This window comes from Shewanella sp. CAL98-MNA-CIBAN-0140 (assembly GCF_040309905.1).
In the GTDB taxonomy this organism is placed as follows: domain Bacteria; phylum Pseudomonadota; class Gammaproteobacteria; order Enterobacterales; family Shewanellaceae; genus Shewanella; species Shewanella psychromarinicola.
On the sequence record NZ_JBEOPI010000009.1, the window covers coordinates 57,672 to 115,342 of the forward strand.

42 protein-coding genes, 1 pseudogene and 1 riboswitch (1 of these 44 only partly in view) are annotated in these 57,671 nt (G+C 42.3%); of the genes and pseudogenes, 22 read left to right on the plus strand and 21 right to left on the minus strand.

All coding sequences use genetic code 11. The annotated features are described in order from the left end of the window. Positions 1 to 2, minus strand: a 2-nt sliver of a protein-coding gene (locus tag AAEY93_RS06630; protein ID WP_164839409.1) for a hypothetical protein. It extends 136 nt beyond the left edge of the window; a 2-nt sliver of its 138-nt coding sequence is all that appears in the window; the start codon is cut by the window's left edge — 2 of its three bases fall inside, at positions 1 to 2; its stop codon lies beyond the left edge, outside the window. Between the two features lie 106 nt (positions 3 to 108). On the opposite strand from AAEY93_RS06630, the pseudogene AAEY93_RS06635 reads away from it, so the two are divergent. After that, a pseudogene (locus AAEY93_RS06635) lies at positions 109 to 288 on the plus strand (helix-turn-helix domain-containing protein); the annotation flags it as partial. Positions 289 to 405: 117 nt separating this feature from the next. Here AAEY93_RS06635 and AAEY93_RS06640 read toward each other — a convergent pair. Then, the gene (locus tag AAEY93_RS06640; RefSeq protein WP_351075574.1) at positions 406 to 543 is read right to left on the minus strand and encodes a hypothetical protein; all 138 of its coding nucleotides are present in this window, start codon (positions 541 to 543) and stop codon (positions 406 to 408) included. Between the two features lie 92 nt (positions 544 to 635). On the opposite strand from AAEY93_RS06640, the gene AAEY93_RS06645 reads away from it, so the two are divergent. Beyond that, a complete protein-coding gene (locus tag AAEY93_RS06645) occupies positions 636 to 1,520 on the plus strand; it encodes a LysR family transcriptional regulator (protein WP_351075577.1) in 885 nt (294 codons plus the stop codon). A 108-nt stretch (positions 1,521 to 1,628) separates the two neighbouring features. Here AAEY93_RS06645 and fusA read toward each other — a convergent pair whose 3' ends face one another. From fusA to AAEY93_RS06660, 3 genes are all read right to left on the minus strand, one after another. Continuing rightward, positions 1,629 to 3,722 (minus strand): elongation factor G, encoded by a 2,094-nt coding sequence (fusA, locus tag AAEY93_RS06650; RefSeq protein WP_101032891.1) that lies wholly within the window; start codon positions 3,720 to 3,722, stop codon positions 1,629 to 1,631. A gap of 392 nt (positions 3,723 to 4,114) precedes the next feature. After that, positions 4,115 to 5,584 (minus strand): diguanylate cyclase, encoded by a 1,470-nt coding sequence (locus AAEY93_RS06655; RefSeq protein WP_124014219.1) that lies wholly within the window; start codon positions 5,582 to 5,584, stop codon positions 4,115 to 4,117. A 143-nt stretch (positions 5,585 to 5,727) separates the two neighbouring features. Then, entirely contained in the window at positions 5,728 to 10,281 is a 4,554-nt protein-coding gene (locus AAEY93_RS06660) for an ATP-binding protein (RefSeq protein ID WP_124014218.1), read from the minus strand. Between the two features lie 129 nt (positions 10,282 to 10,410). Between AAEY93_RS06660 and AAEY93_RS06665 the strand changes: the two genes are divergently transcribed. Beyond that, on the plus strand, positions 10,411 to 11,322 hold the full coding sequence (locus AAEY93_RS06665; protein WP_351075582.1) for a LysR family transcriptional regulator: 912 nt from the start codon (positions 10,411 to 10,413) through the stop codon (positions 11,320 to 11,322). Positions 11,323 to 11,731: 409 nt separating this feature from the next. On the opposite strand, the gene AAEY93_RS06670 is transcribed toward AAEY93_RS06665, so the two are convergent. Beyond that, the gene (locus AAEY93_RS06670) at positions 11,732 to 12,052 is read right to left on the minus strand and encodes a hypothetical protein (RefSeq protein WP_351075585.1); all 321 of its coding nucleotides are present in this window, start codon (positions 12,050 to 12,052) and stop codon (positions 11,732 to 11,734) included. 173 nt (positions 12,053 to 12,225) lie between these two features. Between AAEY93_RS06670 and AAEY93_RS06675 the strand changes: the two genes are divergently transcribed. The 10 genes from AAEY93_RS06675 (at position 12,226) to AAEY93_RS06720 (ending at position 22,844) form a co-directional block, all read left to right on the plus strand. Further along, positions 12,226 to 13,410: a PA0049 C-terminal domain-containing protein gene (locus tag AAEY93_RS06675; protein ID WP_351075588.1), complete on the plus strand. Its 1,185-nt coding sequence runs from the start codon at positions 12,226 to 12,228 to the stop codon at positions 13,408 to 13,410. An 86-nt stretch (positions 13,411 to 13,496) separates the two neighbouring features. Then, the gene (locus AAEY93_RS06680; RefSeq protein WP_101032899.1) at positions 13,497 to 14,105 is read left to right on the plus strand and encodes a SprT family zinc-dependent metalloprotease; all 609 of its coding nucleotides are present in this window, start codon (positions 13,497 to 13,499) and stop codon (positions 14,103 to 14,105) included. A 137-nt stretch (positions 14,106 to 14,242) separates the two neighbouring features. Beyond that, complete coding sequence (locus AAEY93_RS06685; protein WP_232772211.1) at positions 14,243 to 14,944, plus strand: endonuclease; 702 nt, start codon at positions 14,243 to 14,245, stop codon at positions 14,942 to 14,944. Positions 14,945 to 14,994: 50 nt separating this feature from the next. Then, a complete protein-coding gene (gene rsmE / locus AAEY93_RS06690; RefSeq protein ID WP_101032900.1) occupies positions 14,995 to 15,735 on the plus strand; it encodes a 16S rRNA (uracil(1498)-N(3))-methyltransferase in 741 nt (246 codons plus the stop codon). A gap of 41 nt (positions 15,736 to 15,776) precedes the next feature. Then, positions 15,777 to 16,730, plus strand: coding sequence for a glutathione synthase (gshB, locus tag AAEY93_RS06695; RefSeq protein WP_124014148.1), 954 nt, complete (start codon positions 15,777 to 15,779; stop codon positions 16,728 to 16,730). An 83-nt stretch (positions 16,731 to 16,813) separates the two neighbouring features. Continuing rightward, the gene (locus AAEY93_RS06700) at positions 16,814 to 18,106 is read left to right on the plus strand and encodes an alkaline phosphatase (RefSeq protein ID WP_372491495.1); all 1,293 of its coding nucleotides are present in this window, start codon (positions 16,814 to 16,816) and stop codon (positions 18,104 to 18,106) included. An 87-nt stretch (positions 18,107 to 18,193) separates the two neighbouring features. Beyond that, positions 18,194 to 19,231, plus strand: a complete 1,038-nt coding sequence (locus AAEY93_RS06705) for a methyltransferase (RefSeq protein WP_124014146.1) — start codon at positions 18,194 to 18,196, stop codon at positions 19,229 to 19,231. Between the two features lie 185 nt (positions 19,232 to 19,416). Then, positions 19,417 to 21,084 (plus strand): flagellar assembly protein A, encoded by a 1,668-nt coding sequence (locus AAEY93_RS06710; protein WP_124014145.1) that lies wholly within the window; start codon positions 19,417 to 19,419, stop codon positions 21,082 to 21,084. A gap of 36 nt (positions 21,085 to 21,120) precedes the next feature. Beyond that, a complete protein-coding gene (locus tag AAEY93_RS06715) occupies positions 21,121 to 21,492 on the plus strand; it encodes a DUF4144 family protein (RefSeq protein WP_124014144.1) in 372 nt (123 codons plus the stop codon). 215 nt (positions 21,493 to 21,707) lie between these two features. Then, a complete protein-coding gene (locus tag AAEY93_RS06720) occupies positions 21,708 to 22,844 on the plus strand; it encodes a site-2 protease family protein (protein WP_101032906.1) in 1,137 nt (378 codons plus the stop codon). 159 nt (positions 22,845 to 23,003) lie between these two features. Here AAEY93_RS06720 and AAEY93_RS06725 read toward each other — a convergent pair whose 3' ends face one another. The 3 genes from AAEY93_RS06725 to AAEY93_RS06735 all read right to left on the minus strand — a co-directional run bounded on the left by AAEY93_RS06725 (position 23,004) and on the right by AAEY93_RS06735 (position 26,869). Then, complete coding sequence (locus AAEY93_RS06725; protein WP_124014143.1) at positions 23,004 to 24,119, minus strand: succinylglutamate desuccinylase/aspartoacylase family protein; 1,116 nt, start codon at positions 24,117 to 24,119, stop codon at positions 23,004 to 23,006. Between the two features lie 319 nt (positions 24,120 to 24,438). Beyond that, the gene (gene lysC / locus AAEY93_RS06730) at positions 24,439 to 25,845 is read right to left on the minus strand and encodes a lysine-sensitive aspartokinase 3 (protein WP_267898630.1); all 1,407 of its coding nucleotides are present in this window, start codon (positions 25,843 to 25,845) and stop codon (positions 24,439 to 24,441) included. A gap of 134 nt (positions 25,846 to 25,979) precedes the next feature. Then, positions 25,980 to 26,152: riboswitch (Lysine riboswitch) on the minus strand. A 273-nt stretch (positions 26,153 to 26,425) separates the two neighbouring features. Further along, positions 26,426 to 26,869: a DUF3293 domain-containing protein gene (locus tag AAEY93_RS06735; RefSeq protein WP_351075598.1), complete on the minus strand. Its 444-nt coding sequence runs from the start codon at positions 26,867 to 26,869 to the stop codon at positions 26,426 to 26,428. A gap of 675 nt (positions 26,870 to 27,544) precedes the next feature. On the opposite strand from AAEY93_RS06735, the gene arcA reads away from it, so the two are divergent. Next, on the plus strand, positions 27,545 to 28,261 hold the full coding sequence (gene arcA, locus AAEY93_RS06740; protein WP_101032909.1) for a two-component system response regulator ArcA: 717 nt from the start codon (positions 27,545 to 27,547) through the stop codon (positions 28,259 to 28,261). Between the two features lie 104 nt (positions 28,262 to 28,365). Here arcA and AAEY93_RS06745 read toward each other — a convergent pair whose 3' ends face one another. Then, the gene (locus tag AAEY93_RS06745; protein WP_351075602.1) at positions 28,366 to 30,669 is read right to left on the minus strand and encodes a S9 family peptidase; all 2,304 of its coding nucleotides are present in this window, start codon (positions 30,667 to 30,669) and stop codon (positions 28,366 to 28,368) included. 168 nt (positions 30,670 to 30,837) lie between these two features. On the opposite strand from AAEY93_RS06745, the gene AAEY93_RS06750 reads away from it, so the two are divergent. Together AAEY93_RS06750 and AAEY93_RS06755 are read left to right on the plus strand one after the other, a co-directional pair. After that, positions 30,838 to 31,830, plus strand: coding sequence for a class 1 fructose-bisphosphatase (locus AAEY93_RS06750; RefSeq protein WP_351075605.1), 993 nt, complete (start codon positions 30,838 to 30,840; stop codon positions 31,828 to 31,830). 206 nt (positions 31,831 to 32,036) lie between these two features. After that, a complete protein-coding gene (locus AAEY93_RS06755) occupies positions 32,037 to 33,236 on the plus strand; it encodes a tetratricopeptide repeat protein (RefSeq protein ID WP_351075608.1) in 1,200 nt (399 codons plus the stop codon). Positions 33,237 to 33,363: 127 nt separating this feature from the next. Here the strand turns inward: AAEY93_RS06755 and AAEY93_RS06760 are convergent, their stop codons facing one another. From AAEY93_RS06760 to AAEY93_RS06795, 8 genes are all read right to left on the minus strand, one after another. Continuing rightward, positions 33,364 to 34,623, minus strand: coding sequence for a dicarboxylate/amino acid:cation symporter (locus AAEY93_RS06760; RefSeq protein WP_124014140.1), 1,260 nt, complete (start codon positions 34,621 to 34,623; stop codon positions 33,364 to 33,366). Between the two features lie 317 nt (positions 34,624 to 34,940). Then, a complete protein-coding gene (locus AAEY93_RS06765) occupies positions 34,941 to 35,927 on the minus strand; it encodes a DUF7281 domain-containing protein (protein ID WP_351075612.1) in 987 nt (328 codons plus the stop codon). A 20-nt stretch (positions 35,928 to 35,947) separates the two neighbouring features. Further along, positions 35,948 to 37,168, minus strand: a complete 1,221-nt coding sequence (locus AAEY93_RS06770) for a phosphoenolpyruvate carboxylase (protein ID WP_351075615.1) — start codon at positions 37,166 to 37,168, stop codon at positions 35,948 to 35,950. Beyond that, positions 37,165 to 37,818 (minus strand): condensin complex protein MksE, encoded by a 654-nt coding sequence (locus AAEY93_RS06775; protein ID WP_351075618.1) that lies wholly within the window; start codon positions 37,816 to 37,818, stop codon positions 37,165 to 37,167. The genes AAEY93_RS06770 and AAEY93_RS06775 overlap by 4 nt, the downstream gene beginning before the upstream one ends. Beyond that, the gene (locus AAEY93_RS06780; RefSeq protein ID WP_351075621.1) at positions 37,818 to 41,552 is read right to left on the minus strand and encodes an ATP-binding protein; all 3,735 of its coding nucleotides are present in this window, start codon (positions 41,550 to 41,552) and stop codon (positions 37,818 to 37,820) included. The genes AAEY93_RS06775 and AAEY93_RS06780 overlap by 1 nt, the downstream gene beginning before the upstream one ends. Positions 41,553 to 42,495: 943 nt before the next feature. Further along, a complete protein-coding gene (gene ahpF / locus AAEY93_RS06785; RefSeq protein ID WP_124014135.1) occupies positions 42,496 to 44,061 on the minus strand; it encodes an alkyl hydroperoxide reductase subunit F in 1,566 nt (521 codons plus the stop codon). Positions 44,062 to 44,172: 111 nt separating this feature from the next. Beyond that, on the minus strand, positions 44,173 to 44,742 hold the full coding sequence (gene ahpC, locus AAEY93_RS06790; RefSeq protein WP_101032920.1) for an alkyl hydroperoxide reductase subunit C: 570 nt from the start codon (positions 44,740 to 44,742) through the stop codon (positions 44,173 to 44,175). A 285-nt stretch (positions 44,743 to 45,027) separates the two neighbouring features. Further along, a complete protein-coding gene (locus AAEY93_RS06795; protein WP_124014134.1) occupies positions 45,028 to 45,771 on the minus strand; it encodes a spermidine synthase in 744 nt (247 codons plus the stop codon). A gap of 415 nt (positions 45,772 to 46,186) precedes the next feature. On the opposite strand from AAEY93_RS06795, the gene AAEY93_RS06800 reads away from it, so the two are divergent. Continuing rightward, entirely contained in the window at positions 46,187 to 46,759 is a 573-nt protein-coding gene (locus tag AAEY93_RS06800; RefSeq protein ID WP_351075625.1) for a mechanosensitive ion channel domain-containing protein, read from the plus strand. A gap of 453 nt (positions 46,760 to 47,212) precedes the next feature. Here AAEY93_RS06800 and AAEY93_RS06805 read toward each other — a convergent pair whose 3' ends face one another. Both AAEY93_RS06805 and AAEY93_RS06810 read right to left on the minus strand, forming a co-directional pair. After that, the gene (locus AAEY93_RS06805) at positions 47,213 to 47,950 is read right to left on the minus strand and encodes a dienelactone hydrolase family protein (protein ID WP_101032923.1); all 738 of its coding nucleotides are present in this window, start codon (positions 47,948 to 47,950) and stop codon (positions 47,213 to 47,215) included. 99 nt (positions 47,951 to 48,049) lie between these two features. Then, a complete protein-coding gene (locus tag AAEY93_RS06810; RefSeq protein ID WP_101032924.1) occupies positions 48,050 to 49,039 on the minus strand; it encodes a 2-hydroxyacid dehydrogenase in 990 nt (329 codons plus the stop codon). 756 nt (positions 49,040 to 49,795) lie between these two features. Here AAEY93_RS06810 and AAEY93_RS06815 point away from each other — a divergent pair. From AAEY93_RS06815 to AAEY93_RS06835, 5 genes are all read left to right on the plus strand, one after another. Then, on the plus strand, positions 49,796 to 50,215 hold the full coding sequence (locus AAEY93_RS06815) for a hypothetical protein (protein WP_101032925.1): 420 nt from the start codon (positions 49,796 to 49,798) through the stop codon (positions 50,213 to 50,215). Positions 50,216 to 50,247: 32 nt separating this feature from the next. Then, positions 50,248 to 50,538, plus strand: coding sequence for a hypothetical protein (locus tag AAEY93_RS06820; protein ID WP_124014268.1), 291 nt, complete (start codon positions 50,248 to 50,250; stop codon positions 50,536 to 50,538). 97 nt (positions 50,539 to 50,635) lie between these two features. After that, entirely contained in the window at positions 50,636 to 51,313 is a 678-nt protein-coding gene (rluA, locus tag AAEY93_RS06825; RefSeq protein ID WP_101032927.1) for a bifunctional tRNA pseudouridine(32) synthase/23S rRNA pseudouridine(746) synthase RluA, read from the plus strand. Between the two features lie 100 nt (positions 51,314 to 51,413). Further along, positions 51,414 to 51,875, plus strand: a complete 462-nt coding sequence (gene asnC, locus AAEY93_RS06830; RefSeq protein ID WP_101032928.1) for a transcriptional regulator AsnC — start codon at positions 51,414 to 51,416, stop codon at positions 51,873 to 51,875. A gap of 295 nt (positions 51,876 to 52,170) precedes the next feature. Next, on the plus strand, positions 52,171 to 56,034 hold the full coding sequence (locus AAEY93_RS06835; RefSeq protein WP_351075632.1) for a S8 family serine peptidase: 3,864 nt from the start codon (positions 52,171 to 52,173) through the stop codon (positions 56,032 to 56,034). 103 nt (positions 56,035 to 56,137) lie between these two features. On the opposite strand, the gene AAEY93_RS06840 is transcribed toward AAEY93_RS06835, so the two are convergent. After that, positions 56,138 to 56,836, minus strand: coding sequence for a hypothetical protein (locus AAEY93_RS06840; RefSeq protein ID WP_101032930.1), 699 nt, complete (start codon positions 56,834 to 56,836; stop codon positions 56,138 to 56,140). Between the last annotated feature and the right edge of the window lie 835 nt (positions 56,837 to 57,671).

Consider the following 57,671-nt stretch of genomic DNA (forward strand, 5'->3'; position numbering starts at 1 on the left):
ATTGGTTGTTCTCCGTGTCAGTTAACGAGTTCAAAGTAATCTTTTATGCTTCATCCGTAAAATGAATTAATACTATAATATGGATTCCATTTCAGCATGAACTTTTAAATCAGTAGCTTACAGAACTTTATGACGCTAGTTAAAACTGAAAACTTTACCCAGGCGGCAGAAAAAGGCTTTATGACTCACCCGACACTCACAAAACTTATCCAGCGTTTAGAAAACAATTTGGGTGAGAAATTGCTGATTAGGAACAATCAAAAGGTTGAGCTAACTCAGACAGGGCGATGACTTGAGCAATGCCACTTCTGTTGAAGTGGCATGGTTAACCGATCCAGCATTGGCCGCTAACATGGTTAACTAACATCACAAAAAAGCTAAAAAAACCAGCCTAGGCTGGTTTTTTTATTTTGATGTTTTGTGAAATGGCGTTTCTGGCACAGTTCGAGCTATCTGCGTAACCGGTAATGCTTGCGCTTCATTTTCAAGCGGCATGGCGGCTTGCCACAACGCACCGACCCATAAATTAGAAATTGATTTCATTGGTATTCCCCGTTTTGTTAACTAGTTCAAAGTAATCGTTTATGCTTTATCCGTAAAATGAATTAATAACATAATATGGATTCCATTTAAGCATGAACATTTCAATCAAGAACTTGCAGAGTTTTCTGACCTTAGTTGAAACTGAAAACTTTACCCGGGCGGCAGAAAAATGTTTTATGACTCAACCGACACTCACAAAAATCATCCAGCGTTTAGAAGACAATATGGGTGAGAAATTGCTGATTAGGAACAATCAAAAGGTTGAGCTAACTCAAGCAGGGCAATTGTTCGAAAAAAGTGCTAAGGAAATTTTGGGTCATTGGCATCGACTTCAAGAAGATATTAACAACCTCAATGGCTTAAAAACAGGACTATTACGGCTTGGCGTCTGCCCTATGATGAGCAGTTTAATTACCAGCTTGTTGACCAATTATCGGCAGCAATATCCGGGGATTGAAATACAGATGTACGAGTATGGCGGCTTTGGTTGCGAACAAGCACTATTGAACAACAGTCTAGATATTGCGTTTACCGCACTGCCGACAACCCATAAAACAGAGTTATCGAATCAACCACTGACTAAATATCCCTTACTTGCATGCTTACCCGAAGGACATCCACTCACAGATAAAGCGGAGATACGCTGGCAAGACTTTGAATCTTATCCATTCATTCTTTATAACGAAGATTTTTCATTAGCAAAGTTAATTAACCGTTTAAGCCGTGAAGCTGGGGTGCAACTCAATATAGCCTTTAGAACGGGTCAATGGGATTTTTTAGCCGCGATGGTTGAAGCAAACTTGGGCGTCGCGATTTTACCCGAACCCATTTGCCAACGATTAAGTAATAGCAGACTGGTATTTAAACCGATGCATCCCGCAATGACTTGGGATCTCGCATTAATATGGCGAGAAAACTTACCCTTAACCCCGCCAGCAAAAGCGCTATTAGCGCTCAGCAGAAACAGTTATGAATAACATCTACTCTTATATCATAACTGTTTTTATATCGTAGCAAGGGCATAAAAAAAACATAAAAAAACCGCTGCCTAGGCAACGGTTTTTTTTAGTCAATTGAAACGAGAATTACTTCTTAGTTTCAGCAGCCTTACGCTCTTTAACTTGAGCAACAACTTTCTCAGAAACGCTGTTTGGACATGGTGCGTAATGAGCAAATTCCATAGAGAATTGACCACGACCAGAAGTCATTGTCCGTAATGAACCAATATAACCGAACATTTCTGATAACGGTACGTCAGCTTTAATACGAACACCTGTAACACCAGCATTTTGATCTTTGATCATACCGCGACGACGGTTAAGGTCACCAATAACGTCACCAACGTTGTCCTCTGGGCTGAATACGTCAACATTCATGATAGGCTCAAGAAGTTGTGCACCCGCTTTAGGCATAGATTGACGGAATGCGCCTTTAGCGGCGATTTCAAACGCGATAGCTGACGAGTCAACTGCGTGGAAAGCACCATCTTGAAGTTCAAGTTCAACGTCTAACACAGGGAAACCAGCGATAGTACCTGTATTCATCATGCTTTTGAAACCTTTCTCAACAGCAGGCCAGAATTCTTTAGGTACGTTACCACCAACAACTTTAGAGGTGAACGTGAAGCCAGTGTTTTGCTCGCCAGGGCGAATAACGTAATCAATTTTACCAAACTGACCAGAACCACCAGACTGTTTCTTGTGCGTGTAGCTATCTTCGATTTCACGAGTAATAGTTTCACGGTAAGCAACTTGAGGCTCGCCTACAATTAGGTCTACACCGTAAGTACGTCTAAGAATATCAACCTTAATGTCTAAGTGAAGTTCACCCATACCTTTAAGGATAGTTTCACCAGAATCAATGTCAGTTTCAACACGGAAAGATGGATCTTCTGCAATCATTTTACCAATAGCGATACCCATTTTCTCAGAACCGCCTTTATCTTTTGGCGTTACAGAGATAGAAATAACAGGCTCAGGGAATACCATGGCTTCAAGCGTACAAGGGTGCTTAGGATCACATAACGTGTGACCCGTTTGTACGTTCTTCATACCAACAATAGCGATAATGTCACCCGCTTGAGCTGAATCTAATTCGTTACGCTCATCGGCTTGCATCTCAACCATACGGCCAACACGTTCTGTTTTACCAGTAAACGAGTTAAGGATGTTGTCACCCTTCTTGATTCGGCCAGAGTAGATACGTACGAAGGTTAATGCACCAAAACGGTCATCCATAATCTTGAACGCTAATGCTTTAAATGGCGCATCAACATCAACAATGGCGAACTCACCATTTTCGTTACCGTCTTCGTCAGTTAGAGGCTGTGGATCAACTTCAACTGGATCAGGAAGATAATCAATAACTGCATCTAATAATAACTGCATACCTTTGTTTTTGAATGCGCTACCACAGTATGTTGGGAACACAGACATTGTACGAGTACCCGCACGGATACAGCGCTTAACGTCTTCAATAGATGGTTGAACACCATCCATGTAAGCTTCTAATAGAGCATCATCCTGCTCAAGAGCTGTTTCGATTAACATTTCACGGTATTCTTCAACTAGGTCAACCATATCAGCTGGAACAGGTTGAATTTCGTAGTTTTCTGGTAAACCAGATTCATCCCAAACGTGAGCTTCACGAGTCAGTAGGTCAACAACACCAATGAATTCGTCTTCAATACCGATTGGTAAAACCATAACCAATGGGTTAGCCGCTAATACGTCTTTAGTTTGCTTAACAACACGTAAGAAGTCAGCACCCATACGGTCTAACTTGTTTACGAAGATGATACGCGCAACTTCAGAATCGTTAGCATAACGCCAGTTTGTTTCTGACTGAGGCTCAACACCGCCTGAACCACAGAATACACCGATACCGCCGTCAAGCACTTTTAGCGAACGATAAACTTCAACAGTGAAGTCAACGTGGCCTGGAGTGTCGATAACATTAAAACGGTGGTCTTTCCAGAAACAGCTTACTGCTGCTGACTGAATGGTGATACCGCGCTCAGCTTCCTGTTCCATGAAGTCTGTGGTTGATTCACCATCATGTACTTCACCGATCTTATGGATCTTACCGGTTAGCTTAAGGATACGCTCGGTGGTCGTGGTTTTACCCGCGTCAACGTGAGCGAAGATACCAATGTTTCTGTATTTGGATAATTCGGTCATGATTCAACTTTAATGATTAGTTTAAGAAGTAGACGGAGCATGCGAAAAAGGACCTACACACCGCACATCAGGTTATTAAGGCGCATATTGTAAATTGGAACCTTGCTGGGCGCAAATAGCTGGTGCAATATTTATTTGTTTTTAGCAAAAAAAAACTCAATAAATGCCAGTAATAAGATATAAAACAAACGATTAAAAAATAATAGTTTATTTTTTAATCGCCTCAGTAATTTCAACTAAAAATGTAAAATTGTAGCCTAAATGGGTAAATCGACATTTTTAGGCCAATATTATGCTGACAATGAACATACCACGACAACAAATAAGTATTTATTAACCCATAAAATGAGTTTCGCTAAGGCCACAAACATCAATCAATAGGGTATTTTTATCTAGGCACTACAATATTGATTACGTCCAGACTGCTTCGCTTTGAATAACGCCGCATCGGCTCGTTCAAAGCAAGCTTGGATCGGTTCATTATCACCCAGCAAGGCAATCCCGAAACTGCAGGTCACGTTAATATTGTTATAAAAATGAAAATAAGTAAGCTCATCGGTAATTCGTTGGCAAAGCTCTGCGGCATCGTGCAACTGTACATGCTGACAAACGACCACAAACTCTTCACCGCCCCACCTTGCCACAACATCAAGTTCTCTTACTGAAGCTTGTAGCACTTGTGCTACTTGAACCAAAATTTTGTCGCCGATAGCATGTCCATGCATGTCATTTATCGCTTTAAAAAAATCGATATCCATGATGATCAAACTGATATTGTTGTTCTGAGGTGTTTTTTCCTGAGGTTGCCTCGCATCCTCTAAAAAAGTTTGGTTAAAATATTGACGATTATACAATTTTGTCAGTGGATCATGTTGAGCCAAAAAATCGAGATCACTATTTTTTTCCTCAAGTTCTAATTGTAATTTTTGTAATTGCTTGTTGTTTACTTCTAAATGAACATTGTACTTGCTGACACACATGGTTCGGTAAAGTAGAAATAAAATAAACATCCCCAGAGCAGTCACCACTTGGATCACTAGGCTGTAATCAATGTCTTCAATAACAGTAATATTATGCCATTTCTTATAAATTGAAATATGCTCAGCTTGGGAAATTTTTGCCAGTCCAGCGTTAATTCGTGGCAGCAAATCTTGCTTTGCATGAGTAACGCCAATGCGTAACTCATCTTCAGGACCACCCCAGCCCGCTATTTTTAGCGAGGTTAACTCGTGTTGTTGAATATAGGCGTTAACAGAAAACATCGATCCTACAAAAACATCCGCCTCACCGTTAGCAACTCTCTCCAATCCTTGTCGCTCATTATCAGTCAATATGGTGTTGATAGTGGGGTAAAATCGTTGGATATATTCCACTAGACGATAATCTTTGGGTATAGCCAATAAGCGATCACCAATATTTTCAAATCCTTGTAAAAAAGGTTGGGATTTTAATGACACCAAGACATTTGGCGATTTAAAAAAAATATCGCTAAAAGAGAGATATGCGTCGCGTTTGGGTGTTTGATTTAAAATGGGGGTTAACTCGCATGCACCTTTTTTAAGTAATTCTAAACTCTGTCGCCAAGACGAGGTAGGCACTAACACAAAAGTGAAATCGGTATAATCTGTTAATAATGCTAAATAATCAGATGAAATACCAGTATGACGGCCATCGATAATGGCTTCATAAGGTAACCAATCTGGATCAACACAATAGCGGATGATATTACGGTTTTTTGAGTTGGTAAAAGACTGGCTCTCGGGCACCGAAGCACTGGCATGCTTAGTGTTAATCAAATTAATGAATATCAACAGCGTTACCAATAATACGCTAGAGAACTCAAGCCAGCTCAATCTTCTCAATAGTATGATCCAACAATTATGGCTCAACAATATAGTTGAACAGGAAAGTGAATATGCTATTTAGTGTAATACAACATACAAAAGTATGACAAAAAAATACCCGCTAAATAGCGGGTATTTTACTCAACAATCAATCGTACGTATTACGCTTCGATAGGCGATATCACAAACAGGAGATCACCTTGTGAAACTTGCTGGCCATTGCTATTCAGAATACGTTCAATGCGATACTTTTGATCTTCAGGATATAACACACCCGTTTGACGATTAAAGCCCGCTAGGGTCAATTGAGAGAACATTTTCATTGCTTCCATCAATGCCAATGTTTGCTCAACCGTGACAATGTCACCTTCTTTAACAAAGTCTGCTTCACCAGGTGCTGGGGAGGTATAGAAAATTCCCGCACCTTGTGCCAATACTTTCAATTCGTTGCTTTCGCCAACACGTAATGATTCAGAATCAACCTTAATCGCTTCTGCAGCCGCTTCCATTTCAGCAATCAGTGCTGGAATGTCCAACTCTGCCATTAAACGTGGCAAGTAGTTAGTGTCATACACCCCTTCATTGAAGGTGGGATCTTTAAGGATAAGCTTCAGCAATGGAATGTTAGTCGCAATCCCTTTAATCACTACGCTATCAAGATACGCATACATCTTAGCCACCACATCAGCACGGTCAGTACCTCGGATAATGATCTGTGCGATTAAGCTATCATAGTATGGCGATACTTCTTTGCCAGCTGCTGCAATCGAAATAATTTCAACATCATCACGCTCAGGCAATACACATTCAGTGATGTTACCTGGATTAGGAATAAGCTGAAGAATACCATGGCTATCGAGTGCCGCTTTTTCCGCCGTCACACGCACTTCCATAGCGTAACCTTGGTCAACTGGCTGTAGTTTTTCAATTGAACGACCCGCAGCAATATCAAACTGCGCGCTAACAATATCAATACCCGATGTCGCTTCCGTCACCGGATGCTCAACTTGAAGACGAGTATTCATCTCCATAAAGTACACTTCGTTTGCATCTAAGTTATAGATAAACTCAACAGTACCAGCGCCCATGTAATCGGTAGCATCACCTAACGCACGAGTGTATTCCATCACGCGTTGTTTCAGCTCCTCAGGCAACATGGTTGATCCTGATTCTTCAATCACTTTTTGGTTGTTACGTTGTACTGAACAGTCACGAATACCTAATACTTTGCTATTACCAAACTGATCACGCAGTAGCTGGACTTCAATGTGGCGCAATGAGGTAACATATTTTTCTAAATACAAGTCACCATTACCAAACGCAGCAGCGGCTTCCGTCGCGGTTTTCTGGAAGAAACCAATCATGTCCTCAGGACGTTTAACGACCTGAATACCTTTACCGCCTCCACCTTGGACCGCTTTTAACAGCACTGGATAACCAATTTCAGACGCTACGTTGACCGCTTGTTCTGCGTTACTCAAAATACCATGACTACCTGGCACAACGGGGACATTTTGCGCTTGCGAAGTATGAATAGCGTTAGACTTGTTACCCATAGTGGTCATTGAATGCACGCTAGGACCGACAAAGTTAACCCCATTGTTGACACATAACGCCGCAAACTGTGGACTTTCTGATAAGAAGCCAATACCTGGGTGCAACGCGTCAACATTTTCATACTCAGCAACTTTTAATACTGAGTAAGCATTTAAGTAACTTTCATCTGAGGTATTACCGCCAATACATACAAGCTTATCAGTGTCTTTAAGCATATCTGCTGGAACAGATGTCATGTCCGGATCTGAGGCCACCAACACCACATTAATGTTGTTGTCGTGTGCTTTACGGATTAATTTAACGGCCGTACAACCACGCGCATGCACCAGCACTTTATTAATAGGCTTCATCAATGCACGAGGATCGTCTTGTTCAATGACTTTTTCTAACTCAATCACTTCAGGCACTAAGGTAGACAATGCTTTGCTGATCACTTCGTCTATTTTCATCGTCGGTAATGGCATGAGTGGATCAATACCATACAACTGAGTGTCTAAGGTATCACTAAATGGATTATGGACTAACCCCGTCATTGCACCTGGCACTTTAGATAAATAGTTCGACAATGTTGCCGTTGATGGTAAGTACGCAGGTACCACCATTTGACCAGCAAACGGCATATTGGTACCAGATAAATAGTACGTCTGCACTAAAGGATGGGTGACAAAACTGGCTTGAGCACCACCTGTACAATCACCAAAACCAAACATCAATACCGGTAATTCGTTATCACGAATAAAGCGCGTAATACGGTCATTCACTACCGCCATAGAGAACAATGCCGCAGCACCTTCTTTCGTTTGCATGCCACCAGAGCTGATAAAACAAATGACCGGTAATTTACGTTTCGCACATTCAATTAATAGTGAACTGAATTTTTCAGCACTGGCCATATCAAATGCACCCGCTTGGAATGCCGTATTTGAAACCGCAACACCTACACGTAACTTACTGCCGTTATTTTTAAAATCAGCCAGACCGGTAATTAAACCACAAGGGCGGATCTTTCTATCAATAGCATCTTCAATCGATAACCGGAAACCGGGGAAATTAAGCAAGTTAGCTGACATTTTATCGGCATCAATTTCATCAAACTGAGTAAAGAACTGTTTGATAATATTTTCCCAGCCCATCTTGCCTTGCTTTTTCTCTTCACGAAGTACTTTTTGGATAAGTAAGTCTTGGTAACCCATGGTTAAACGGTTCCAAAAATCCTTACGACGACCAATACGTACAGGGTTAATCGTCCCCGTGTATTTATCGTGCTCGTCTTCACTATCAAAGTACTCTGGTAATAAGCGCTCGAAGAAATAAGTTAAGATAACGAAAAGCGAATCGTTTAGTTGTGGGAAACCGACACTCTTCCATTGCTCTACACGCGTTAACAATTCAGCACGATTCGATTGATCCATAAAGTATTTTAACCACTTATAGAACTTGCTCTTGTCGTTAGCGTTATCACTATTAGATAATGCATTATCAATCGATTTGTGGAGTAACTTGTCCACTGATTCACGAGACAAACTTTTTGACATCATGGCTTCTTTGGAAATTGACGCCAAACTGCCGACCACATTGTCATAAAGTGCATTGAAGATAAGCACGTTATGACACTGCCAAATAAAGTCTTCACGTAATTCGTCATTAACGACAATGTCCAGCACAGTAAGCTGACTAAGTTCAGGCCATGGAGCTTGTGTTGTAGACTTAGGCAATGACTCTAAATGCTTAATTAAACCGTTGAAATTGTTAGCAGCGTTACTTTTCCAACGATGGTATAACGACCAACCAATATTAAATAACAGTGCTTTACGTGCTTTTTTGTAGTTCTCTTTTGGTTCACCCAAAATAAAACGTGTAATCACGTTACGTTCGGCAGAAATATCTTTACGTTTAGCGCTAAACGTACCCCATAGTTTATTCAGTTCTTCATCGTAAACTAACTTGTCAGGGTTGGTTAACCACGCTTGGAACACGCGTTCCTGTTCTTGCTTAATACGCGCTAACAAATCACCTTCTGGCACGCTCACTTTTGACAAGCGACCATACTGTTCTTGTGAGATTGAATGAATACGGCTACGTAACGTCAAATAACGCAGATATCGATATGCACTACCAAAAATATTGTGGTACATAGTCGGGTTATTGGCGACAGACAAGCGGGTATTATTTTCAAGCGTAAGTAAATTAGCCGACGGTGCTAAGAAACGCTGTAAACTGCGACCATAATGTTCTTTTAAATCAGCAGACTCGCGTACAAAATCCATCGCAGCACGTTCAACGGCTTCAATAGCACTGATAATCGCGCGACGGAAATTATGCTGACGCTCATCTTTATCTGATGGCGTAAAATCGATAATACCGTCAATACAGCCCGCGGTATAAAGCTCTTCTGGCGATACCCCGACAGACTTAGCACATTCTTGCCATGACAAGTTGTACTTACGCGCAATGCTTTGTAAGCCTTGCGGCTGGATAGTATTAAAAATACCGTCGCGTACAGATAATAAAATATTGGCTGCAGCTAATGGAATCGCACCACCTGAATAGCCCGCTCCAATCACAATACCGACTGTCGGTACACCAACGTTAGCACTTTCAGCGATGGCTTTCGAAATGGTATGAGCTTGATTTTGGCTGTTAGCAACTTCACCAGCATCGGCACCAGGAGTATCAATTAAATATACTATTGGCATCGACAATTCTGCAAAATGACGGATCGCCTTACATGCTGCAAGATGATGTTCTGGCATCCACGCACCGTTTGCGGTCGTGCGCTCTTGGGCAATAAAACCGATACGACGAGTACGAGTGCCAAAGTTTAATTCCACTTCAGCACGATAAAACGGTCCAATATGACTTTCAGCAATAATCTTGCCTTTTAAGTCCGCGATCATACGCTTCGCGCCAGGGCGGTTTTTATCCAAAGTGGGTTGAATAACTTTATTGACATAACCATCAACATCTAAAGATGCCAAACTTTTTAAGTTTGATTGAATTGCATCTTCAGTTAATAATCCTTTTACTTCTTGAGATACACTCTGCTTGTTATGAGCAGGAAATAATGAAAAATCTTTAGCCAAGTGTTCTGCTTGTAAGAAAAGTGGGTCAGCCGATAGTGCTTGAGTCTTGTTAGCGGGCTGCTTTTTGCTGGTCATCCTTAGATCCTCTGCTTATATAGCCTCTGAAAATTTTTTTTAGCTCGTAAATATAACTTTGTTAATGGGTAAATTACCATATAAACTAGCTTGGACGCTTTGTTCCATAATTGAGACAGTGAGGTTTGAATGCCCGATTTGAACGGTATGATGCTGTTTGCAGCCGTTGTTAGAGCAAAAGGATTCTCTCAAGCAGCCCGAGAGATCGGACAACCTAAATCAACCATTAGTCGAAAAGTTGCTCAATTAGAAGAACAACTCGGAGTGCGACTACTCCAAAGAGACACCCGAAATTTAAGTCTGACCCAAGTTGGCGCGTTATTTTTTCAACACTGTGATTCCATTAGCAATGAAATTGAAGCCGCCAAAGCCACTATTGAAAACACCCATAATGATATTTCTGGATCGTTACGGATAGCAATTCCGGTGTCATTTTCACAAGATGTCATTGGCCATTTATGCTCAAGTTTTATGCGTCTTTACCCCAATATAGAACTGGATATTCAATTTACTGACAGTGATGTCGGTCTTGTGGGTGAAGGTTACGATATTGCCATTAAATATGGTCCATTACAGTCGTCAGATCTTGTTGCTCGATTGTTATTTGAACGCCAACCTATTCTGGTCGCTAGCCCTGGTTATATAAAAGAATTCAGTAGCCCTGCTACACCGCAAGAGTTAACCCAGCACAACGGTATTTTACTTGGCACCACCTTATCGGCCCCCATTTGGCCATTAGGAAAAGGCAATCGTAAAATAATGGCGACCTTTAAACGAAAAGTACGAGTCAACAGCGCCAGTATGGTAAAACGCTTAGCGTTGGATAATTATGGCATTGCCATGCTATCTAACACGAGCTGCAAGCAAGAACTCGCAACGGGGAGCTTAGTGCCTATTTTACAAGAATGGCCAATGGAAACCTTTAAAGTTTATGGGGTTTATTCAAGTCGGCGCCAATTAGCCAGCAACATTAGTGCTTTTTTAGACTTTTTCACCAAACGTTATACCAGCCAAGAATCATTGCATTCAATGATGAGTTAAGGGTATACACTAAGCCATTTCAGCATACTCGTTTCAGCGCTCCCGTAGGATAACTGAACCAGGCCGTGATATAAGATAATGGTGACACCTTACCGAGAACGTCGCTTCGCGACTTATAGGTTCTAGGAACTCGCAAGCTCGCCAGAGGGCGGTGCTTCGCTCCTTCTAGGTGCTAGGTTTTAGGTCCTAGGATCTAGCAGCAGGCCCCCTATTGTTAGAGCCTAGCAGACCTAAGGTCGCTCTAGCAGCCGTAGGAGCCCTATTCCTAGCACCTTGAACGCTGCCACTTCTGGACATGCTCAATCCTGCATTTCGAAATCGTTTGGGTATATCACCTCAAACGGCTTAAAATAGGCCGCTTGAGGTGATACCGATTGACTGATAAAGAATGCCAATTCCTTTTACTAAATTAAAAACGATAAGGCAATCGCACGCTAATTTGATAATCTGGGGAGTCTTCAGTTAACCCGGAGCCTATTGAGGTCACCATGGATAAATTAGGTGACAAGGCTAAGGTAGCGCCAATACCCAAATTCGCGGTATTGGTGTCAGTTCGAGGAATTTCCCGCCACTCTCCACCTTCTGGTCTTTGTTTAGCTTTACTGTAAAACCGTTGATTAAAGCTCATACTCAAACTCATTCGCTCGGAAACAGCACAAGCTAATCCCACGCTGTAATCAAGATAATTAACCTCACGGTAAAGTTTAACGGCCAAACAAATTATCAACATAAATCCACCACTCAAAAATGAACTACACGTGTACAAGTATTCAAAGTGCTATTAAATAGCCGAAACAACTGTGTTATAACTGTCACTTAGAATAACCGTTACCTAGCCTAGCGGGCAGTAACATCGTTAAACATAACCCCAATATGGATATCTAGGGCCCTAAAGGAACCATCATGATTAAACACAGCGCTTTTATAATGTTAAGTTCATTGGTATTAGCCACGCTATCGAATGCAGTTAATGCAGGACAACTCAAAAAAAACATTGAAGAGATGCGTGTATCAAAGGCTGGGCAAACAATGCCGCAGGTGGTTAATCGTTATCAAGCTATCAGTGATACTTTAGAGGTCAAGTTAGCCCAATCCAATGATGAGTTAGCCGTTACCGAAATGGCGGCGCATCAAGGACACAGGTTATGGCAGCAAGCCGTACGCGATGTACAATCGGGGCACAGTGACGATCGCTCGTTGTACTGGAGCCGTCTAAGTATGCGTAACGTTCTAAAGCAAGAAAGAGTCGGATTTAATGTTGCCGACTGGCAACGTGATATTTTGGTCAAAGCGGTTGAGAAATCGTCTCGCGGTTTTAGCGATATTGAATTTTTACCCGATACCCAAATTAATATTTTAGTGACCGGTTTCGATCCCTTTTTTCTTGATAGAAATATTGGCCAAAGTAATCCATCAGGCTTAGCGGCTTTAGCATTTGATGGCTATCGTTTTGAGATTAATGGTAAAAAAGCACAGATAGAAACCGTGATGATCCCTGTGAGATTTAGCGATTTCGACAATGGTATTATCGAATCGTTACTCACGCCCTTTTATCGTGAAAACAGTGTCGACATGGTCTTTACCATTAGCATGGGCCGGGAAAATTTCGATATCGAACGTTTTCCTGGACGTAACCGCAGTGCAGAGGCACCAGACAATTTAAATGTATTAACCGGCGCCAGTCACAGCAATCCTAAAGCGCCGTTATTTAACGGTGGCACTTCTTCCGATGGAAAATTAAATGGCCCTGAGTTTGTGCAATTTTCTCTGCCCGTTGAAGCAATGGCAGCGGTTAAAGGTCATTGGAGCGTCAATGACAATCATCAAATTAACACCTTATCTAGGGGGCAATTTAAGGCATCATCACTGGCTGAATTACAAAATGAAATTTCAGTTGAAGGTTCTGGTGGGGGCTATTTATCTAATGAAATTTCCTATCGCAGTATTTTACTTCGAGACCAATTTAACTTGAACTTACCCGTAGGACACATTCATACTCCACGTATTAAAGGCTACGACTCACAAGTAGAGTCAGACATCGTCGAGCAAATTCGTGCCATGATAGCCGCAGCGGCGAGCACTCTGTAATGTCAAAAGACTAATATAAAATGTCTATGCTTTGCTTGCTTGAGTCTCTCATTGAATATTCGTGTAGGTAAGTGAAGCATTTCATCATGTTTAAAAATATCTTCAATCTCACCCAGCGCGCGCACCAAGCGCTAACGCAAGACATCCATACAAAGGGGTCTTCGTTATCAGTAGGGCCTCGAACCCACCAATCGCCAAACACTGCCGTTAGCGATCCGTTACAACAGCAGATATTGGCCAAAGTCGAAGCAGACTACCAATTAGCAGAGCAATATTTCAAACGTCAATTTCCTCGTCCGAGCGTACATTTTAGCTTACGCGGAAAAAGCGCGGGGACGGCGCATTTACAAACCAATAAACTGCGCTTCAATCCTGTTTTACTAACTGAAAATCCAAATATTTTTATTAACGAAGTGGTACCACATGAAATTAGCCATTTGGTGTGTTTCCATCTATTTGGTAAAGTAAAACCTCACGGTAAAGAATGGCAAAGCGTCATGATGACAACATTTAGTATTACGCCAAAGACCACTCACCAACTCAATATCCAGTCCGTCAGTGGTCAACAATTTGAATATTTTTGCGGTTGTGGCAGTGTGCAATTAACCATAAGACGTCACAACAGAATTGTGCGAGGCCAGACTCAATATCGCTGTCGCCGTTGCCAACAAACATTAACCCCTTTTAGCACCTAACATTATCAATTGCGTCATCGCATGCGATGGATTAACATCAGCCAAAATGACAGGCTAAGCCTGCACTGTAATGATGTTTTTTGTTAATTTTAGGGTTTATTTTGCGCTTATCATCCACACTCTCTTGGTTCTTTTGGGTGTCGCTTCTGTGCGGCATTTTTTCATCCACACTTATCGCGGCAGAACATTCCAGCAGTTTCGGTCAAGCCAAAAAAATGGCTAAAAAGATTTACCAACAACACTTACCACTCAGCACCTTCTATTGCGGCTGCGATATCGCCATCGCAGGAAAATTATGGCAAGCGGATCATGCTAGCTGTGGTTATAAAGTTAGAAAACAAATCATTAGAGCCAACCGTATCGAATGGGAGCATGTGGTTCCCGCATGGGAATTTGGTCATCAACTGCAATGCTGGCAAGACGGTGGTCGAAAAAACTGCAATAAAAATAATGCTGCATTTAAAAAAATGGCAGCCGATTTACACAATCTTGTTCCTGCTGTAGGTGAGGTGAACGGTGATCGCAGCAATTTTCGTTTTAGTGATTGGGGCGGAAAAGCGGATCAATACGGGCAGTGTAAAATGATTATCGACTTTAAAGGCCGCAAAGCACAACCCCCCAAACAAGCAAGAGGGCCTATCGCTCGAACTTACCTTTATATGCAACAAACCTATGGTCTGCAAATCAGTAATAGCCAACAAAAGTTGTTTAACGCATGGAACAAAATGCAACCAATCAGCGCCACGGAATGCCAACGTGATACCTTAATCGCTGCTAACCAAGGTAATCATAATGATTTTGTATTCAAACAATGCCAAAATAACGGCTTAGTTCGTTAATTGACGATCAAGCTCCCCCTTGAACAATTGGTTAAATAAGGTCAACACTGATGAGAGTCCCACGCATTTTTCAGCCCCTAGACAATTTACAACAAGGGCAAACGCTTCAATTAGATGAGGATGGTGTCGCCCATATCGGCCGAGTATTGCGAATGGGTATGGGGGACCACATCAGCTTGTTTAACGGTGATGGTAATGATTACTTAGCTGAAATTATTGAAATAAGTAAAAAATCCATCACTGTCAACGTCTTAAGTTGTCAAGCTAACAACAACGAATCAACATTAGACTTGCACTTAGGTCAGGTAATTTCTCGTGGTGACCGAATGGAATTTACGATCCAAAAATCGGTTGAGCTAGGCGTAACAAGGATTACACCCTTATTTTCAGATCGTTGTGGTGTCAAACTTAATGGTGATCGCTTAGAGAAAAAACAACAACAATGGCAAAAAATTGTCGTCAGTGCTTGTGAACAATCTGGCCGCAGTATCGTACCGGTTGTTCGCCCTGCAATGACATTGGCGCAATGGTGTGAAGAATCTACCGAAGCCTTAAAACTGAATTTACACCCAAGAGCTTCACACGGCATTAATGGCTTACAGTTAACCGATCAACACCACAAAGTAAGATTATTAATTGGCCCAGAAGGCGGCTTATCTGACGAAGAAATTGCCATGACCGAAACTGAGCATTTTACCGATATTTTATTGGGGCCAAGAGTGCTGCGTACAGAAACCGCATCATTGACTGCTATTACTGCATTACAAGTTAAATTTGGCGATATTGGTTAACCCAAACCGATATCATCTTGGATATTATTAAGGATAAACACATGATTAAGCTCGGCATTGTTATGGACCCTATTAGCGACATTAACATCAAAAAAGATACCAGCTTCGCGATGTTATTAGCCGCACAGGCACGTGGCTACCAATTGTTTTATATGGAAATGCATGATCTTGCGATGGTCAACGGCAAAGCCATGGCCAACATGCGTGAATTATCGGTAAAGCAAGATGCTAACCAATGGTTTACATTAGGCGAGTCAATTGATACCCCGTTGGCAGATCTTGATGTGATCTTAATGCGCAAAGATCCACCATTTGATACCGAATTCATCTACGCCACTTATATGCTGGAACGGGCGGAAGAAGAAGGCGTATTAATCGTTAACAAGCCTCAAAGCTTACGTGATGCCAATGAAAAACTGTTTACAGCATGGTTTTCTGAGTTTACGCCAGACACTCTTGTGACCCGTGATGCTAAACGTATTCGAGCGTTCCACCAATTGAAGCAAGATATTATTTTAAAACCATTAGATGGCATGGGCGGCACGTCTATTTTTAGAGTGAAAAAAGATGACCCTAACGTCGGGGTCATTATCGAAACGCTCACCAGTTATGGCCAGCAGTTCGCAATGGCTCAAGCCTTTATCCCTGAGATAACTCAAGGTGACAAGCGTATTTTAGTGGTTGACGGTGAACCGGTTCCATACGCATTAGCGCGTATCCCGATGAAAGGTGAAACCCGTGGCAACCTAGCGGCTGGCGGCAGTGGAGTAGCCCAGCCATTATCAGAAAGTGATTGGAAAATAGCCCGCGCCATTGGTCCAGAATTGAAAAAACGAGGCCTTATTTTTGTTGGTTTAGACATCATTGGTGATAAGTTAACTGAAATCAATGTCACCAGCCCAACCTGCATTAGAGAAATTGAAGCCGCATATGACGTTGACATTACCGGCATGCTTATGGATGCCATCGAAGCCCGTATCAATCAGCAGAAATAGGATTAATCATGCATTTTCTATCTACCTACCAACGAATAATTAGCAGATTATTATTGGTCTCTAGCTTGGTCGTAACGGGTGCAATGGCTGATGAAGTCGTTATTTCGCCTATTGAGGCCAACACAACCAGTAATAATGTGCCGACTGTCGGTCCTTCAAGACCGACAAATATTGTTATTATGATTGGCGATGGTATGGGACCTGCTTACACCACGGCCTATCGTTACTATAAAGATAACCCTGAGACAGAAGAGATTGAACAAACGGTTTTTGATCGCTTACTCGTTGGTATGGCAAGCACTTACCCTGCTTCTGTCAGTGGTTATGTAACCGACTCGGCGGCATCGGCAACCGCATTATCTACTGGGGTCAAAAGTTATAATGGTGCTATTGCCGTTGATACCGAAAAACGCCCACTGACAACCTTAATGGAAAGAGCAAAAGCATTAGGCTTGTCAACTGGCGTAGCGGTTACCTCCCAAGTAAACCATGCTACACCTGCGGCATTTCTTGCTCACAATGAAAGTCGTAGTAATTATATTGATATCGCACAGGCTTATTTAACCACCGATGCTGATGTCATCCTTGGCGGTGGCCAGCAATATTTCACCCCAACATTGCTTGAGCAGTTCACCGCTAAAGGTTACCAACACATTAGTGAACTCTCCCAACTTGAGTCGGTTCATCACCCGAAAGTATTAGGGCTATTTGCCGATGTACAGTTACCTTGGGGGATTAATGATAAAAAAGCGCATAAACTCAGTCATATGACGCAAAAGGCACTCGATTTACTGTCGCAAAATAAGCAAGGTTTTGTGTTATTAGTAGAAGGCAGCTTAATTGATTGGGCGGGTCACAGTAACGATATTGCTACCGCGATGGGTGAAATGGATGAGTTTGCAGCCGCAATTGAAGTGGTTGAACAATTTGTTCGTCAAAGTAAAGACACCCTGATGGTTGTGACAGCCGATCATAATACCGGTGGGTTGTCAGTGGGCGCACACGACAAATACGAATGGCATCCTGAAGTACTGCATAAGGTTCAAGCTAGCCCAGATGTGATTGCCACGCGTGCTATTGCCGCAGAGGATTGGCAGACCATAACCGCAACACTATTGGGGTTTACCCCAAGCGAAGTAGAATACAGTCAATTGCAAACTGCACGTATGCAAGGTAATGAGCCACTTGCTATTGCACTGCGAAAATTAATTGATATTCAATCTAATACCGGTTGGACAAGTGGCGGCCATACCGCCATGGATGTTCAGGTATTCGCAGCGGGCCCCGGCGCCAGATTGTTTAGTGGCCATCAAGACAATGTTGATATAGCCAATAAAATGTTTAGCTTATTACCACAATCGGTACAAACGCCTTAATTGCTGCCTAACACAATCCCCGCTATCAAAGTGGGGATTGTGTTAATATCAGCAGGTATTTTATCACTAGCATTATGAGCAACCGACGTGTTAACAAATCCTTCTCAAGCCTTAATTAGAAACAGCAAATATTTTCATAAACATAATGTGTTAGTGCTCAACTATGAAGCTGATACTTTTGCGCATCAATGTCTTGAGTTTGCAGAGAATGTCACTGCCCTAGCGCTGGATTTTAATCATCACCTAACATTGTCATCCTATGCTAATAATAAATTGCAGTGCTATTTTGGCCATCAGCTGCCTGACTCATTAGTTGATACAAAATTTGACACGGTTATTATTTACTTTGCAAAAGCTAAACCGTTAATGGGTTACTTACTGCAACTTGCGGCGCAGCATTTACGTATCGACGGCCAATTAATGATTGTGGGTGAGAATAAAGGTGGGATTAAATCAATTGATAAACTCACGCCTGATTATTACTCCCCCCCCATCAAACAAGATAATGCCCGTCATTGTTTAGTGTATGTCAGTTATTTAACTCAAGTAGCACCCAGGCTATCAATCAGTGATTGGGTAAGCCAATATTCATTAGATACACCACAAGGTAAACTGCAAATTTGCAATGTGGTAGGGGTCTTCAGTGAAAAGCGTCTCGATCAGGGCACCGAACTATTACTGTTGCATTTACCAAACAACTTACACGGCAGAGTCCTCGATTTTGGTTGTGGTGCAGGGGTCATTACGGCGGCATTGCTAAAAGCCAATCCAAAGCTAGCCATGGAATGTATTGATATCAATGCGATGGCATTGCTGTCATGTGAATTAACCCTTGCAGCCAATAATATGCACGCAAAAATCTATCCTTCTGACGGATTTAATCAAATTACCGGTAAATTTGATGGCATTATTTCCAACCCACCGTTTCATGATGGGTTAACCAGCACCACCGACATTGCGACCCAGTTTGTTAAATCCAGCGCAATCAGTTTGGCGCCTAAAGGCGTCTGGCAAATTGTTGCTAATCGCCACCTGCCCTATGCTGATACCATTGCGACTCATTTTGGTAAAGTGAATGTGTTGGCTGAAAACAATAAGTACAAATTATATCTCCATCAACGTTAATCCCAAGATCGAACCTCCCGTGACACAGCTTCAGTTATGGACAACAAAGCGAGCTTACTGCTGGAAATGGAGATTAAAATCGGCTAAATTTACTGCAAGGTAAAATAGTAAACATTTTTGAATTTATGTCGTTACTATTTTATTTCCAGTATTGATCTGATATAAAAATAACAACAAAGGATGCTATGTTAGAGCCTTCACTAATCGCACTAAGCGCAGATAAAAGTAAAGCCGAATTACGCATAATTCCCAATACTCATGGTCCCGTGCTAGAAGAGGATATCAACGCCTTACTAACACAGGCAACTTTTGCAATGTTGTTTCCCATTGCCCCTGCCATTAATAAAGCGGTCACTGAAGTCAATGCGCTTTGCGGCCAAAATCTAGGGGATCACGAACTGTTTTTTGCGATAGCTGAACGTAAAGATGGTGCAGTGGACATCAATATCAATGACGATAAAATGCAAGCTAGTATGAAAATCACCTCAGCTTGGGGCGGTAAAGACATCACCCTATCAGACGTACTTAATACCCTCAAAAATCAAAAAATTAAAATGGGCTTAAGTAAACCTAACATTATGGGGTTAATGCAACGCTTATCGATTTTACCACCAGGGGAATGCTGTGAGGGCGTTATCGCCTGCGGTAAAGCGGCAGTGAATGGCGAAAATGCCACATTAACCCGTAAGGTAGCTCTGGCGCGAGAACGTTTATTACAACCTCAAGAACGTGAAGACGGCTCGGTCGATATGCGTAATTTAGGCGCATTAATTACCGTTAAGCCCACCGATATATTAATGATTAAGACCCCAGCAACCACTGGTAGCCCAGGATTCAATATCCATGGTGATGTACTGCAACAAATCACAGGTCAAGACAAACCCATGGAGCCCGGTACAGGCACCGGCTTACACCCTAAGGATCCAAACAAACTCATCGCCACAGTTCCAGGCCAACCGGTTGAAAACCGTCAAGGCATGCAAGTCGACGATATACTGCAAATTAAAGATGTTGATGTTCGCTTTGGCCATGTGAATTTTAAAGGTAGTATTTTAATTACCGGCGATGTGCATGAAGGGATGGAAGTCAAAGCCAGTGGTGATGTTACCGTCATGGGGTTTGTTGACTCAGCCACCATTGAAGCGCAAGGTGACGTTATTGTCAGCAAAGGCATCATTGGTCGGTTAATTAAAGACCAAGAGCTCAGTACCAAGATTACCGCCACCGGCCAAATTTGTGCCCAATTTGTACAATATTCTCATCTAGAAGCACAGGGCAATATTTTAGTCACTAAACAGTTGTTACACAGTCATTCAACGTCAGGAGGCTGCATTACCGTCAGTGATGCTCAATCACGACGCGGTGACTTAGTCGGCGGTAAAGCCACCGCGGCAAAGGGGATTAGGGCTATTGTGCTTGGCGCTAAAGCCAGTACCAAAACCGAACTATTTTGTGCTATGCATCAAGGTGAACTAAAGCTACAACTCAAAGAACTGGATGCCGGCATCAAAGGCATGGTTGTCGCCGGATTAGAACTCGAGGCCAGACTGCGTAAATTGCCCCCCAAAGCTGAATGGCAAAGTGATGCGGGTATGGTAGAGCAAGTCAAAATGATGCTTGACCAAAAGAAGCAGATGACCGAGGAGCAAACAAAGGAAGAAGTAGAATATAATCAAAATCTTATTGAAGTAGAAAATTACTATAATAATTACTTTATCAAAGCAGAAAAATACATTTTTAATAACGTGGAAATTCATATTGGCAATGCGTTTAATCGCACCCAACGCGAACATGCCTCATGTGTTGTTAAAAATGTGAATCAAGAAATTTCATACGATTACAGCAACCGTTAGCAGATTAAACCAACCCACATTGATTTACAGGTAACTATGCAACACATACATTGGCCCGCCATACTGCAATTTGATCAAGATGATGAATTAATGTATCTGGCAAACCACCAAGACTGGTTAAGCTTTATTTGCGCCAATCAATTTACCGTCTGCTTGCACGATAAACTGATCGACACCGCAGGTTGCATTTACCACATTGAAACCGCTGAACAAGTCGACGTTGCCAACAATAATGTGGCACAACTCCCCTACTTGGTGAAACAAGACCAGCAAATGAACGTACTGCAAATGTTGCCTCTTGTCCGTCAATTTGGCCAGTTTCAAGGCCATTGTTGCAGTGCAAAGATAATCTTTACGACCGTTGAACAAGGTATCGCCACCGTTGCCGAATTAGAACAGCTTTATTAAAAGCGTGACTTCCGCTTTAGATAACAGCCCATATCACAGCGTTTTTACTGTTATCAACCTTAACCTTACCGACGTAATGCTTAGCTTAATCACTCAGTCATAAACCTAAGATTAAAATTAAGATTAACGAATATAATTGTCGAACCCATTGAGCTAGTGACATCGCTCTGGCAAAATGCCCGATGCTCAACGTCCATAACCCCAGAGAATCCTTAATGGAATTATTAAATATTGAATGTCTAGGTAAACGTCTGCGATTAGAAGGCTCGATTGCGGGTTGGCAGCAACTTTATTGGGACAATCAACTGGTATCGCAAAAGTCTGCGAGTGCTTCCGACCAAGCCTTTCATATCCATTCATTTGAACTGACAACGCACACATCCGTCCCGACTGAAACCAATACTAACGATGACGAAACCGTTAAGCCAAGTATTGGTTCACTTCCAGTACGATTAGAAATCGATGTTAACTGGCAGCCATTCCAGCTTGATTACTGCTTATTAATTGATGATGAAACCATCACCCAAGGGCAAAGAACCGTTGAAGAGATTGAACGTCAAACCCCTGAAGTCGCCGCGGTAAAAACTCAAAAAATCAGTGTTGTTGGACTTGCATCATTAGGTTTTAAACTGTTAAAAAGTGCCAAAGTGGTTAAAGTCCTTTTTGCTGGAGCTAGTGTTGCAGCCTATTCTTGGCTATTTTCATTTCAATTTGCCTTAGCACTCATCGGTTGCTTAATGTTCCATGAATACGGTCATATTCGAGCAATGAAGCATTTCGGTATGAAAACAAAAGGTATCTATTTAATCCCTTTTGTTGGTGGCTTAGCGTTAAGTGATGAGCGGATCAACACCCGTTGGCAAGACGTGTATATTTCAATTATGGGCCCCACTTTTGGGCTGATTTTATCAATTATTTGTGTCGGACTTTATTGGATAACAGGTAACATATTCTTTGCTGGGTTAGCGGCATTCAATGCCCTGCTAAATCTATTTAATTTACTGCCCATTTTACCGCTTGATGGCGGCCATATTCTGAAAAGTATTAGCTTCTCCATGAACAGCTTAATTGGCCTGGTCGCCTGTGCCGCGGGTGCCGCTATAGGGGTCTTTATCAGCTATAGCTTAGGCTTAGCGCTTCTCGGCTTTTTGCTGCTTATTGGCAGTATCGAAATCATTGTCGAATGGCGTGGACGCCACCAAAGCCATTTATTACCCTTAGATCGTTACGGACAAATTTTCTCTACCGTATGGTATTTGCTCACAGTGGCAAGCTTAGTAGGTATTATTTGGTACTTTGCCGCTTCAGGCGACGAGATGTTGGCCATTCCACTGCAGATTTTAGGCAGCTAATTAACCGCCCATATAATGAGTTCCTATTACAACGTTTCTATTTCAGAGAACTCAAAACGGATAATAATAATGCCTGCAATATGCAGGCATTATTATAGCTGTTTTACAAAGCAACACCGAGAGGATTTAGTATCAAAACGGGGGGTTGATAACATCACATTAGTGGGTTATCGAAAACACCTTGGTCATCACCTTATACAGTTCAGTCCCTTGGTGAACTGACGCTGAAGCAAAGTGTAAAATTGGCACGCAATCCATGGGTAAACTAATGGCTTGATAAGCCTGTTCAGTGCCATAAAGATCAATGCGTAAAATATTCACCAATGGTTGCCCTGCTGCTAACGGCTCACCCAGTACCGCGCGATATTCGATTAAACCAGCTTTAGGTGCATGAAACTTTTTGTAGTCACATAAGTAACAACCAAATCGAGGCATATCTGCTGGAGTGACTTTTTCAGCAATCACACCACGATAACTTAAATAAGCCAATATGCCTTTGGCATCTTCTAACGCGTCGGCTAAATCAATTCGTTCTTGACTGGCGAGCTCTAAGGTAAATGCAGACACGGGTACCGAAAACTCACGACCTTGGCTCGCGGCATATTCGGTTAACTGCCACCATGGACAAAACGTGGCTTCATCCATCGCTCCGCCAAAACTATTAGGCATAATCAGCGTGTATGGGATCGAAAAAAATCTCGCCGCATCCGCATCATACTCAGGGCAATACAAATGCTTGCACGACTTAGGCCCAGTATGTAAATCAAGCACTATATCTGCTTGATGTGCCATGGTTTGTAAACTCACAGCCAACCGATGACCGGTAGAGAGCCCAAAAGGGAGCTCCAATCGAGCCTGACAAGCTCCAACCAACATTGAACGATAAGCCTGAAACAGTTCATTATCGTTTAAATGTTGATGCTCGGTATACCAAGCTTGCACCTTGATGTTGTGATCAAAATACTCTCGGTTCCAATTCACCCCAGTTATCGGATCAAACCGTCCTAAGGTAAACTCACCACTCTTTTGATTAATCCCTAATGGATTGGCCAATGGCGCAAGCGTAATATCACCTAGTACTTGATAACCTTCTAACAAGGTCATCAGTTGATAAATCACTGCATTTCCCTGCACTTCGGCACCATGAACATTGGCCTGAATATAAACGCTGGGCGAAAACAACTCACTGCCAGAGAATGTATATAACGGCACGGTCAATGCTTGCCCCGTCGCCAGTTCTCCGACCTGCACTGACGATTGTATTGCTTTAGTCATATGATGATACCAATCTCATTAAATATCTGGTCAGTTCAGAGTCTCTCAGGTTTTTCAATTCAAGGCGCATTGATGTAGAAATGGTTGTTCCCTTTTAAATCGATGCAACACAGAAGTGGAATACCTGAGAGACTCCATTCTGGCGGGTTTCAAAGTACTTTATGCTTCGTTAGATATTTTCAAAATACGACGGCATGGATGCTGGAGGTAGAGTAACGCAGGAGCTTGTTACCGAGAATAACTATTCGCTTCAATCATCTGCCTTGCCTACAGCACTTTGAACTCCCGCTGAAAGATCGCATATTTAATAGGATTGGTATTACTCAAACAGATTTTGATGCAAGGCATTAACCACTTGCGCCGCTTCCGACTCTGCCACTAGGACACATAAATTATGTGGGCTGGCGCCTTGGCAAATCATCCTTACATTATGGTTTTCCAGCACCTTAAATACGCGACTACAAACACCCGCAGTCGATGCAATACGATTACCTATAATGGCGATTAAGGCTAAGTTCTCTTCGACGCGAACACCACAATGCTGCGATAACTCTTGCAATAATGACTCACTTAACAAGCCGTGTCCGCTCGAATCAGAACCGGTTTTATCTAAGGTCAATGCCACGTTAACTTCAGAGGTGGTAATGAGATCCACCGAAATTTTATGTCGAGCTAAAGTCGCAAACGTTTCTGCTAAAAAACCCTGAGCATGTAACATTTGTAAGCTATGCAAGTTAAGTAATGTTTGATCGCGGCGCAATGCCACAGCTCTAAATACTGGGGTATCGTCTACTTGATGGCGGATCCAAGTTCCGCCCATTTCAGGGGCTTTACTTGATCCCACAAACACCTGAATTTTTTGTCTCACAGCCGGTAAAATGGTGGCGGGATGCAATACTTTAGCGCCAAAGGTGGCCATCTCAGCCGCCTCATTAAAGCTAATTTCGGCAATGGGACGCGCATTAGGGGCAAGCCGTGGATCAGTGGTATAAATACCGGCGACATCGGTCCAAATTTCAACCGCTGTGGCACGGAGCGCTTCAGCCAGTAATGCCGCCGAATAATCACTGCCACCACGGCCTAATGTTGTGGTTCGGCCACTGTCATCAGCTCCAATAAATCCTTGGGTGACAATGATATAACGAGCAAGTAAGGGTTTTAAAAAATCACCAGCAAGCGTTGAAATGACTTCAATCTGTGGTTCTGCACGGCCAAAATAGCTGTCGGTACGCAGCACCTGACGCACATCGAAATGATTTGAAGCGGTGCCTTTTTCCCGAATAACCGCTGAAAATAAAATCGATGAACATTGCTCACCCGTTGACAGCAATTCGTCCATAATCGCTTTGCTGCGATCAAGTTCTAACGATTCACTTAATACTGACATTCGGCTCAGAATTTTATCAATACTGGCCGCCACGTCTTGTGGACGGCCTAATTCATCGAGAATCGCATATTGAATTTGAGCAATTTGCTTAAGGAGTACTAGTCGTCGTTCATCGTTGACATTAGCTTGAGTCAGCTCAACTAATAAATTGGTGACACCACTGGAGGCACTCACCACCACGAGACGAGTGGCTTGGTTAGCCAAGACAATATTGGCACAACGACTCATAGAGGCGTAATCAGCAACCGACGTACCGCCAAATTTGGCTACGACTAATTCTGATGTGGCTATTTCAGGCACCACGGTTTCAAGAACAACAGTTTCAGAGATAATGCTCATACTGATGCCTCCGCAGTTTGCCAAAGACTAGAAAATAAGACGTGATTTACTAACATGATATACGCTCCGAACACACTACGTTCGAAGAGCCTGGTGCTAAGATAACGCACCCTTATAGAAGGGAAACAGCAATCATCACCAGAAGCTCTCCACCAAAAAAAGGTGACAATCGTTAGGATTCAGCCTAAACGACCGATATCAATGTTCGCCAAACAAACTGATACCTCGGCGCTAATCTCCATCATAAGTTGTCATCGGACTGGCATCCTCTCACTTACTACCTAGTTAACGCTCCTCTTCTGTTTCTCCCGAAGGAGAGCTGTTGAAAATAGCAACAAATGCCCTAACAAGTCAATCAACAAACCCAGTAAAAAAACACTGTTTTGATAAAAATATCTTTGTTGTTAGATAATCTGTCGTAGCGATAGCGGATCTGTCATTGTTCTATATTAGAAAAAAGCCAATATATACGCAAAAAAAACCAAATAACGCAATTAATCGAGACAATATATATTTTATTGTCTCGATTAATGACTCAAAACATTCAGTAGCGATTAAGCGCTCTAAATTAACCCAGCGCTCATCCAGTATAGAAACTAATCTCTGGCAGTTCATTAACCAGCCGTAATCGCTGATTAAATGCGCCCATTTCAACGTCAGGTTTGATGGTATCAAGACACGCAACCAGAGATATCAAACCTTGATTAACGTAATAAATTGCATGTTGATTTAACTCTCTTCCTAGCTCAACAGCCTGTTCTTTATCAATAAAAACTGCCCAGCTTTTTTCCATATGTGACCAATCAGCGGCCGCACCGATTAAGGCACGATAGGGCCGATTATACTGTTGGATTTTAGATTGAAGCTGATGATCAAGTAAACGATTTTGACTCGGTGAGAGGCTAGTCCCCCGGGGGTTATGAGCGGTAACTATAGCAAATGGGAAATCATTAGAAAGGCGTTGGGTGAACAAAAAATGAGTCGTTTGATATTCATACCACAATGTATCGATAACATTTTCCATAATATTTTTTCGTTAATTAAGCCAAAATGAGTCTAACAATTAGGTTAGATATCGAAAAGATTTGCGATCTAATCACCAGTTTAATACTTAAAAATCATTTATTATTATCAACTTAGTAATATTAATCTTTTATATACTTGACTGTTATATTAATTTTTTAACATTTAATTTGTTAACAAATGCCTAAAACGAGTACAATAGCATCACGCACTATTAAATCATTGTAGCAAAGTTGGCTACATACACCTGAAAATCTCAGCATATATTGTTGTGAGCGTGAAGATTTATTGATGTAAAGTTTACAGTCGTACTAAATTTGTTCTACATTTGATAAAACATTAATACGATTAAATAAGTTTGCGACAGGAAGGAACTATCTTTCTAAATGGCATTCATAGTAAGTAAGCCTAGGTGCAACAAATTTTACACCACTTTTTACACCATCATGCATAAGTGTAAACGCGTACCTTAGCGTAATGGCAATTAGTTAACGCAAGCAGACTCAGTAACCCGCATTAAGCGTTACGTCATCGAGTTTATAGAGAGTGTTTAATTCAGGGTAGACATAGATAAACACCCAAAAATATCGGAATAATAGCGCATATGTTAACGCGCTATTGCAATCTATTAGCACACCGTGGCTAGAATCGAATTTTATAAAATCAGGTATATATTATGCAAAATCCGCACATTTTAATTGTTGAAGATGAAGCAGTAACTCGTAATACATTGCGCAGTATTTTTGAAGCTGAAGGCTATGTTGTCACCGAAGCCAATGACGGCGCAGAAATGCATAGAGCCATGCAAGAAAACAAGATAAACCTTGTTGTTATGGACATTAACTTACCAGGTAAAAACGGCTTATTATTAGCACGTGAACTACGTGAAATTAATAACATCGGTCTTATTTTCTTGACCGGTCGAGATAATGAAGTTGATAAAATTTTAGGGCTTGAAATTGGTGCAGATGACTATATCACTAAACCATTCAACCCTCGCGAATTAACGATCCGTGCCCGTAACCTGTTAACTCGCGTTAATAATGCGGCGGCGGAAACCGAAGAAAAAGGTTCTGTTGAGTTTTACCGCTTTAACGGCTGGAGCCTAGAAATTAATAGCCGCTCTTTGGTTACTCCACAAGGTGAATCTTACAAGCTACCACGCAGCGAATTTCGTGCGATGCTTCATTTTGTTGAAAATCCAGGCAAGATTTTAACTCGTGCTGATTTACTGCTAAAAATGACCGGCCGTGAGTTAAAACCCCACGACCGCACTGTTGATGTGACGATCCGTCGTATCCGTAAGCACTTTGAAAGCTTACCTGACACGCCAGAAATCATCGCGACTATTCACGGTGAAGGCTATCGTTTTTGTGGCGACTTAGAAGCGTGATCCGCTTAAGTTAACCGTTTAAGTTAACCGCAATAAAAAACCAGGTGGGTCTCACCTGGTTTTTTATTGTCTGCTTTTTAGCTAATCATTTAAAAATATATCGCTTATTTTAACTGTTGATCTAAAAATGCCGCTAATGATTTATACAAATGATTACGTACTTTCTCACCGCGCATTGAATGCTTAGACCCCGGGTAATCCATCATCTGGAACAATTTACCTTCATCTTGTAATGCCTTATACACTCGAGTGCTGTTTTCAAACAGTACATTGTCATCAGCCATGCCGTGATACATCAATAAGCCCGACTGATAATCTTTGACGTAAGGTAAAATACTGCTGGCGTCGTAACCTTGTTTGTTGGTTTCTGGGTTGCCCATATAACGTTCAGTGTAATGGGTATCGTACAAACGCCAATCGGTTACGGGTGCCCCCGCTATAGCGGCTTTAAAATAACCTGGCGCCTTAAACTGACTCATTAACGCCATGTAGCCGCCATAACTGTGGCCATAAATGGCAATGTTATCACCATCAACGAAAGGTAAACTGCGTAAGTAATCTACCCCGACCTTTTGGTCACTCACTTCCGCATCACCCATATTTTGATAAATCACATGCTCAAATTGAGTACCACGATGAGCCGAACCCCGGTTATCTAACTGGAATACAACATAACCTTGCTGCAGTAAATACTGAGTAAAATAATCCGCTTCGCTCCAGCTATTGACCACTAACTGCGCATGCGGCCCACCGTATACCCTGACCACAACCGGATACTGTTTAGCTGCATCAAAAGGAACCGGTTTAAATAATCGATACTGCAGTGCTTGGTTATCTTCAGCGGTTACTTGACCAAACTCAGGCATTTGCCATAAACCCGCATAATCATACAGAGGATGGTTGTTATCAATTTCATTTTGCTCAACCCAAGCTAACTGCTTGCCAGTATCATTGTGTAAACTTATTTGTGGCGGTTGCTGTAAGCTACTAAAGTAATCTAAATAAACCGGCTTTTTATCCGCAAATACTGCCTCATGCATACCTGATGCTTGGCTAATTCGCTCAATGGAGTCCATACCTTGTTTCAAGTTAACCCGATACAAATGACGCTCGACCACGCTGTTTTTACGACCGCTAAAATATACCCAGCCCGTGGCTTCATCGACAAATTCAAGCGCATCGACCGCCCAATCACCTTGGGTTAACTGTTTAAGTTGCTTACCTTGTAAGTCAAATAAGTACAGGTGATGAAAACCATCACGTTCAGAGCCCCAAATAAAGGCCGATTGTTGCTTGAGAAAGTGCAAGTCATTGTTTAGGTTAACCCAAGCGTTACTGTGTTCTTCGATCACCGTTGTTACTTGTTTCGGTTTGGTTATCGAAGCTATGCGTAAGTCCAATGTTTGTTGATCGCGGCTTTGCCATTGAAATGACACCCGTTGACTGTCTGGCAACCAATCAACACGAGGTAAATACATGTCTTTTTGTTTGCCTAAATCAATCCAGTTTATGCTTCGATCTTTTAAGCTAACCACTCCCAACTCAATCTCAACGTTAGCTTTGCCAGCATAAGGGTAACGCTGATCGGTTAATTTAATACCGTCGGCATAAATTTCATTACGGGTCACTAACTCAACACCCGTTTCATCGATTCGAGTAAAGGCAATAGCAGACTCATCGGGCGCCCACCAATATCCTGTCATGCGATCCATTTCTTCTTGGGCGACAAACTCTGCCATGGCATTTTTAATCGGCCCTTTACCATCGGTCGTTAACGCACTGACTTTGTGTGTGTCTAGGGCTAATATAAATAAATTTTGATCGCGTACAAACGACACAAAGTGGCCTTTAGGTGACAAACGCGCATCGGTGGCAAAGCCTGCTCCAATGGCTAATTCAACCACGTTATTCGTTGGAACATCAAATAAGTACAATTTACCCGCAGCCGGAATTAAAATATGTTGGCTGTCTTCAGACCAAAAATACTCCATGATCCCTTGGCCATAAATACGTTGGCGCTCACGGCGAGCTTTCTCTTCATCAGACAATTCCCCTGCGTCTAATTGTTCCGCATTAATCAACACGCTGCGCTTACCTGTCGCGATATCCATTTGCCATAAATCATAGAAATGCTGGTTATCAGCTCGACTCGATAAATAAGTCACCCGCTTACCATTAGGTGACAAGGCTAATCCACGAGGACTTGAACCTGCTAATGCCGGTGACGCATGAATACGCTCAATGGTCAGTGGCATATTATTACCTGGTATCGCAGTCAATGTCGCGGTGGTAGATGAGTTCATAATGCTGCCTTTAACGTTTGCTGTTACTGAAAAAACCGGGCTGGAAAAAAGAAGTGGCACGACAGATACTGCCGCTAAAGCATGATGCTTCCATGTTGTTGTCATTATTATTAATCCTTGGGCAATTCAATCCGCCCACATTTTGCCTTAATTTGCTCTAAAACCAAAACCCGACACAACAATCGCTGAAATTAGCGCTATTGTGGGGTATGATTTGCTGCATAATAATGTACAAAATCGACCTTAAACCTCACACATGTCATAGGAAATACCATGCAGACTTTGGCACAAACCCTTAGCGCACAATCCGTAAACTCGTCTTTAACCCAATTATTATTCACCTTAGCGGACACCTCAAAAGCCATTAGTGTTGCGGTTCGGCGCGGCGCCTTAGCAGGCGTTTTAGGCGCAACCGATCAAGAAAACGTTCAAGGCGAAACCCAGAAAAAACTGGATGTGATCACCAATGACATGCTTAAAAATGCTCTCAAAACCGATGGCCATGTTCGCGGTTTAGCCTCAGAAGAAGAGGATTACGTGGTTGAAGTTAATACTCAAGGTGAGTACCTAGTGTGTTTTGACCCGCTCGACGGCTCGTCAAATATTGATATCAATTCACTCGTCGGCACCATTTTCTCGGTATTACCCGCACCCGCTGGAGAGTTAAATGAGCAAAGTTTTTTACAAGCTGGGCGTAAACAAGTGGCAGCGGGTTATGTATTGTATGGCCCATCAACCATGATGGCGTTAACCACTGGCCAAGGTACTCAGTTTTATACTCTCGATCCCGACAGCCAAGAATTTTTACTGACCGACGATAACGTGCAGATCACCCCAGACACGGCTGAGTTTGCCATTAATATGTCAAACCAACGTTTTTGGGAAGCGCCAATACAAACCTATATTGCTGATTTGTTACTCGGGGAAATAGGCCCACGCGAGCAATCGTTTAACATGCGTTGGATTGCGGCAATGGTCGGTGATGTGCACCGAGTATTGTGCCGTGGCGGTATTTTTACCTACCCTACAGATAACAAAAATCCAGCCAGACCATTCAAATTGCGCTTAATGTACGAAGCGAACCCAATGGCGTTACTGGTTGAGCAAGCTGGCGGAAAAGCATCAACGGGTTATGAAACCATTTTGGATATTCAGCCAACGGCAATCCACCAGCGTGTTGCGGTAATTTTAGGCAGTGCCAACGAAGTCGATACTTGCTTAAGCTACCACGGTATTGATTACAGCGAAGAGCCATCAATTGATTAATTAAGTATGTTGTAGAAAAACCGCCTGTTGGCGGTTTTTTCATTTCTGCGCTGCAGTTGAACTCATTGATGATCTGACTGAAGCGAATAAACACAGTTAACCAAAATACAAATTTGAATCATTAGGCAAGAGTAAAGAAGCATTTCTTTACAATAACTTAAATACCCACTACGTTATTGAAAGGGTATTAATAAAGGACTATAACGATGCCGCCCGCCAGATCATCGAATAAAAATAAATATATTGCGGCGGTTTTACTTTTACTGCTTATTAGCATGAGTGCTTATGCTTATCTGATGCCCACTAAAGCCCCAGCAATAGAAACTGGCACTATTTTAGTGCTTCCAGTGCAACTGGCAACAGGCAGCACAGACTCGCAATGGAATCCCTATGCCGCGATGGATGTGCTTATCAATCAGCTAAATGTCGGTGTTAGTTACCCATTACTGCAAACCGAAGATATTATCAATATCATCTCGCTTATCTCTAATGATCACTTGAGCCAAGCTGTCGATATTAAGCAATTAATGGCCGTCTCCGGCGCGGGATTAGTGATTGAATCCCGTATTACCAGCGCCAATAATCAATATCAATTAGCGTTTACATTACATCAGCAGCATCATACAGAAGCGGGCGTCGTTAACGCTTCAAGTATCGAGCAAGCTATATTAGCAACATCAAGCTTGATTACTCAGCAGCTCAATCCACAACACAATCCACAACACAACCCACAACACAATAAGACAGCAACTCAATACCATTCACGCTATAGTACACCGCTGTTGTTCAGTGCAATGACACAGCTACAACTTGGTGACACTAAGGCTGCTGAGCAGCACTTATCCAAGCTCATACACTCCACACCCGACAACTTAGTTGCCATGCGTCTACTGGCCAGCATCCAATTGCAGCAACATCAATATGAACAGCTTAATACCACATTGATAGCAGCAATCGACCAAGCTACACATCAGCAAGATGAGCGAGAGCTAGCCAGACTCAGATTGTTATTAGCGCAAAGCTACACCGAAACCGACAGGATAGAACAAGCATTAGGCGTACTTACCATTGCAAAAACCAATGCTGCTAAAGTGAAAGACTGGCTAACATTGGGCTATATTTCACAGCTTGCAGGCATGATAAACCAGCGCATAGGTCGTAATGATAAAGCCAGGGAGCAGTTTAAAAAAGCCATTGAATATCATCAAATGATGAACTATCCCATCGGGCAAACACAGGCGTTGAATGAATTGGCAGAACTTGAGGTGATTGAGTTCAACTACCCACAAGCTTACCGCTATATTAATCGCTCTTATGAACAAGTTGCTCATCGCGGTTTAGATAATTTAGAAAAGTCTACATTCAAGATTATGACCAAGATAGAAAATAAAATGCAGCATAGATAGCATCTACTATATTCGACACAACAGGTTCGTAAACATAAGACCTTAAACATAACACTTTAAACATAACACCTTAGACATAAAAATGGCCTGCTATGCAGGCCATTTTATTAATACAGCTAAACGAATCTTATACTTTCTCAGCTGCAATTTTTGCAGTCTCAAGCTGATGCGCTTGTTCAGTTTGATCGACAATGGTTAATACCGCAGTATCACCAACCACGTTACATGAGGTTAATACCATATCGATAATACGATCTAATGCCGCGACAATCACAAATGCCTCTACTGGTAAGCCTAATTGGTAAATCAGTACCCCAATCATCACCATACCACCACCAGGCACACCACCTGCACCCACTGACAATAAAAACACACTAAACAGTAACGACGGGATTTGATCATTGCTGATTGGCATACCAAAGGCGTTAGCCACAAAGAATATCGCAATAGTAATGTAAATCGACACCCCGCCCATGTTCATGGTTGCACCCAGTGGCACACCAAAACCAGCCACCGCTTGACTCACACCTAGCTTGTCAGTAAGGGTACGCATGGTTACCGGAATAGTGGCGTTTGAGCTAGCGGTAGACAATGAGAATAGTATTTGTTCTTGGGTTTTTTCTCTGAACGTTTTCGCTGAAATAGGGGTGAATAGGCTGACAGCAAATGGATATACGATAAAAATCCAAATCAATAATAGGGCTAAAATAAGCACTAAATATTCAACAACACTGACAAAAATTTCAGGTTCTAAGGTTGCACCTAATTTAAACATCAAGGCAAATACCCCGTATGGCGCTAAACTCATTACCACCGAAATTAAGCGCATCATGATTTTATTGGCAGTTTGAAACCCTTTTACCGCCCCCTCAACGGAATGCCCCAATGATTTGATCACGCCGCCTATTAATAGCGCCATAAAAATCACTTGCAGCATATTGCCAGAGGTGAAGGCTGAAAAAGGATTATTTGGCACTATACTGACAATTAACGACATTAAATCTGGCAGTTCTGTCGCGGTAATATCCAGCGAACCGCTGCTCGACATATCCACCCCTTTACCGGGTTCAAATACCATCGCGACGGTAAATGCAGCTAAAATGGCTATCATGGTATTGATAATATAAAAGCCAAAGGTTTTACCACCTAAACGGCCAAAGCTTTTTAAATCTTGTAACTCACACACACCGCAGACAATACTCACAAACACCAGTGGGACCACTAGCATCATGATCATATTGACAAACATAGTGCCGACACCACTTGCCAGACTCACTAATGTGCCACCAAAAAAAGCATTATCGGCTAATAAAAACTGCACAATACTGCCAAGCACAACCCCTAGAAATAGACCGATAAAGATCCGTGCTGAAAGTGATTTTGTCATTTTTTTTCCCTTCGAAATGCAACATCGGTTGCTATTTATTATTATTGCACCCAATCCTAGGTGTGTTTTATTATTCGAGCGCAGTGATATTGAGACATTGACACCGATAATTCAATCATCATTAGAACAAAGCTGACCACTTATACTCTGTATTAATTGAACACACCCACAAAGGCCATAATAAACAGAATGTTGACTATGATAAAACCTTGAATGATGAGTGTTGAACTGTGGTAAAAACCCACTTAACACAAGTTCAATGGTGCTTAATTAGTGGTGAGTACTTAATGGCTGATGGTCAACAATGATCATAGCGGCTAAAAGTGCAGTAACGACAATACGAGCTTTTTTGCTTGCATGTGCTGTTGCTTAATACTGACGTGATAACGCACAACCCAAGCTACTAGCTGGTCCCAATCCGCTGATGAACCTATGGCGTTGGCAGTATCATCATAGGTCAATGAGCCAAGCGAATGTTGATGTGATAAAGGCGGTTGATGAGTATGTGTCATCGGCGCCACATTGTTGTTAGCGGCCAATATCTTGGTCAGATAAGCTAACTGGCGATGCTGCTTATGAAAGTCTGCCGTTGAATTAATTTGCGGCAACGCCAATAGTGTCGCCGGTGCACGGAGGGCTAATTGAGGCACAATGAGACGTTGGCAATGATCTAGGGTGTTGGCGATCATTAACCCAGCGGGATCCAAGTCGGTAAAGGCAATCACCTGTATTTTTGTCGGGTTAATTAAGTGTAAAAAGCGCTTTCGCCCTGCGGGAGAATAGTGATGGCTACCACGATATAACACCATACTATTGTCGATGATTGTCTGTAAATCTGGCGCAAATGAATAGCCAAACAGGTTATCAAAGCTGTCGAGGTTTTCGACCACAATAAGATTAGCGATATTCAGTCGCTGGCAAAGTGCTAGTGCACTATCGACTTTTAATCGCAGTGAACAATTATGCATCATCATTAAGTCGACCGCTGGATCAGCCACTAGGGCTTGAGCAATCCTAGAGGAAAGTTTGATTAATACGTAATCGGCTTCTGGGCTGATATTTGCGTATTTTTCATTGGCACTGTGGTGTGACATCTGCTGGCGGGCCATATCAAAATCAAGCGAGAGAATATCTAAGCCCGAATCAATTTGAGCCATTTCACGCAGTAAAATATAATCGCTAGAGGTTAAATACAGGTGTTTTTCAGCGCCATCTGGCTCACCTATTTGCCACAGATGATATAACGTCTTCCAACTAGCATTGAAAGGCACACGCGGCAAACGTTGCTTTGCAGCGCGGGCCATTATGTGTAACTGACTTTTAGTTATGCTAGCCAAAGTTCAACATCATGAATAATGAAGTTACCGTTATAGACAGGATCGGGATTACCTATGGGTTCGAGCTCAAAATAATTTTTATGCTCTTCAGCTAAACCGTCATAACCACCAATAACTTGATACAGCCAGCTTTCGGCGTCCCATTCGAGTTGTTTTTCAGTCAAATAACTTAAGGCTGATTGACGTAATCCTGAATCAATCACTTCACAGAAATATTCATCTACGGCAATTTTAAGTGGGTTTTCTGGGATATCAAAATCCTCACTGTCGCCCATCTCAAAGGTAACATTGTGTTCACGCAGCTCGGCGGGCAAGGCGTCACGGCGAATGGCTTTAACTTGTGCCACCAAACTCATCATTTCAAGTTCATGATGTGGATTAGCAACATCAACACTAGCAGGGGCTATGAGCGCTTCAGCACAATTAAATAAAACCGGAACAGCTTTATGAACCACATGGTTTTCGGGTTGGTAATCAGGATGCATGCTGGTGTGTAGTAACCAGCCTTTTAGTAATAGTGTGCGCCCTTGTATTTGCCTAAATCGACCCAATAATTCATACAATCTCGCTTGGACAATACTCAGTTCTTGGGTGCATTGGCTTAAGGTTTCTTGCAAACTGATCATCAGTAAGCGGCGCAGTTCGCGAATATCGCCAGCAATCTCGCCTAGCTCTGTAAATTGGAACATCTCTAAGCCGTTTAGCAACTCAGAAACTTGGCTTTGGGCTAATTCATTTTCACGAATTTTTGCGTTTATGGTGCCCACATAGCCAAATTCATTGTTGATCCGGCGATATAACACTCGGATAGAATAACGTAAGCTGTCGGTAAAACTGTAAACATGTTCATTTAAATCAGCTAAATAGGCTTCAGCAGCACTGAAATCGACATTGAAACGGGCTTCTTTGTAATGATCGGCTAAGGTTTTTATTGTCGCCAGTGCTGAGCCTACGTTGGCATCAATCTGCCGATTACGTTCATCGCTTAAGGCTTCTTCTAATAATGCCCGCACCGAACGCGTTAACCGTAGCTCTTGATCGGGTTCTGGGCGCCATAAAATGCCACTTTTTTTCAGTTTATCGATAACGCCAGCATCATGAGCGCTATCGTTAATCGATCCCGCTAAATATGCATCCATGATGACATCGGCATGCCGCCCGAGTTGTTTGAGCAGCTTTACCCCAGCTTGGTGTAAGTTGCTGCTCATATTAACTCCCTTTGGGTCGAGGTTTCGGCCTGTGCTTCAAGACTTAAGCCTTCGGTTTCATCAATAAAGCGGATCACTTCGTATAAATAATCTAACTTGCCAGTGGCAATATAAATCTGCTTTTCACTATTGGGTTTGGTTAAATAACCTAGCTCCACTAACCGTTTAAACACCAATTTAATTTGACCATCAACGTTAGTGCTTATTGAGCCAAATAATCGGTAATGGCTCAGCTTAGTGAGTTGCTCTCCCAAGGCCGGAGTGTCTTCAATACGCGCTTGTAAATCGGTTAAGCGAATAGGTACACCTTCGCTCAGCGGTGCATCTTGGCCGCTGGCTTCTTGCACTAATACTAGCCATTCCACTAAGGGAATAAGTCCTGCGCAAATGTCTTTAAATTGCGATGAAATAACTTTGCGTTCAGTCTCGCCTAACTGCAAATAGCCGCAAAAAAATACCTCACCTTCGCCAGCACTGCCAATGGTACGATTAATTTGGTTGAGATAGGTTTCCACTCGGTCACGAGTACTGTTGTTTTTAAGCGCACGCCAACCATCTTCATTGGTTACTCGGCAAATAAATTCACCTCGTAATAATTGTTCTATTAACGCACCCGTCCCTACTAAGGCGGTTTCAGTCGAGTCAGACATTAGATGTGCTCCTTGGCAGTGTCGGCACTATTGGTGTCAGTACTGTTCATTTCAATGCGAGTTCTGTCAGCATTCGCGCTACGCTGCGACAAACGCGCGGCTAATGGGTTGGCTTTGGGTTTAACTACTTGCAGTTTTTTAGTTTGTTTATTAATGATGTAACGGTTGGTAAACAGGTTTAGCACTTCAGACTCTGGGTTAGGGAACGCACCCAATACACTGATGTTATTGTTTTCACAGGCATCGAAGATTTTTTTCACGTTGGTGTGATGCAAAGTCCCTAACTCATCGATTGGCCAATGAATGGTCACATTGGCTTTGCCACGCAATAAACGAGTAAACGCCAATAAGAATTTACATAAAATCAAGTATGCCATACCGTGGCTAGACGACTCGTTTAATTGGCGATCGGTGCGAATAATTAAGTCGCTGTTACCTTCTTTTAAACGCAACTCAATTTCTAACAGTTTAGCAATGCCACCGGTTAACGCTGCGCGGCCAATAATCTCTAACGCACGGCGCATTGAGTTAGTGTAGTGCTCGTCTGGTAGTTGGCTAAAACCATCTGCTTTCCACGCTTTAAAGGCTTTAACAAACACTTCAAGTTCAGGCCAAAACTCAAGTTCACTAATACGTGAGCGAATGCGTACCGCCGATTCAGAGATCCCATCAAGGAACAATTCTTCACCTACTTCACGGGTAATACGCGCACTTTGACTGGCAATGCGGCGATCGATATCCGTTAATACATCATAAAACGCGCTTAAGTCGATACCAAAAATACGCCCTTGTTCACGAATGGCCATTAACGATTGCGGCACCATTACATTCAATAATTGCTCTAGTTGGGGTACCAACTTACGGTAGTCGAGCAGGCGAATACCTTTGTCGTTGACAAAACTAGACTCATCGCGGGCACGTTCCCAAAACTCCGCTAAACTTGAGCCTGATTTACTGGCAATGACCGAGTCAAAGTGCTCAACATACTGTTTCACAGAGCCCATTAAGTAATCACGTTTTAGCAATAAATCCTCGCCTTGGCGTAAACGTTCACCAATACTGCCAGTAGCGTCATCATTATTGGCGGGTAATTTGAGCTCAGCTAACTTGCGCATTACGGCGCGCAGCTTGGTGAGATTTTCAGACGCCTCAACTTGGGCGGCATCACAGGCTTTACGTTCGGTTTCTAAGCTGTCACGACGGTGTTTGATTTCAGTCGTTTTCGCTTTTAGCAGTTGCTCAAATTCCAGCGTTGCTCGCTTAACATCGGCTAATTGAGTTTGCACTTTAGGCTTTCGAACTAGCCAGGTATGTTGATACCAATCATCAAAACGCAGTACATCACTGCGACGCTGTTCGGCGTGACTAATATTGGCTTCAAGATCGCGAATTTGTTTTTTCAACGCCAAAATGGTGCCTTCATCAACACCACGAGACTTAAGCTCATTTTTATACCAGGTTTCACCGGCTTTTTGTTCGGTTTTAGCATTCGCACGGCGTTGTTCAATATTGGCTTTAATTTGCCCTAATTGATTATCAATGGCGCCGATAACCTCTTGCCAATAAGCATTTTTTTCCATTCGCGCTTCAAGCGCCTGCTCTTTTTGCTCGCTTAACCAACCAAGATGTTGATTGCTAAGTAGCTTGAGTTCGTTATCAAGTTGCACTAATCTTTTGTTCGAATCGATTTTACGATCTGCAACAGCTTGATTGATTTTTTGTTGTTCGTTGCGTTTTTCATCAAACAGGCGGCGTAAGTCTTCACGGCTATTTTTGTAGGCCGTGCGGGCAAAGGTGAGCTCGCGAGTGATGCTATCAAGTGCCGCATTCATGGCAACCAGTTGATCTTCCGCTTCGGCATGCATTTCTTTTGCACTTTGCAGTGCTTCTTCAGCTTTGGCTAGGCGAATACGTAAGTCTTGCTCTGTGGCAGCATACTCTGGCACATCAATGGCTTTAAGATCGAGATTGACCCCAAATAGCGCTTCACTGCTGTCTTTGGTTAAGCTGGGGTGTAGGTCACTACGATGTAACAGCTCTGGCGCGATAACTTTACCAAAGGTGTGTTCCCAACCTTGGGCTTCTTTGCGCAAAAACTCCAACAAGGTATGCGACTGCGGGAACAGTATCTGGTGTAGTTCTTCTTTGGCATTTTCTCTATCACTGACGCGAATACTGGAGATGCGCAGCGCTTCATTGGCTTGGTCGCGTTTGGCCCGTTGTTTACGTTCTTCTGTGGTTAAGCGGTCGACTTTTTGGTTACAGGTTTCCTGCTCTTCATCGGCTAAACTAATGCGTTCATCGAAAGTCCCTAAGCGCATTTTTTCATCTTCAGTGTAGGTAACCCCAGCCACTTGATGTTTCAACTCTGCTGCCGTTAATTTGAGTTGATATTCTTGTTCGCTAAACTTAGCTTTACCCGTATCGGTTTGCTCACGCCATTGCAGTTCTAACTTAGCAAGATCGTCATTAGCAAGCTCGCGCTGCTTATCTCGCGCTTCACGTTGAGTGTCTTGTTCAAGATGTAACACTTCAAGTTCACGATGCAATTGTTCAGCTATTTTGCTACGACGCGCATTAAAAGCGGCTTCAATGTCTTGGTGCTTTTCGGTTTGTAATTTGTGGCGCTCATTAAGGTTTTCAACATCACTGCGCCAATTAGGCAGATTATCTAAATCAGCTTTGGCTTGTTCGATGTCGGCATCTAAAAAAGCGCCATGTTGTTGTTCTATCGCATCGAGCTCATCTTCAAACTTACCTGCATCGCCTTTTGCTGCCGATAACTCTTGGTTTAACTCATCACGAACATCTTTCCACTCCTCATCTAATAAACGTAACTTGAGGTTTAATTCTTTGCCATGAGATTGGTTGCCTTCTTGACGCTCAGCTTCTAAGGTTTCATCACTTCGATAACCGCGGGATAAACTGGCTAAACGTAACTCGGCGCTTAATAACTGGTTGAACTCTTGTTCGAGCTTTTCATATTCTGGGCGAATTTGCTCAAACCCTTGCACCAGCTGGCTTTCACGGATCCACGTTTCTACTCGCTGTGGATTCAGTCTAGAAGTCGGTGGGTTAACCCCATCTTCTTCTAAAATGGCGGCGATCATTGATTTAACCGTTTCCATTTTGCCCTCTTTCGAGTGCACGGCTTTGGCTAATTTTTCAATATGACGCAAGCTATGATCGCCGTCACACAGCGAAAATTGACGCGCGTAAGTCCGCAGCTCATTGCGGTTACTGCCGGTATTTAACAAGCTGCGATCGTTTTGAATGATCGCGCGGAACTCTCGGGTATTTAACTGTTTAGAGTGTGCGATACCCTCGCGTTTTAATTCATGCCCAAGATCCCTCATCGTATGACAAATAACAGTATCGCCATTACGTGACTTAATGTATTGCTCTAGTTCAAATCCTCGCGCAATAAAGCGGTAATTGACCCCTTTACCATCGCCAGCAGAAGCTAAAACAGCTTGGTAAAGTAAACCGTCATCTTTTTGATATTCATAGATAATGTAGCTTGAGTCATGGGGTAAATACCAACGTTCAAAACTGTCACGCGTTGACGGCACCACACGGCTTGGATACTCGCCATAAAATACCGGCACCAAGCGTTGTAAGGTTGTTTTACCTGAGGCATTGGTACCACATATATTGGTGTGACCATTTAATAATAACTCGACAATACCCGGTAGGTGGGTATTAATTAACACGATTCTAATCAAGCTTGGCATGATAATCCTTTTCCAAACAGCTCACATTACAGTGACGAAGAAGCAAAATAGGGCTGAAAAAAATAACGTCTATTTATTCAATTTACGTAAAGTAAAACAAACGCAGGCTGGAGGCAATTTTCAACGACAGAAATTGGCTTTATAATACGCTAAATAATTCAAAAATGACGGCTAACAATTCAGCAAATAGCCAGAAACTGTCGATGGATAATAACTGTATTCTCTAGGGTAACAGCAACAGCGCTGAGCAGAAGACTTTTGGGGCAAGGAATAAACACAAATACGCACAGATTTCTCCCCGGGTATTATCTATGCTACTGCGCTAGAAACCAGATATTTGATGTTCGATATTTGAAGTTTGAAGTTTGAAGTTTGATATTAGCCGTTAGATATTAGCGCTTATACAAGATTATTTATAAGCTTGTAAATTGTGAGCTTGCATGGCTCTGCTCATTAGCAACCATCAAGTCCTTGCCGCCCTATACTTCGGCCAAAAATACCAAGTTATTGGTAACATGTGCAGCAACCAAAAACGCTACTTTGTGGCAGAAGTTATATTGAGTATTAGTAATAATAGTAGTAATAGTACTACTACTGTCAATCTTAGGCTGGATAAAGCATAGCACTGCGCCGGGATCTTGAGCATAGCGCTCATTTTCTGATTATGTATTAATGGCCGCATATATGGTGCTAACCGATAATTAAGCCGCGACTTTTGGCTTTTGTATTACGTCACGAATGGCCTTGGTCGCGTCTGCGGTTTTAAAGGCTAATCCAGGTACTTGATCACAACGACGGCAAAATCTTATCGATGTTCACCGGCTCGAACGATTTCAATCACGGCGTTTGAGGCCTATAAACATGAAAAAAATAGCCCGTAAATGTGGGCTATTTTTTATTGGCTGAGATAACAAAGACCTCATATTACTCAATCAACAAAACCCTATGCGGCTTTAACCTCTACTTCTTCAGAATGTCTGATAAGGTAATCAAATGCACCTAGAGATGCTGATGCACCACTTCCCATAGCGATAATAATTTGCTTATAAGGGGTATCCGTCACATCACCTGCGGCAAATACACCAGGGATAGATGTTTGACCACGGCCATCAACAATGATTTCACCACGAGGAGTCATTTCAACCACCCCTTTTAACCACTCGGTGTTAGGTACTAAGCCAATTTGGACAAAGATACCTGCTAATGTGACTTGATTGCTTTCACCTGTAGTGCGATCTGTGTAAATCAAACTGGTTACGCGAGTGCCATCACCTTTGACTTCTGTGGTCATGGCCTGAGTAATAATGCTGATATTACCCATTGATTTGGCTTTACGCTGCAGTACGTCATCGGCACGTAACTTACTGTCAAACTCAAGCACGGTAACGTGTTCAACAATGTTTGCAAGGTCGATAGCCGCTTCAATACCTGAGTTACCACCGCCAATCACCGCAACACGCTTACCTTTATATAACGGGCCATCACAGTGTGGGCAATAGGCTACGCCTTTATTACGGTACTCTTTCTCACCGGGCACATTCATTTCTCGCCAACGTGCACCAGTAGCCAATACTATCGTTTTACTGCTTAGGATTGCGCCACTTTCTAGGGTTACATCAAACAAACCGTTTTGCGCTAAACTCAGCGCGCGTTGGTTTTGCATAATGTCGACATCATAATCCTTAACATGGGCTTCAAGGTTAGCCACCAGTTTAGGGCCTTCGGTTTTAGACACTGAAATAAAGTTTTCAATACCGACGGTTTCGGCGACTTGACCACCAAATTTATCAGCAACTATGCCGGTATTTAAGCCTTTACGAGCAGAGTAAATTGCCGCTGCTGCACCAGCAGGGCCACCGCCTACGACTAACATGTCAAAGACTGATTTTTGATTAAGTTGCTCTGCTTGTCTGCCTGCGGCATTTTTATCTAACTTGTTTAGTACTTCAACGATGCTAATCGCGCCGACAGAGAAGGCTTCGCCGTTTAAAAATACTGATGGAACCGACATGATATTGCGATCGCTCACTTCCTGTTGGAAAAGCGCTCCGTCAATCATCACGTTAGTAATATTGGGGTTAATTGCTGCCATCATATTGAGTGCTTGGATCACTTCAGGACAAGTTTGGCAACTTAACGAAACATAGGTTTCAAAATGATATTCACCAGGTAGCATACGGATTTGTTCAATGATCTCCGCATCCAACTTAATAGGATGTCCGCCGCTGTGTAATAACGCTAGCACCAATGAAGTAAATTCATGGCCCATTGGCAATCCTGCAAAGGTAATATTGGTTGCAGCTTGCGGGTTGATCACGCTCATGCTCGGTGTACGCTTACCTTGCTGATAAGTGACTGAGACTAAATCCGCTGAGTCAACAATATCTTGGGCTAAGCTGGTTAATTCTTGTGCTTTGTTTGAGTCATCTGCAGATACGACAAGTTCAACTGGGCGCTTGAGGTTTTGCAGATAGGTTTTCAGTTGACTTTTTACATTCGCATCTAACATAACAACTCCTAAAAATGGGCAATAATCGATGAATTAAAAAGTGCTAGTCAGTGCCGGGGGAACACCGACTAGCTGGAGATGATATTACTAACCTAAGGGTGAACTGAGCAGTTAGATTTTACCGACAAGATCAATTGAAGGAGCTAATGTTGCTTCGCCTGGCTGCCATTTAGCTGGACATACTTCGCCATCATGAGTAGCAACATACTGTGCGGCTTGAATTTTACGAAGCAGTTCTGCAGCGCTACGGCCAATACCTAGGTCATGAATTTCAGCTACTTTCACTTCGCCTTCTGGGTTGATGACAAAAGTACCACGTAGTGCTAAACCATCGTCTTCAATCATTACACCGAAGTTACGAGTGATAGCGCCTGTTGGGTCACCGATCATTGGATAAGTAATTTTGCCAATGGTGTCTGAACTTGAATGCCAAGCTTTGTGAGTAAAATGGGTGTCAGTTGATACTGAATACACTTCAACGCCCATAGCTTGTAGCTGCTCATAATGATCAGCCATGTCGCCTAATTCAGTTGGACAAACGAATGTGAAGTCAGCTGGGTAGAAAAACACTACCGCCCACTTGCCTAATAAATCTTGCTCTGTAACGTCAACGAAAGCACCATTATGAAATGCTGTAGCTTTAAAAGGTTTGATAGTGCTATTGATGATAGATTGTGTCATGTCATGCTCCATTTAGATTTACATTAAACCCGATACCAATATGGTTTCGGTGATGATAAGCAAACTGTGCTCGTCATCTGATGTAGCCATAATAGCGATGGAGAATCATTAAGTATAACGAATAAAAACTATCACCTTAATCGGTTTTTTGCATTAGACTATTTTTTTGAAAGCATATGTTTTGAGAGCATATCTTGGGCGAGATATATTAATCGTCAAAACCGACTAACGTCATAGGGCGATAGTCGGTTAATAATGTCGATTAATGATATTTTCAGGTGAGACTTATTCCCAGGGGCCGAATCGAGTTAGCACTCGGCTAATATTGATATCGAGCTTTTGTGAAAGCGCTTGCAGCTCTTGCTTATTATTGGCGGCAGCAAAACAATTGGCTTTATTGGTGGCAAACACCACCCAATTTCCACCGCCGGTTAAACAGGCAAAGACCTGGTTAAAATGCTCATGAAGAGTGTCACGCAATTGTAAATCTCGGCTGTGCTCTTTCCAACAATTTAACACTAAAAAACCATCGGTTTTAAGTAGCGATTTTGTTTGCTCAATAAATTGGCTGGTCAGTTGTTGCTTATCGACACCTTTGTCACTGTAGATATCGGCAAAAATCACATCGACTTTTTTGTGATCTGCTTGGGCTAAAAACACATAAGCATCTTGATGCACGACAGTGAGTTTTTTACTCAATGGCAGCTGAAAAAAACGCTTAGCGACTTCAATCACTTGTTGGCGCAATTCAACCGCGGTAATTTTAATCGCCGCATCAAAATGCCTGAGTGAATGCACTAATGCCCCACCCCCTAGACCTAAAATAATCACACTTTTGGGTTGTGAGAATAACAGCACAGCCAACATGGCCTGAACATAAGTATGTTGCGGTACATGAGGTTGACTCTTATCCATTTTACTTTGTTCATCATTATCACCAAATGACAACACCCGATAGTCACCATCATCGAGTACACAAAAATCACCCAATCTATCACCGTCGACGTGCAATACTTTATAATCAGACATACTTCACTCTGTGAGGAGTCTTGCCTATATACCCGTTCCACTTGAAGATGCTCGTTTCAGGAAACCTGAGCGAATCATAATCAAGGCACATTTTTTTGTTAAGGGTTGTTCCCTTAAAAACAAATGTAACGATGAGTATGTTTTGCTCAGGTTTCCCCAAAGGGCTGGTTTATAAACGCTTTATGCTACGTTATTGATTTCGACAATAGAATAACTATTCTCTTCAATCAATGCCTTGCCTAAAAGCGTTTATAATTCCAGCTGAATCCTGCATTTTCAGGTGGAACGGGTATACATGGCAGCAAGATTTTTCTACTTTAAAACCTTATTATACCCCAGAACGCACTAGGACGTGGCGGCGAAATTGTGCCTTCGCCACTCCATTTTAATCACCATAACCAGATAGGAAATCGACATGCTTAATCATTTATTGATGATCATTGTTTATTTGGCAGTGTTCTTTGTTGCCCAACGTCAGCTCAACAAATGGATCCATCTGCAAGCAGAAAAGAAACAAGTCAGCGAAGTTCGTAGTCGGCTCATTTCTCGTTTAATTTCGTATTTATTATTTTTTGTGACCTTGTCGATCATGGCGGTGTCACTGGGTTTAGGTTATCAAGAGGTATCGCTCTTTGTGTCGTCGGCCTTTGCAGTATTAGGCGTGGCCCTATTTGCCCAATTTGCCCAATGGTCGATATTGAGCAATATCACCGCTGGCGTATTGATCTTTTTTGCGTTTCCTTACCGTATCGGCGATCGAATAAAAATAGTCGATAAAGAAGAAAATATGAGTGGCATTATTGTCGAAATAAGTTTGTTTCACGTATTGATCAAACGCGATGTCGGCGATGTAATGACTTACCCTAATAGCTTAATGCTCCAAAAAGCAGTGATTAAATTGCCCGAACCTCGAACGGCTAATACGTTTTCAACAAGCAACAAAACCAAAGCAAAGATTAATGCGAACCGGGCCAAATGGCTTAAGTAATCCCGAGGCCGCCACTTGATGATCTATACCCAAACGACCTCGATATGCTAGATCCAACATGTCGAGAAGTGACAAAATTCAAGGTTCTAGGAATAGCGCGCCTACGGCTGCTAGAGCGACCTTCGGCCGGCTAGGTTCGGGCTGTTTCAGACAAGATAGCAAGCGATAACAAGCGAACGCTGCGCTCAGGGATGGGACAGCTTCGCTGCTAAGATTTTATAGCATCTAGCCGCGAAGCGTCCTAGCAGCGCAGCGATCTAGGCTCTTGCTATAAGATTTTATAGCATCTAGCAGCGAAGCGACCTAGCACCTAGAAATAGTGATCTTAAACAGAGCGACGCCATTGTGTTCAATCACTGCCTTGTTCCGTTATCCTACGGGAGCTCTGAAACGAGCATGTTGAAGTGGCTTGGCTATATGTGTACTTAAGCTCAACGCAGACATGCAATAAGACTAGTTTAATACTCGATGAAAAAACGCCACGGCTTGTAAGTACATTTGCAAGGCTAAAGCGGCATCAAAACGTTCACCTTCATCGCGCATAAAAGCATGCTGGGCATTGACTTCAAGCCAAGTAAAGTTTGCATTCACCTGTTCAAGTTTTTGGTAAATAAGCTTACGGCCTTCTTTACTGACATGGGGATCTTGTTTACCAAAGACCATCACTAATTCGCCTTTGATGTCATCGGTACGGGTGAGTGAATCATTACCGACTGCACAAGGTAAGGTGTTTGAGTGGATATCGGTTGGGTACAAACAAAAAGCGCCACTGATGTCTGGATTTAATGCCGTACGATAAGCCAAATGGCCGCCAAGACAGACCCCCATCGCGCCCACTTTGTCACTGCAAAATGACTGAGCTCGGGCAAAATCGACTAGTGCTTGGGTGTCGCTGTCATGTTGCTCTAAGGGTTTAGCCCACTTATCTTGATTACCCTTATCTTTTCCGGCTTCATCATAAGCCAGTACCGTCCCAATAGGATTGAGCTCATGAAAGACTTCTGGTACCAGCACCACAAAACCATGCCCAGCCATAATTGTGGCAGAACGGGCTATCGGCGCAGTTTGCTGGAATATTTCTGAGTAGAAAATAATTGTCGCGAATTGGCCTTTAGTATCCGGGCGATAAAGCGTAGTGCGCATTAGGCCTGTGGCGGTTTTAATATCGTGAATTTCAGTGGTTGTAATCATAATATTCCAGTTATTTTACACTATCCCTAATACTGATTATGGCTGCTAAATGTTAAAATTGCCTATGTATTCACAGCCATTTCAGTTAACTCGAACAAATTAAAACAGCTCGTTATTACAAACTTGCCCAGCCGTCAACTGAGTCACATTGGTTAATGTTGTTGAAGCAATCGCGTTGAGAGCTTCTTCCGTTAAAAAGGCTTGGTGGCCAGTAAAGATCACATTATGACAAGCAGATAAGCGACGGAAGATATCATCTTGAATGATTTCATTTGATTTATCTTCGAAAAACAGGCCTTTTTCATTTTCATATACATCAAGCCCTAATGAACCAATCTGGCCATCCTTTAACGCTTCCATCGCGTCAAGTGCATCCAATAAGCCGCCTCGACTGGTATTAATCACCATCACGCCTGGCTTCATTTGACTAAAACTGACTTTGTTAAGTAAATGATGGTTATCTTTGGTTAACGGGCAATGCAAACTGATAATGTCGCATTGTGGGTACAGCGTATCTAAATCAACATATTCAACACCAAGGTCGACTATGACTTGATTAGGGTATGGATCATGGGCAATCACTTTACAGCCAAAGCCTAATAATATTTTAATGGTGGCTAAGCCAATTTTGCCCGTGCCTATGACTCCAACTGTTTTGCCAAACATATTAAAACCAACTAAACCCGATAAGGCAAAGTTAGCGTCACGAGTACGTTGATAAGCTTTATGAATTTTACGGTTTAATGTCAACATCAGGGCCACTGAATGCTCAGCGACTGATTCAGGTGAATAAGCAGGCACATTGACCACTTTCATCCCTAAGCGCTCTGCTGCCACTAAGTCGACATTATTAAACCCCGCACAACGCATGGCGATTATTTTTGTACCCCCTTTTGCAAGCTCAACTAATACCTCTTCGCATAAGGAGTCGTTGACGAATGCGCACACGACTTCATAGCCTTCGGCTAATTTTACGTTTTGCATGCAAAGTCGATAATCAAAGTATTCAATATCAAGATTAAAGGTGTCGTTAATACTATTAAAGTGACGAATGTCATAAGGCTTTGCGCTAAAAAATCCAATTCTCATAAGGTTCCAAATGCGTTAATGGCGCTACCGCGATCGTTTATAACAATTTACCGCAATAGTCGCGCTCAAAACAGGGGTTAATTGTATGTGAATTAACGGTTATTGTCGTCAATATCACAGTGGATAAAGATGAAATTGTGATCCACATTACCCCTTATGGATAGCACCGACAATAATAACGCGGCGATATTGTTTGCGTGATTAACGCCAATGAAAAAGCCTATCGATTGGATTGGATCGCGTCTGTCATTGCAATATCTAACCGCAACGCTTTTTCCGACTGGAGGTAACGGATGATACTTAATGCTCTTTAGCAAACATAACCGCTTGTTCACCTGCAATACGTCCAAAGATCGCAATATCATAAATGGCATTACCAACTAACCGATTCGCGCCACAAACAGCTCACATCATGTCAGCCATTTAGGATAAAACTCAGCCCCCGTTTTCTGGCGCCGCATTGGCTATCCCCATGACACAACCGGACACTAAAAAAGCCAGCACGGATGTGGACCATTGGTTCATCAACCTATTCTCAGTTCACTCTATTTGCAATGATTAAACTAGCGCCGATCTAAAGAGGTATGCCGTTGGCAAGAACACACCACAAAAGCCATCCTCTGCGGAGAGTTAATGCTATCAAGACTGAATAAAATGAGTAATGACACTGATATTGGAAAGAACTGCTGCTCATATCACTGTTTTTATGCATTGAAATTGTTAATGTTAGCGTAATGTTAATACTCTAGCGAAACTATGAATCATAAAAAAGATTTGCCTGTATCAAGCCTTCGATTTTGGATTGAACGAATAAGTAAAACCTCACTCAGGGCTTTACATATTATTGGGGTCGTGGGCAGTGGTGGTGGCATGATCTTCAATCTTGAACTATCTCTGTGGTTTAATTATTGGCTTATCGCAATCACATCTGGCGTATTATTAGTGAGTTGGGAGATCATTAGAGATTGGCGGTGGCTAATTCAACTCAAAGGAGTGTTAACCTTACTAAAAGTTATACTGTTAGGATTGTTTATTCAACTAAGCGAATGTAAATCGGAATTAGTCATCTTTATTATTCTATTATCTGTTATTGTATCCCATGGACCGGCTGGATTACGCCACTACTCGATAGTGCATCGGAAAGTGATTCAGAGCAAAAAAGAAATAAAAGGCTAACTTGCCACAATAGATGACTTTAAGGACATGGGATGTTCCCTTACCCAGATCAATATCGCGTTGCAATGCCGCCAATGACTACCGCTTTTATGGTGGTTTGGGCACTGACTAGTCACGCCATTTTTGTCGATGCTAGTCCGTTTTCACTCTATCCACTGCTGGTGCTATTTCCCGCAGTCATAGGCGCGCACCTGCATTTAATTTGGCTAGCAAAAGGCATGAGTCGTCTTGATCAATGTTTTTATGCATTGGTGCATATTCCGCTCGCGTTCGTAGTGTGGACATTCACCATCATGCACGTCAACGGCCATGCATTCTCTTAAATCGACGCTTTCGCCTTATCAGTAGTATATAATTCAATGCTTACACATCATAAGCCCTAACGGTCTCTCTGCCGCGAATTGAATCACGAGAACAACTATGGACGATTTCATTTACAACCCTCCAACCACTCCATGGCTAGATATTGTATATCAAGACAAAGATATTCTTGTCGCAAATAAGCCCTCAGGACTGCTATCGGTTCCAGGAAGGGAAGCCATTTACCATGACAGTATTTATTCTCGTGTTTTAGCACAACATCCTAATGCCCACATTGTGCACAGGTTAGACATGGCAACCTCAGGGGTCATTGTCGTCGCACTTCGGCGCAATGCTGAGCGTGAATTAAAACGTCAATTTCGGGATAGAGAAACTGCCAAAACCTATTTTGCTCGCGTTGCTGGCCATATGAAGCCTAATATTACTCAAGTCAATCTGCCTCTGATTTGCGATTGGCCCAATAGACCCAAACAAAAAGTTGACCATACTATTGGTAAGGCTTCTGTGACGTTAGTTGAAGTCGTAAGCTATGGCGCTAAATCAACACTCGTGAAACTCACTCCTATTACTGGACGTTCACATCAACTTCGCGTCCACATGATGGCATTAGGCCACCCGATCCTTGGTGATGGATTTTATGCCGATCCTTTAGCAAAAAGATTATCACCTCGACTACTTCTGCATGCGGCAGCATTATCAATCACTCACCCTTACTCACAACAAGCAATGCATTTTGAATCCGCCGTCACGTTCATGGCCCCTACGGCAGATCAATAGTAAAATTAAACATTGTTAATACCCATGCGAATTTTAGTAGCTATTGTGCATTGAAAGTCGTAAATTTATGGCCAATTAATGGTTTGTAAGGCTTAATACCGTGGATAGCTCATTTCAACGTGACGAATTAGACAATCGGATTCTTACCGCACTTATGCAAGACGCCAGAACACCTTTTGCGGAACTGGCAAAACGTTTTAATGTCAGTGCAGGAACGATTCATGTTCGCGTTGAAAAAATGAAACAAGCTGGCATTATTACTGGCGCACAAATCACCGTCAATCCAAAGGCACTCGGTTATGATGTTTGCTGCTTTATCGGCATCAATTTAAAGAGTGCTGGCGATTATCCAGCTGCGATTGCCAAGCTAAATGAATTAGAAGAAGTAGTGGAAGCCTATTACACCACCGGAAATTACTCGGTATTTGTAAAGGTAATGTGCCAATCTATCGATGGATTGCAGCATGTATTGATTAATCGTATTCAATCTATTGATGAAATCCAGTCAACCGAAACACTTATTAGCTTACAAAATCCCATCGTAAGATCAGTAAAGCCATAGACTATGGAGGGCTTTACTGTCCTCCAGCACCACACCCCCTCCAATAATTGTCAAACCTCACAAATCAGTATCAGACCTACATCACAAATTTACACACATATGTTAACAACTATTTACTGCATTATTGGGTTTTGGTATTACTTTTGTTATTTTTTTGTGCTACAAATACTTCCGATGCGCCACAGAGTGCAACACAAAAGCGAAAATAATCTAAACATCATCACTGAATATTCATCGTGTTACAGCGATACCCCACCCCCCACATTGAGTGATGTCTAAAAACAAGGAAGAAGTTGTGAAGACAAAATTAGCCCTAGCCATTTCAGCTGCACTGATATCAAGTGCTACTTATGCGAATACACAATATAGCTCTAACCAAGCAGGCATTGAACTTCTGTCAGCTGAAAAAAACAACAAACCAGTGGTCAAATATAACAGCGTCGTAGCTCCTCAACGTTATATTGTCGAATTAGCGTCGCCTGCAATTGCAAAATATCAAGGTGGAATTTCCACTTTAGTCTCAACAGCGGTTAAAGACAAAAACAGCAAACTAGACATTCAATCAGCTCCAGTTAAAAGCTATGCATCTCATCTGAAGGCCGAACAAGCTGCATTTACAAAAGCCCTTTCAAAGGTTGCTTCAAATGCTAAAGTTGAGCGTCAATTTAAGACATTATTTAACGGTGTAACTATTGTTGGTCAAGGATTAACCGTTGAACAGATTATGGCTATTCCAGGGGTTATATCTGTCTATCCTGAAGCTATGTACAGCACTAACATGGATGCTTCACATGAAATAATTAACAGCGAAGCGATGTGGAATGCTGTTGAGGGCATGGAAAATGCTGGTAAAGGTATTCGTGTTGCCATTATTGATGGTGGTATTCGTCCTGAAAACCCAATGTTCTCAGGAGAAGGTTTTGCCGCTCCTACAGCTATGATGCCAACTGATGACTACTGCTCAACTGTGGATAGTTCATTTTGTAACGATAAACTCATTGTTGCACGTTGGTCACAGCCTACATTCCCTGTATGTGCAGATGAATACATGAGCCCATTAGGGTTTGGTGGTCACGGAACTCACGTTGCAGGTACTGCTGTTGGTAATAAAGTAGAAACAACATTTAAAGGCATTGACGTTACATTATCGGGCGTCGCTCCAGCCGCGTATTTAATGGCATACAAAGCACTTTATTCTACAGAAGACTGTAGTGGTGGCAGTGGTTCTAACATCATGCTGATGGAAGCATTAGAACATGCCGTTAATGATGGCGCTGATGTTATTAACAATTCATGGGGTGGTGGCGCTGGCGCAGATCCTTCAAGTAGCCCATACAAAACAATGTTTGAAGCTGCAGAAGCTGCAGGTGTTGTGGTTGTAAGTGCCGCTGGCAATGATGGTAGCGCCCCTAAAACGGTAGGTTGCCCTGGTTGTATTGAGTCAGGTATTACAGTTGCTAACAGCACGACAGGCCGTTACTTTGCTAACAGCTTTAATACTGGTGGTGATGATTTATTAGCGATTCCTGGATCAGATACCATCATTGATATGGACATCTCTGGACCAGTTATTGCTGCATTTAATATTGATGCTGAAAACGCTGAAGGTTGTGATGTATTTGCTGCAGACTCATTTAAAGATGGTATTGCACTAATTTCACGTGGCATTTGTAACTTTAGTGACAAAGTGACTAACGCTGAAGCTGCTGGCGCAACTGCCGTTGTTGTTTATAACAACCGTACTGGTGCACCTATCCCAATGTCAGTACCGGGTATTACCTTCCCATCAGTTATGATTTCCCAAGATGACGGCATGGCGATTCTAGATTCAATGGGAGACAGTGCGACTCAAGGTACTATTGGCGCTGAAATTAAGCGTATTATGGTTAGTGGTCTTGCCGATACAATCAATCAGTCTAGCTCTCGTGGTCCAAATGGCAATGAGAACATTCTTAAGCCTGATCTAGCGGCTCCAGGAACTAACATTTTATCGGCTTTCTCACCTGATGACGGTGGAGAAGACTTTAATATGATTACTGGTACGAGTATGGCTAGCCCACATGTTGCAGGTGCTGCTGCACTTTTAAGTCAACTACATCCTACATGGTCAGCAATTGATATTAAAACAGCGCTGACATCAACATCTAAAATAGATGGGATTTTAGATGACGACGCATCTACACCGGCAACACCTTTTGCCATGGGTGCAGGTCGTATGGATCTCGATGCAGCAGCAAAAGCAGTATTAACGTTTGATAAGCCTTCTATCGCTGCTGACTCGTGTGTAGGTATCTGTACATTTACTCGTACGGTTTACAATAAAAGTGATGAAAAATCATCTTGGGCACTTTCTGCAAGTTCTGATGCTGCAGGCCTAATGATTTCACCAACAACGCTTGAACTTGAAGCCGGTGCATCTGCAACCTTCACCGTCACTGTTGATTCAACATTCAGTGAATATGGTGAGTGGATATTCGGTAATGTCATGATCTCTAGCACTGAAGGTAAGCAGAATGCTCATCTTCCATTGGCGGTACTCGCTAAAGAGTCAAGTGATTCATCATTAATCTCAGCGTTTACAACTGACACTGATATTTCTGTTGCTGATCCTTTCACAATAAAATCTGTTGTGAATAACACTATGTTTGAAAACACGGTAACTCTGACGGCTACGACTCCTAAAGGCACTAAGCTTACATCAAAAGATGATGTATCTGTGGTCCTGAACGGCGCCTCGCAAAATGGTCTATCTGTTGATGAAAAAACTGGCGTAGTCACTTGGGTTGGTTCAATGGACTTACCTGAAATGGTCACGACTAGTGGCACAGGTACATATCCTAATATTACCGCTCTTGGCTTAAGTCAAACACCTGCTTGTTTAGACGGTTGTGATGAAACTTCATTTGTATTTAACGTACCGGCATTTAAATACAATGGACAAACTTATACCGCAATTACTATTTCGGATAACGGCATAGTCATTCCTGGTAATAGTTCAACAGCAGGCACTTATGCTAATAAAGAACTACCTGATAGCTCAAATCCAAATAATATCCTTGCACCATTCTGGTCAGATTTTGATTTAAGTGATGGTACAGTTGGCGATACTGGTGGTGGAGCAATATCTCTTGGTGTCGTGAGCACTGGAACAGCTTCATTCTTAGTTGTTGAATGGAATGATGCGCAACTTTGGAACGATGCTTCTGGAGATAAATACAGCTTCAGCGTGTGGTTAAAAACGGGCGATACTGAAGAAGTCACGTTTAACTACTTCGATATTCCTGGTATGCCAGCTAACGTAACCATTGGCGCTGAAAACATCAGTGGCAGTATCGGAACAACTCATTACTTCAATGGTGTTGGTTCTGCTGTTACAAATGACGACTATGTAGACGTTAAATCAACCACTGCAGGAAGTGTTGAGCTTGCTTATAAAGCAATGGTTACTGAGTTTAGCTTCGGCCAAGCTGACGCCCCTTCACTTGATGAAGATACTTCTATGGAAGGTAATGTATTAGATAATGATACTAAGCCAGACCAAAAAGTCGCTCGTACTCAAGTAACCGGTGATGGTATGACAGCTAAGGCTCAACGCTTAATCGATGTGTCTCCTGTTGGACAATTAGACACTGTTGTTCTTGTTGATGAAGTGACTAATGGTGAACTCACCTTAGCAGCAGATGGTGCATTCACTTATACACCAACAGCAGACTTTACTGGCACGGATACATTCTCTTATACATCAACTGATGAAGAAGGGAATTTGAGCACGCCTACACAAGTTGCTATTACTGTTAATAACGTTAATGATGCTCCAACGGTTGCGCCTTCAGGAATGAATAGCGCTGGTGGATTCGTAGTAACAGCAAAAGCAAATGGTAAAGACATCGATGGTGATGCTTTAACTTATAATTGGGTTCAAACTGGTGGTAAGAGTGTTAGCTTTACCAACGGTGGTCCATCAATTCTGTTTACTGCTCCAGTTGGTGATGACACCTTCACGTTTACCGTAACCGCATCAGACGGTGAAATAACAAGTGCACCGGGTACAGCAACCATTAATATCAACGAGGAAGTAGAGCAATCTTCTGGTGGTTCTATGGGTTGGTTAACGGCATTATTACTACCATTAGCTGCATTACGTCGTCGTAAGCACTAATAATAGTAATCATTAATTTGGCCTTGCCAAAATGATGTAAAAAAAACCAGCTTTTAACAGCTGGTTTTTTTATTGGCTAAAGCAATAGACTTTATAAGGTTAGTTATTCATTTTCATCCGATTCATCAGCATGAGCTGAGGCTTCAAACTGCTCTACATTCGCAAATTTACCGAACCAAAAATCTGAGCTGATCATCTTAAACTGACGGGATAAGTCTTCACTTGATACTGATTCTAATTGCCACAATATCCCAGGAGCTTCTGGGAAATGGGTACCCGTGATTTGATCTTCATATAATCGATGTAATAGCGCATCGGGAGATAATCCGGATGCCAGAAGACGGACCATAGCAGCATGCAATGACTCATCAAAAATATTCAAATCTTCGGCATCTGTTGCAGTAACATTAACCATAAACTCAACACCAGAAGGCTCGGCAAATACACCATTAAATGCTTCTCTTAATAATGAATAAGCACTAAAAAAACCTTCATGAAGCAAGCAGTCAGAATATTCCTCCCACATTCTGTCACCCATCATGTCATTACTTAACTGATCAATTTTACCTTCAGGCAATTCACTGAATAAATGAGTCAAGACGATTTTAGCGGCTTCATTTGGCTCTAAATCATTTAGAGACATCATGCACATTTCTCTAAGTTCAGTAGCCTCCATTCCTTCTAAATCATCATTTAAGCCCATAATAGCCATCAATTGAAGGTATTCTTCATTTGACCAGGCATTAGGGATCTTATTGATTTTACGAAAAGAACCAATTTGAACATTAAATTGTGCTGGCATGGAAACTCCTTCTTATCAGCGTCAAAAAGTGACGCACATAGGACAAACTAAAGCCCCGCATGTACGATCGCAAGACTGTATGAGGGGGAAAACAACGCACATCAGATCATATGACACCTAAAAACAGATAAAGCACTGATAAAAAAGGGTTTGTTTAAAATATAAAATATCCATAATTATATTAAACTTTGTTTATATGACCTTAGTTTAGCGCATAAATACGACAAATCATTTCTAGGTCATTTCTATTTAGCATGTAAATTGAATTACAAAGAACAGAATTCACCTGTAATGATTTACCATTACAGTCGCGTCTTATAATCAGTCACTCGTGACATTGTTAACTTTATCAGTAATACAACCACGGGCATCATCCCTACGGCATAGAGACGCATACCCTGTAGAGTCGACTTATAGGAGTTTTCAAGATATACCCATATGGGTTCGTACTCTGACGGTGCTTTGGGTGCGGCAAAAAGGGAGCAACATGTAAAAACGACCGACGTTAACATGGTATATTGGGCCATTGATGTGGATCGACTCTTGCTCATTCAAATACTCATGCTTGGTATAGCCCTTTGTCACACCCGGCCTCCAGCTTGTACTTGATAGAAACGCATTACCAGGAACGATTTAAGCAGGTTGGCTAAATACATTATAGTCACGAGGCTGAAATCCCGCCCCATTCTCGCATCTATTAAGGTATCGACACTGGCCAAGTGGTCACGTAACTCATGCTAAAACCGTAATTGATTTCCCAAGCAGCCTACATAGGCTTGCATGTTAATAGTCTAGTTACCAATATAGGTTTTTTCAACGATCCTACCAAGCGTCA

Excerpts from the sequence above, each read along its gene's own strand:
- AAEY93_RS06670 (WP_351075585.1), bottom strand. The coding sequence starts at position 12,052 with ATGTTGATAATTTGTTTGGCCGTTAAACTTTACCGTGAGGTTAATTAT.
- AAEY93_RS06820 (WP_124014268.1), top strand. The coding sequence starts at position 50,248 with ATGTTCCCTTACCCAGATCAATATCGCGTTGCAATGCCGCCAATGACT.
- AAEY93_RS06640 (WP_351075574.1), bottom strand. The coding sequence starts at position 543 with ATGAAATCAATTTCTAATTTATGGGTCGGTGCGTTGTGGCAAGCCGCC.
- AAEY93_RS06680 (WP_101032899.1), top strand. The coding sequence starts at position 13,497 with ATGTTTAAAAATATCTTCAATCTCACCCAGCGCGCGCACCAAGCGCTA.
- AAEY93_RS06725 (WP_124014143.1), bottom strand. The coding sequence starts at position 24,119 with ATGACTAAAGCAATACAATCGTCAGTGCAGGTCGGAGAACTGGCGACG.
- AAEY93_RS06775 (WP_351075618.1), bottom strand. The coding sequence starts at position 37,818 with ATGTCTGACTCGACTGAAACCGCCTTAGTAGGGACGGGTGCGTTAATA.
- AAEY93_RS06770 (WP_351075615.1), bottom strand. The coding sequence starts at position 37,168 with ATGAGCAGCAACTTACACCAAGCTGGGGTAAAGCTGCTCAAACAACTC.
- AAEY93_RS06665 (WP_351075582.1), top strand. The coding sequence starts at position 10,411 with ATGCCCGATTTGAACGGTATGATGCTGTTTGCAGCCGTTGTTAGAGCA.
- AAEY93_RS06760 (WP_124014140.1), bottom strand. The coding sequence starts at position 34,623 with ATGACAAAATCACTTTCAGCACGGATCTTTATCGGTCTATTTCTAGGG.
- AAEY93_RS06750 (WP_351075605.1), top strand. The coding sequence starts at position 30,838 with ATGCAGACTTTGGCACAAACCCTTAGCGCACAATCCGTAAACTCGTCT.
- fusA (WP_101032891.1), bottom strand. The coding sequence starts at position 3,722 with ATGACCGAATTATCCAAATACAGAAACATTGGTATCTTCGCTCACGTT.
- AAEY93_RS06745 (WP_351075602.1), bottom strand. The coding sequence starts at position 30,669 with ATGACAACAACATGGAAGCATCATGCTTTAGCGGCAGTATCTGTCGTG.
- AAEY93_RS06815 (WP_101032925.1), top strand. The coding sequence starts at position 49,796 with ATGAATCATAAAAAAGATTTGCCTGTATCAAGCCTTCGATTTTGGATT.
- AAEY93_RS06800 (WP_351075625.1), top strand. The coding sequence starts at position 46,187 with ATGCTTAATCATTTATTGATGATCATTGTTTATTTGGCAGTGTTCTTT.
- AAEY93_RS06660 (WP_124014218.1), bottom strand. The coding sequence starts at position 10,281 with ATGACCAGCAAAAAGCAGCCCGCTAACAAGACTCAAGCACTATCGGCT.
- AAEY93_RS06700 (WP_372491495.1), top strand. The coding sequence starts at position 16,814 with ATGGCTGATGAAGTCGTTATTTCGCCTATTGAGGCCAACACAACCAGT.
- AAEY93_RS06810 (WP_101032924.1), bottom strand. The coding sequence starts at position 49,039 with ATGAGAATTGGATTTTTTAGCGCAAAGCCTTATGACATTCGTCACTTT.
- rsmE (WP_101032900.1), top strand. The coding sequence starts at position 14,995 with ATGAGAGTCCCACGCATTTTTCAGCCCCTAGACAATTTACAACAAGGG.
- AAEY93_RS06720 (WP_101032906.1), top strand. The coding sequence starts at position 21,708 with ATGGAATTATTAAATATTGAATGTCTAGGTAAACGTCTGCGATTAGAA.
- arcA (WP_101032909.1), top strand. The coding sequence starts at position 27,545 with ATGCAAAATCCGCACATTTTAATTGTTGAAGATGAAGCAGTAACTCGT.
- AAEY93_RS06715 (WP_124014144.1), top strand. The coding sequence starts at position 21,121 with ATGCAACACATACATTGGCCCGCCATACTGCAATTTGATCAAGATGAT.
- AAEY93_RS06710 (WP_124014145.1), top strand. The coding sequence starts at position 19,417 with ATGTTAGAGCCTTCACTAATCGCACTAAGCGCAGATAAAAGTAAAGCC.
- ahpF (WP_124014135.1), bottom strand. The coding sequence starts at position 44,061 with ATGTTAGATGCGAATGTAAAAAGTCAACTGAAAACCTATCTGCAAAAC.
- AAEY93_RS06645 (WP_351075577.1), top strand. The coding sequence starts at position 636 with ATGAACATTTCAATCAAGAACTTGCAGAGTTTTCTGACCTTAGTTGAA.
- AAEY93_RS06765 (WP_351075612.1), bottom strand. The coding sequence starts at position 35,927 with ATGGCCCGCGCTGCAAAGCAACGTTTGCCGCGTGTGCCTTTCAATGCT.
- gshB (WP_124014148.1), top strand. The coding sequence starts at position 15,777 with ATGATTAAGCTCGGCATTGTTATGGACCCTATTAGCGACATTAACATC.
- AAEY93_RS06795 (WP_124014134.1), bottom strand. The coding sequence starts at position 45,771 with ATGTCTGATTATAAAGTATTGCACGTCGACGGTGATAGATTGGGTGAT.
- AAEY93_RS06805 (WP_101032923.1), bottom strand. The coding sequence starts at position 47,950 with ATGATTACAACCACTGAAATTCACGATATTAAAACCGCCACAGGCCTA.
- rluA (WP_101032927.1), top strand. The coding sequence starts at position 50,636 with ATGGACGATTTCATTTACAACCCTCCAACCACTCCATGGCTAGATATT.
- AAEY93_RS06840 (WP_101032930.1), bottom strand. The coding sequence starts at position 56,836 with ATGCCAGCACAATTTAATGTTCAAATTGGTTCTTTTCGTAAAATCAAT.
- AAEY93_RS06735 (WP_351075598.1), bottom strand. The coding sequence starts at position 26,869 with ATGGAAAATGTTATCGATACATTGTGGTATGAATATCAAACGACTCAT.
- AAEY93_RS06780 (WP_351075621.1), bottom strand. The coding sequence starts at position 41,552 with ATGCCAAGCTTGATTAGAATCGTGTTAATTAATACCCACCTACCGGGT.
- lysC (WP_267898630.1), bottom strand. The coding sequence starts at position 25,845 with ATGAGCATTATCTCTGAAACTGTTGTTCTTGAAACCGTGGTGCCTGAA.
- AAEY93_RS06755 (WP_351075608.1), top strand. The coding sequence starts at position 32,037 with ATGCCGCCCGCCAGATCATCGAATAAAAATAAATATATTGCGGCGGTT.
- AAEY93_RS06675 (WP_351075588.1), top strand. The coding sequence starts at position 12,226 with ATGATTAAACACAGCGCTTTTATAATGTTAAGTTCATTGGTATTAGCC.
- ahpC (WP_101032920.1), bottom strand. The coding sequence starts at position 44,742 with ATGACACAATCTATCATCAATAGCACTATCAAACCTTTTAAAGCTACA.